The sequence below is a fragment of the Solibacillus sp. FSL W7-1436 genome (assembly GCF_038007305.1).
In the GTDB taxonomy this organism is placed as follows: domain Bacteria; phylum Bacillota; class Bacilli; order Bacillales_A; family Planococcaceae; genus Solibacillus.
In genome coordinates this window covers 173,014-230,684 of sequence record NZ_JBBOWV010000001.1, presented here as the reverse complement: position 1 = coordinate 230,684, position 57,671 = coordinate 173,014, and the positions used below count along the sequence as shown (strand labels likewise).

The window sequence follows — 57,671 nt, the reverse complement described above, 5'->3', positions numbered from 1 at the left end:
GTAAAACGTCTTTACCCGGACGCAAAATTAGGTATCGGTCCAGTTATCGATTCAGGCTTCTATTATGACATCGATTCACCAACACCGATTACTGCAGAAGATTTACCGGCAATCGAAAAAGAAATGAAAAAAATCATTTCTGAAAACATCGAAATTGAGCGCAAAAACGTTTCTCGTGATGAAGCACAAAAAATTTACGAGGAAGTTGGCGACGAATATAAATTAGAACTACTTGAAGCAATTCCGGCAGATGACCAAGTATCAATCTACTACCAAGGCGATTTCTTTGACCTTTGCCGTGGTGTACACGTACCATCTACAGGCAAATTAAAAGAATTCAAACTATTATCATTAGCTGGTGCTTACTGGCGCGGTAACTCAGACAACAAAATGCTGCAACGTATTTACGGTACTGCATTCTTTACAAAAGACGAGCTGAAACACCACCTTCAAATGCTTGAAGAAGCAAAAGAACGTGACCACCGTAAAATCGGTAAAGAACTGGATTTATTCATGACTAGCCAAACAGTTGGTCAAGGTTTACCGCTTTGGTTACCAAACGGTGCGACAATCCGCCGTACAATTGAACGCTACATCGTAGACAAAGAATTATCTTTAGGATACAAACACGTATATACACCAGTGCTTGGCTCGAAAAAATTATACGAAACATCAGGACACTGGGAACACTATCAAGAAGGCATGTTCCCTCCAATGGAAATGGATAATGAAACACTTGTTTTACGTCCAATGAACTGTCCACACCATATGATGGTGTTCAAAAACGGTCTGCACTCTTACCGTCACTTACCAATCCGTATCGCGGAACTTGGTACAATGCACCGTTATGAAATGAGTGGTGCGGTATCTGGTCTGCAGCGTGTACGCGGGATGACTTTAAATGACGCACACATTTTCGTACGTCCGGACCAAATTAAAGCAGAATTCAAAAAAGTGGTGGAACTGATTTTAGAAGTATATAAAGACTTTGATTTAAAAGACTTCTCATTCCGTCTTTCTTACCGCGACCCGAACAACACAGAGAAATACTTTGATGACGATCAAATGTGGGAAACTGCACAGGCGATGTTAAAAGAAGCAATGGATGAGCTTGGATATGACTACTTCATCGCTGAAGATGAAGCAGCATTCTATGGTCCGAAACTGGACGTTCAAGTAAAAACAGCAATTGGTAAAGAAGAAACTTTATCGACTGCACAACTTGACTTCTTATTGCCGCAACGCTTTGACCTTTCATACATCGGTGAAGATGGTCAGCCGCAACGTCCGGTTGTTATCCACCGAGGTGTTGTATCGACAATGGAACGTTTCGTAGCATTCTTAATCGAAGAATACAAAGGGGCATTCCCAACATGGTTGGCACCGGTGCAAGCAACAATTATTCCTGTATCAAATGCAGTGCACTATGATTACGCACGCGAAGTACAAGAAAAATTAGCAGCAGCTGGTATCCGTGTGGAAATGGATGACCGTGAAGAAAAATTAGGTTATAAAATCCGTGAAGCACAAATGCAAAAAATTCCGTACATGCTTGTACTTGGAGATAAAGAAGTTGCAGAAAATGCGGTAAATATCCGCCGTTACGGTTCAAAGGATTCAGAAACAATCAGCTTTGATCAGTTCCTTGCAGATATTACAGCAGAAGTGAAGAAATAATAAGAAGAGGGCGTCCCGTATTTTATGGGACGCCTTTTTAGTTTTCAAAATTCAAGCTACAAATTTTATATTTTTAAAGCACTTATTAGATAAATGCATATAGTAGGAAATATAAAAGGAGTGAATAAATGTTTTATCATATAAAGGAACTGCAATACGAAGCCAAGCCGTGTAAACCCGATCCGGTTATGGCCCGGAAAATGCAGGAGATTCTCGGTGGTCAATTCGGAGAAATGTCGGTTGCACTTCAATATTTGTTTCAGGGCTGGAATACAAGAGGCAACGAAAAATACCGTGACTTACTGATGGATACGGGTACGGAAGAGCTTGCTCATATAGAAATGATCTCAACCATGATTGCGAGATTGCTTGATGGAGTAGAACCGATACTGTTAGATGAGGCTGCAAAGGACCCGCTGATTGCAGCAATTTTAGGAGGCAGTAACCCCCAACATATAATTGTCAGTGGTCTAGGGGCTGCACCGAAAGATTCCAATGGCGTACCATGGAATGCCGGCTACATTGCAGCAAGCGGCAACTTATTGGCGGATTTTCGTGCGAATCTGAATGCCGAATCACAAGGGCGTCTTCAGGTAGCGCGTCTGTATTATGAGACGGAAGATCCAGGGGTACGGGATATGTTTTCATGGCTGCTTGCTAGAGACACAATGCATCAAAATCAGTGGATAGCAGCGATTAAAGAATTAGAAGCTCAGGAAAATATTATTGTGCCAAGTACTTTCCCTAAAGAGCTTGAAAAACGGGAAGTAGCCTATACATTATTTAACTTCTCCCGTGGAAATGAAAGCGCGCACGGGCGTTGGGCACACGGACCGAGCATGGACGGGGAGGGTGTCTTTAATTATGTGGAACACCCGCAACCTTTTGCCCCGGCTCCTGTTTTACGCCCGGCACCGCCCGTTATATTCGACACACCACCTAATATGATGTAAAAACAAAAAAACTGTCCTCGACTTGTGTAATTCAAAACAAGCCGAGAACAGTTTATATCGTAGATTATAATTTTTTATCGATATCGATATCATGGTGTAAAGTTGTTGGTGGTACTGCTGGGTTCGGAACTTGTCCCATTGGTGCCGGGTTATCCAGGAATACAAATTCCCCTGTTCCGTCTGGTGCTGTACCTTGTGCCCACGGACCATTTTTAGATGCTGTACCTTCCGATAAGCTCCATAATTCATATGCATGCGGCTGAGCTTCCAACTCGTCTTCCGGTGCGAATGAAGCAGGAACGACGAAGCCTTTCTTTTCTTCAAGCTCTTTAATCGCTGCCATCCATTGATATTGGTGATAACGGTCACGTGCCAGCATTTTTCTGAATACAGTACGTACACCTTCATCTTTTGTCATATGGTATAAACGCGCAACTTGTAAACGGCCTTGTGATTCTGCATTTAAGTTTGCGCGGAAGTCTGCCAGCAGGTTACCGCTCGCTGCAATATATCCGGCATTCCAAGGTACACCGTTAGAGTCTTTTGGTGTAGCTCCTAAACCGCTGACAATTAAATGTTGCGGGTTAATGCCGCCCATAATTGAATTCATCATCGGATCTTGCGCAATTTTTTGCTGGTCATCAGGTGATGCACCATCAAGTAATTGACTAATCAAAGAACATAGCATTTCGACGTGACCGATTTCTTCAGTACCGATATCCATTAATAAATCTTTATATTTTTCTTCGCCGCGACAGTTCCAGCCTTGGAACAGATATTGCATCATGACACTCATTTCACCGAACTGACCGCCAAGAACTTCCTGAATTTGTTTCGCTAATAATGGATCTGGTCTTTCAACTTTTACCTCAAATTGTAATTCTTTTTGATGTCTGAACATATTAAAAATTCCTCCTATCGATAAAATGTGGGTCCCTAATTAGATACCACGAAATTTTTAAGTGAAACCTGCAGATGAAAATTAATTTCAATTCAATTTGCAGAAATTAAATAAAATGCTTGACGCTATTTCAATCACGTGATAAGATTATTTAAGTTATGAATACAAAAGTTTGAAAGTAGAGGCTGCCCGCTTCTCACCTGACAAGTGCTTTGATATAAGTTACGAGCAGGTATCAGAAACGTTGAATTGTTTTACGCATGAATGCGTATGCACATATAGCGGGCGGACATCTCAAATGTCCGTCCTTTTTGTTTGTAAAAATGAAAAGAACATATGGACATCACGCAGAGGTGTACCGTTCGACAGGGTTATACTTTACACCAAATCATGTATTCGCGACAAACCCTTGGAGGTGGATTAATATTAGCAAAGACATGTATGTAAACGAAGGCATCCGCGCGCGAGAACTTCGTCTAATTGATCACAATGGTGATCAGCTTGGTTTAAAAACGCGTAATGAAGCGTTGGAAATTGCCGCTCGTGCTAACTTGGATCTTGTCCTTGTGGCCCCTCAAGCCAAGCCACCAGTCGCTCGTGTCATGGACTATGGTAAATTTAAGTTCGATCAGCAAAAGAAAGACCGTGAAATTCGTAAAAATTCTAAAGTAATCGTAATGAAAGAGGTTCGCTTGAGCCCAACAATCGATGAACATGATTTTCAAACGAAATTACGTAATGCGATTAAGTTCCTTGAAAAAGGTGACAAAGTTAAAGCGTCAATTCGCTTTAAAGGTCGTGCAATTACACACAAAGAAATCGGTCAGCGTGTGCTAGATCGATTTGCTGAAGCTTGTGCTGAAGTATCTACGGTTGAACAAAAACCGAAGATGGAAGGCCGAAGCATGTTCTTAGTTCTTCAACCGAAGGCAGAGAAATAATACGTATGTAGTAACAAGTTTAGGAGGAAATCGACATGCCAAAAATGAAAACTCACCGTGGAGCTGCGAAACGTTTCAAAAAAACAGGTACTGGTAAATTAAAATTTGACCGTGCTTATGGCTCTCACTTATTCGCTAACAAATCAACTAAAGCAAAACGTCACTTACGTAAAGCGAAAGTTGCAACTTCAGGCGATTTCAAGCGTATCCGTACATTATTAACTTACATGAAATAATCTTGACCGTTTAAAAGATTATTATTAACAAAAATAAAATTAAGCATTCGAAAGAATTAGCAGGAGGTAATTACTATGCCACGCGTAAAAGGCGGAACAGTAACACGCGCTCGTCGCAAAAAAGTTTTAAAATTAGCTAAAGGTTACTACGGTTCAAAACATACTTTATACAAAGTAGCTAACCAAGCAGTAATGAAATCAGGTCAATATGCATACCGTGACCGTCGTCAAAAGAAACGTGATTTCCGTAAATTATGGATCACTCGTATTAATGCAGCTGCTCGCATGAACGGTTTATCTTACTCTCGTTTAATGCACGGCTTAAAAGTAGCAGGTATCGAAGTTAACCGTAAAATGTTAGCTGACTTAGCTGTAACTGATGCAACAGCATTCGCTCAATTAGCTGATGAAGCTAAAAAAGCAGTCGCTAAATAATTTTAGTATATAATAAAGACTGATAGGGATTTGCTCCTTATCGGTCTTTTTTTGACTAGGGGGATCCAGATGGAATTAGCAGCACTTTCATATGTCGCAGTTGTTTCACTCGTACTCTGTGTATATATGTACATAGATAAGGAACGCGCCAAAAAGAAGGAATGGCGTATTTCCGAACGGACATTATTAACATTAGGCGTTTTAGGCGGCGCACTTGGCGGTGTATTAGGGATGTACTTATTCCGCCATAAAACAAAGCATAATAAATTTGCATTTGGCTTTCCTTTACTTGGCGCGATTCATGTATTCTTGCTCGTTCAGCTATTTTAATATCATCCGGAAGCATAGACTGAAATTGTCTATGCTTTTTTATATGGAGTGACAGATTATCATTTGTTAGATTAATAGTTGTAATTTATAATAAATTCAGTAAATTCAAAAGCAGGGAGTAATGAAATGAGCAAATACGAAGAGCAGTTGTCTTATTTACAAAAACCAAATGAAGAAGAAATTCCGGAAGATGTACAGCAACTTTTTGACCAGCATGTTGAAAAGCAGATGGAGCAGAATGGTTTTATAAATAATTTATTTAAAATTCTTCCATTGAATGCGTTGCAGTATAAAGGATTTTTGGAATTTAAGTATTCCTTGTTCAATGAGGAGACGACGTATTTATCATTAGCAGACAAGGAAATGATCGGATTAGTTGTCTCTTCGACGAATAATTGTAATTATTGCCTCACTTCACATAGCGATGTCCTTCGCGGGATAACAAAAAATCCGGGATGGGTTGACCAGTTAACCTACAATTACCGCTCTGCAAAACTTACGGAAAAGCAGCGTGCGTTATGTGATTATGCCTACCGGGTCACGAGATATCCAAATGAAATAACAACAAAAGAGGTTGATTTACTGCGCAAGGCTGGCTTTAATGATCACGAAATATTGGAAGCCGCATATGTTGCCGGGTTCTTCAATTATACAAACCGCTGGGTAAGTACGATTGGGGCTGTCTCAAATCCCGGGCATTACGGACATAATCGATAAAAAGGATGCTGCAGTAAAATGCGGCATCCTTTTTTACATCATAATAAATAGGAGTATCATTACAACACCAATCGGAGTAAAGAAGCGGTATTTGATACGATTCTTCGCCTGAAACCACTCATTTTCCTGAACGGACATTAGCTGGAAAAAAGGCGCTTGTTTAATTTCATTGAAGATTGAGCTAAGGGCAACGTTTAATCCGATAAAAGAAAATATAAGGATAATTGCTTTTGCCCATAGAGGTAGCACAATAAGAAGAATGATACTAATGACAACGAGCTGAACTGGTGATTTCAAGTAATTCAGTTTTCTCAATAATGTTTTGTAGATTAGATTATCGATGCGATGTGTACTTAATACTTTCTTTTTCGCAAGTAAAATTAGCGGCTGCTTCGTCTTAGCTGGCATATAGTAACGCATTTCCAGACTAAATTGATAAATGCGCTTCATCCAACTGTAAAAGGCCTCATATTCCCAGCGTGTTTCAATTGTCCAGTAACGATTGCTAAGTACAATATTTAATAAACGAAGATGAACAACAACAAGTAGTACCGAAAATCCCCATAATGGCAAAATGAGGCTTAAAACAATGAGTGTATGAACTATAAGTAGTAACGGCCATTTTGTAAACCACTTTTGATATCGATACTGTGTACATATATGGAGTACGCTTATTATATTTAAAGCAAAAAGAACTTCCCAAAATGGAAATAGGATAAAGGGCGAAGCGAGCAATAACAGAATAACAAGTACAAAGTTATATAGTAAGAATGAATAACTGTAACCCCATAGTTTAATATGGTGAATTTTTCTTTCTTGTTGCTTATAAAATAACAGATCTGCATCATATATAAAGAGGCGTAAAGACGGTTTAACTAAAAAGAAGCTTAATCCAAAGAACAAAAGGGATAAAGGAATCGGCTGAAGCTCAAATACTTGAAAATTACCAGCAATATCTCGATATAGGAAAAAGCCGATAATGAGACTGGGTACTACAAGATATAGCAGAACTGTCCAATCTGTAATTGATTTAATTAGTTTAAAATTAAATTGATAGGAGCGATAAAGACGTTTTACAAACATCGTTATAACCTGCCTTGCAATTCATAAAAGATATCCAGTAAAGAAAGAGGTTGCCCAATTATTTGTTGTAGTTCAATCAAGGTACCCTTAGCTTGGATATTTCCTTCATGAAGGAGAATGTAATAGTCACAAAGCATTTCAGCCATTTCTAATTGGTGTGTACAAAGTAAAAAGGATGCACCTTGCTGTTTGCGTTCATCAATTAAAACCAGCAGTTCTCGCATAGCCCGTGGATCTAGTCCCATAAATGGCTCATCCAGTATGTAGAGAGGTCGTTCGATTAAAAAAGCCAACACAAGCATCACTTTTTGTTGCATTCCTTTTGAAAAGTAAATCGGCAAATCATCCAGTCGCCGCTCAATTTGAAAAAGTGTAAGTAACTGGCTTGCTTTATCCCAAAGTGTTTTATCATTATATTCATCAATTAAAAATTGAAGATGCTCGCGCAGTGTAAAATGTTCATATAATAATGGGCGTTCCGGAACATAACCGTAGGAAGGGATGGTGATTGTCCCTTCAAAATAGGGAATAACACCAAGCATTGATTGAATTGTAGTACTTTTTCCTGCGCCGTTACCTCCTATTAAACCCATAATAGTTCCGGGTTGCATTGAAAATTCAATTTGTTCGATGCTTGATTTATTTGGTATGTATCCTGCTTTCTTTATATATACTTCCATAATTTTTCACCTCATCCATTTATACGGATATAGCAGAAAAAGGTTTCAAAAAAGCGAACTGCACCATCGTACAGTTCGCTATCTCCAGTTATTCTTTCATCAATTGCTCGATCGGGTTTTTCCAATTGATCGAGGCGTTTGGATAATTCATGAGAATCTCATTTTCCAAATACAAAAAATCTTCTTTCGTAAACCCTTGAAGTTTCATCGCATCATGGACAAAGACAAAAATACTGACGACTTCAAATGCATTTTCAGTCGTACCTAAATACTTTTCTCCTTCAAATAATGCCCCCTTATACGAAATGAAAAAGTTTTTCCGAATGTTTTTCACATCATCATAAAAATAATATTGTCCATTTTCATAGGCCTCATCCAATTTACGCTTTGGGTCAATTAAGTAGCGTACCCCTCGATAAAATATGTAAATGATGAGAAGGATGATGGCGAATCGTAACAATATAGCCATGAAACTTCCTCCTTGCTTACGGTGATTCCCTCCTATACGATTGAGTAGTATAAAAAGTTTCATTTTATTTTGAAAAAGAGGGATGTTTTAATGCAATTTCGCCAATTATTTGAAAAACAGCGTAAACTTGATCAATTCATTGAAGAAAACCAACATGTACAAAAGGATGTGTTTGCTGAAAAAGGGCTTGCATTATTAGTCGAGCTAAGTGAACTTGCTAACGAAACACGCTGTTTCAAGTTTTGGTCAACGAAGGGGCCCTCGGAAAAAGCTGTTGTTTTAGAAGAATTTGTAGATTCGATTCACTTTATGCTTTCACTTGGAAATATGCGCGGATTTCAATTAAAGGAATGGCCCTATTTAAAAGAGAAGCAAGAGTTAACAGAAACCTTTCTTACTACGACACAGACGATTCTGACATTTCTGCAGCACCAAACAGAAGAAAATTACAGGGCGATTTGGGAACAGTACAGCTTGATTGCCTACAATTTGGATTTTACAATCGAGGATGTTATGCAGGCATATGAATTAAAGAATGTAAAAAATTATGAGCGGCAACGAAGTGACTATTAATTTACATAATATTAAGAAACTATTTCACATTTCGAAATATTGTCGCTATAATAAAGATGAGTAATTATTAGGGGGAAACCACATGACAAAGCTCGATGCTACATTACAAATGTTCAAAGATTTAACAGATGCAAACGGCATTCCAGGAAATGAACGTGCACCACGTGAAGTGATGAAAAAATATATCGCACCTTATGCAGATGAAGTAGAAACAGATAACTTAGGCAGTTTAATCGCAAAAAAAGTAGGCGATGAAAACGGTCCGAAAATTATGGTTGCGGGCCACTTGGATGAAGTTGGTTTCATGGTAACACGCATCGATGATAAAGGTTTCGTGTTCTTCCAAACAGTTGGCGGCTGGTGGAGCCAAGTAATGCTTGCCCAACGTGTGACAATTACAACGCGTAAAGGGGAAGAAATTATTGGTGTGATTGGATCAAAACCGCCACATATTTTACCGGCTGATGTTCGCAACAAAGTAGTCGACATTAAATCAATGTTCGTTGATATCGGTGCCACTTCAAAAGAAGAAGCAATGGAGTGGGGCGTACGTCCAGGAGATATGATTACACCATATTTCGAATTCAACGTAATGAAAAACGAAAAACATCTATTGGCGAAAGCATGGGACAACCGAATTGGCTGTGCAATTGCAATTGACGTACTGAAAGCATTAAAAGACGAAAAGCATCCAAACATTGTTTATGGTGTCGGGAATGTGCAAGAAGAGATTGGCCTTCGCGGTGCAAAAACGTCCACATTTAAAGTACAGCCGGATATCGGTTTTTCTGTAGATGTTGGTGTTGCTGGTGATACACCTGGCGTGACACCGAAAGAGTCAACATCAAAAATGGGCGCAGGTCCACAAATTGTCGTATATGATGCATCAATGGTATCACATACAGGCTTACGTGAATTTGTCCTTGATGTAGCTGAAGAAGCAGGCATTCCATACCAGTTCGAAGCAATGGCTGGCGGCGGTACGGATGCAGGAAGTATCCATATTACAGCAAATGGAGTACCATCATTGGCAATCGGTGTTGCAACGCGTTATATCCACTCACACGCAGGAATCCTGCACCGTGATGATTACGACAATGCAGTAAAATTAATCGTAGAAGTAATTAAACGATTAGACCGTGATGCGGTAAATAAAATTACATTTGAATAAAAATGAATTTACTATCTGGAACTATATAACGAATATGTAGAGACCAGGTGAAATAAAAAATCAATTTTCCGAAAGGGAAATTGATTTTTTTTGCTTTTACAATAATGAAACTTACAAAGAAATCGATATTTGATGAATAGAAAAATAATATAGGGAAATAATGGTTCTATTAATTATTCAAGAATGGGGGCAGTAGTATGTTTTTTGGAAAAAAGAAAAAAAATGATTCACGCAAAAAACAAACAGAACCATTACCGCCATCTTCTCAAAAGAAAGAAATGCCAGAACAGGCATCCGACAAAACGCAAAAAAGTGAGACCATTTCTGAAACTACTAAAACTTTTATTCAGGATATGAGTGAGAGGGTACTGTCACCAGCCGATTTGGTCGTACGCAATGTATCTGAAAAAATTACGATCATGTTTGTGGATAATTTAATAAAAGAAGATATTTTAAATTTAAAACTTTTGCCGGCTTTACAAAATATTATGGATGAATCTCCAGAAACGATCATAAGTCAATTGCCGCTCCCGCAAATAAATGAGACGTCTAAAATGAGTGAGTGTGTTGATGTAATGCTGACGGGCGCAGTCGTTATTCATATTGAAGGACATGACTGTGCAATACTTGTCATTATACCGGCAAGAGAATCACGAGGGTTAACTTCACCTGAAAATGAATCGCAAGTAATTGGATCACAGGTTGGTTTTAATGAAAGTTTATCTACCAACATCTCTCTTGTTCGGCGATATATAGCAAATCCGAATTTGGGAAACGAAAAATTCAAGGTTGGTAAACAAACAAATACCGCACTCTCAATAATGTATATTAAAGGAATTGTAGCGGAACAAAATGTAAATACAATAAGGCAAAGAATTGAAGCACTTGATATTCAAGACATCATAGATAGCACGGAACTGTCTGAATTACTCGATGACAATAAACTTTCCTTTTTTCCGCAAATGTTGACAACCGAACGTCCAGACCGTTTTTGTGATGGGTTGTTAAGCGGGAAAGTAGGAATTCTTGTAGATGGGAGTTCAATGGCCATTCTTTGTCCGTATAGCTTTATTGAATTTTTTCAGAGCAGAGAAGATAAAAACTTAAGATGGCCAATCGCAACATTTTTAAGGCTCTTAAGGTTCGTCGCTATTTTAATTTCTATCTTTTTAACACCACTGTATGTAGGAGCTTTAACTTTTCATTACGAGGTCATTCCTCAGTCGCTGTTAGTTCCGTTAAGTGAATCGAGAGCACGAGTTCCCTTTCCGCCAATACTGGAGGCACTTTTCCTGGAATTGATTATGGAATTGCTTCGTGAAGCAGGGGCAAGGTTACCGACAAAAATTGGTCAAACAATAGGAATCGTCGGCGGTATAGTCTTAGGGACAGCGGCGGTACAAGCAGGGATTACTAGTAATATCCTGATCATTATTGTTGCGCTATGTGCCTTGTCATCGTTTATTACGCCAAGTTATATGATGGGGAATGTCATCAGGATTGTCCGTTTTCCGATTATTATTATGGCCGGGTTTTGGGGTTTTTATGGAATAATGCTCGCTTTTTGTATTTTATTGATTCATCTATTGAGACTGACGAGCTTGGGTGCTCCATACTTGTCGCCATTTTACCCTCCAAGAATTCGAAGTTGGGGTGACAGTATAATTCGATTTCCGTATCGATTTACTGTTCGCAAATCAGCAACTACAAGAGTAGACGGTGCTGAATTTTCATCAAAACAGGATGGTCAGAAGAATGATGGGAATGTGAAAGAATGAAAAATAAATTGCAAATCGGAACAAATGAAATGTTTAATGCTCACCTTCTATTCTTTATAATTTGTGCTTCACAGGTGGGAGTAGGGGTTCATGGATTTCAGGCTGTAATCTATCAATATGCAAAACATGATGCCTGGATTTCCATTATTATTAGTTTTTTGGTAGCTTATCTTTCCGTTTTTATGTCATTAAAGTTATTGGAATTATATGAGTCAGACGATATTTTTGGTATTAATCTCGATTTATTCGGCAAATATATAGGAAATTTCATCAATTTAATTTTAGTGATGTATAGTGGGCTAGCTTTTTTTGCAATTATAAGAAACTACACAGATGTTATCAATGCTTGGGTTTTTCCGGATTTAAAGCCTTCATTTATTATGATTACATTGATGATTCTGGTGCTGTATGCCTTTACTGCCGGACTTCGGACAATTATCGGGATATGTTTTTTTAGCTTTTTATTAGGATTATGGATTCCAATTGCGTTAATAATTCCACTAAATTATGCTAATGTAAATTTTTTATTGCCTGTACTCAGCGCTGATTTAGTTGGACTTCTTAAAGGAGCCTATTACATGACCTTTACCGTAGCAGGATTTGAAGTAATTCATACACTTTATCCGTTTATTAAGGAAAAAGAGAAAGCAAAAAAATATGTTTCTTTAGGATTGTTTTTTACAATGTTTCTATATTTGTTTGTCATGATTGTTACATTAACATTTTTCAGCGGGGAACAGCTAGAGCGTACAATTTGGGCGACGTTGTCTCTCTTTAGTAATATTCGTCTTCCTTTTCTTGAAAGGGTAGAGCTTATTACAGTTTGTTTTTGGATGATAATCATTTTACCGAATCTCTGTTTATATGCATGGTCGGCTTTCAGGGGCATGAAAAGAATGGCCAATATTTCAGAAATGAAATTTATTTTAGGCATGTTTTTAATAATATTTATAGGATCATTCTTCATTGAAACAAGAAGTGAAATCTATGATTTTAATAATAAATTCGGATATATCGCATTTGTTATTGTGCTATTTTATCCAATGGTTCTGTATTTAATTGCTCTTATAAAAAAATCAGTGTCCAAGCGGCGGGCTGGAAAGGAATGAGTGAGCTGGCGATATGAAAAAACTCATTATAGTAATCGCTTTTACATTTATTTTAAGTGGCTGTGCAGAACAGAAAATTTTAGAAAATATAAGTTTAACGACATTGGTTGGATATGAATTAGAAGACGGGGGTGAGCTGACTTCCACCGCTGTGATTAGACAAATTAATCAGGATTTGGAAAGCCGTGTAGAAATTCAATCTGCTTCGGCCATAACTAGTAAGTGGGCACGAACAAAAATTGACTTAAAAACATCAAAAATAACTGGTTCAGGTCAATTGAGGGTTGTATTGTTCGGTGAAAAGTTAGCTAAAGAAGGGTTAGACCACAATCTGCACATTTTAAAAATGAATGCAGAAGTTAGTAATGCTATCTATTTAGCCGTTGTTGAAGGTGATATAAAAGAATTACTGGAATACAAATATAAAAATATAACGGATATCGGACAACATATTTACCAGTTAATCAAGCAAAATATCGAACATCACCATGCGTTGTCATCAACTCTCCATGAAGTGAATAGAGATAAATATTCATTAGTAAAGAGTTATGCCCTTCCGGTAATCAAAAAAGAGGGTGAAAATATTATAATCACGGGAATGGCCCTATTTAAAGACAGCAAAATCGTCGGTCAGATTACTGCCGACGATACAATGTATATAATGATGATCAGAGAGCGAACGCACAATGGAATATTACAATTAGAATTGCCTGACTCAGCGCTTGATGGTTTAGCTGATAAACCATTTGATCAATTGGCAATCGCTCTGGATACAATTGATTCGAAGCTAATCCTTAAACTTGTGGATCCCTCAGTACCTGAATTTGACTTAACGATAAAATTGGAATGCCGTTTGAGAGAAATAAATGCCGATATAATTGTAGATACACCTGAAAAAATTAAAAAAGTAGAAGAGGAAATCAATCAAAAAATCGAAAGTGAATTAACTCGAATTATTAAATACAGTCAGGAGGTGAATTCGGATATATTCAACTTTGGAGAGCGTTTTAGAGCGAGGGTACGCAATGTAATAGTCAATAAAGAAAAATGGTATGAGTTATATCCGCAAATGAAAGTGAATATTAAAGTAGAATCACAAATTGTCCGCGATGGCGTGTTTCAATAGAATTTTATAATTAAACTGATTTTGTAGAAGGGACTGTTATTTTCAGGTCTCTTAAAACCTTCATTATAATTAGCAAAAACCATTAACTTTCCGTTTATCAGGAAAGATAATGGTTTTTTGTTTATTTTACATCATGGAGGGCCGTAAGCTTTGTTTCGATTGAATCCGTCAAATCGGTCGTCGCTTTAGGTACGAAACTTTCCAATACAGAGTTGATCATCATCCCCATAAAACCAGCGGCAGATAAATCCAGACTTCCTGTAACTTGAACCGATTCGTTATTGCCGGCTGTAATAGTAAAATAGCCGTTTCCGTCAAAATTGTCGGACAATCCTTTAATAGTAAATTTTACATCTGTCGGCTCAATTGAATCCGTAATATCGACTTGAAGTATAATTTTCTTTTTCGTAAACCCTAAATCTGCCAGGAAAGTCCAAGTGAACTGTGTATCATGTTGTGCTTCGTGCTCGATATAACCCGGGATCAATGGTGCCCAATTATTGTAGTCCTTAAGAAAATTCCATATTACATCGTTTGATAATGGAATTTCAACTGTATGGATAGCGTTCGGCATAATAATTCCTCCTAAATAATCGATTATTGTTTCAAGTAAATTATTTCCAAAAAGTACTGCTGTAAATAGTATGCTAAAAAATGAATGGGAATTCAATAAAAATTGAAAATTTTCTCCAATAATCAGTATAAGTATCGCTTAAGTAAATTTTTTGTTTTAAAGAATCGGTACGATAAGTCGAATAATTATTGAATAATTTAATTAATTTAAAAAATTTATAATAATTCACTTGATTTTATAATTATTCATTTGTATAATAAAACCAACATAAAGCTCACAGAGGTGTGTAATGATGAAATTATTAGAAGAGGTGCAATTAAAGCCGGTTGAAAGTTTACAAGGAAAAGACTTATTAACATTGCTTGACTATACGAGTGAAGAAGTGAAGCAACTGCTTGAACTTGCGACACAGTTGAAAACAATAACGAAAGCGGGCAAATGTCCACGATTATTGGAAGGTAAGACACTCGGCATGATCTTTGAAAAAAGTTCAACGCGTACACGAGTATCGTTTGAAGTAGGTATGCAGCAGCTTGGAGGATATGGCATGTATATGAATGCGCGCGATATGCAAATCGGGCGTGGTGAGCCAATCTCCGATACAGGGAGAGTATTATCGGGTTATTTGGACGGAATTATGATTCGTGCCAACTCCCATACGATGGTGGAAGAATTGGCCGATAACGCTTCGATTCCGGTCATTAATGGATTAACGGATCTGGATCATCCATGTCAGGCGTTAGCTGATCTTGAAACAATTGCCGAAAATAAAGGGGAATTGAAAGGATTAAAAATCGCTTATGTAGGTGATGGCAATAATGTAGCACATGCGCTTATTGTTGCTGCAGCACATGTTGGTATGCATGTAGCCGTTGCAACACCACCAGGGTATGAATGTGATACACGTATTATTGAAAAAGCACAAGAGATTGCTTCTTATAACGGCAGTACAATTCTCGTTACGAATGACCCAATAGCGGCTGTTAAAGATGCAGATGCCGTTTATGCAGATGTATGGACATCTATGGGGCAGGAAGAAGAAACGCAAAAACGATTGAAGGATTTTGCAAAGTACCAGATTAATGATGAACTGGTTGCTCATGCAAAGCCGGATTATATGTTCCTGCATTGTTTACCGGCACATCGTGGGGAAGAAGTTGCGACGTCAGTTATTGACGGTCCAAATTCTTATATATTTGAGCAAGCAGAAAATCGCCTGCATGCACAAAAAGCAATTTTAGTATCTTTATTGGCGTAAAAAACAAAAGGCAGTCGGCATTGTACTACGGGTTGTAGTCGCCGTCTGTGAACCATACATTATTTATGGGCAGGAAGGGCAAATAAATAATGTAGTAGTCCAACATGAATAAAAACGGGAGGCGCTGTAACGATTCATGAAGAACTACAAGTGATGTCTGTATTCAAGATGGAATGCCCCATCACTACATAGAAAAAGCAATCCGGGAGACGCTGGATTGCTTTTTTGTATGGAATTATAATTGAATGATGGGTGGTTATGCTAAATGTTAGCTGACAAATTGTTTAGCCAGTTTTTGCGAAAATTCATTTCGCTCACTTTCGCTTGCACCTGTCCACCATTTTTCCAGGAATACACCAAGACCAGGAAGTAAATGTTCCTCGCCACGTGAAATTGCATCATTGACGATATCCTGAAACTCTGCGGCATCTGAGCCCATTACATTGGCAGTAATTGCTTGTCGAATTTGAAAATCCATATGAAACCTCCTTTTCCCTATAATTTGCTCAAAATAATCAACTTTATACTTGGCATTGCGTTATGGATTACAAATTAATTATGATAGAATATACAATCGAGTACGCAAAAAAGGACGGGAAATGATGAAAAGAATCGAATCGACACAAAATGCACTAGTAAAGCATTGGAAAAAGCTTGTAACACAACGTAAAGAACGCGAAAAAACAGGAGAATATATTGTAGAAGGCTTTCATTTAGTGGAAGAAGCGTTAAAGCATAAGGACCAAATCGTGCAAATTATTGTGCGTGATGGTGTTGATCTGCCATTATTATGGTCGATAGACGAAGTGGTTTTAGTCCATGTGAATGATACGGTGTCAAAAGAAATTGCGGAAACCGAAAATTCGCAAGGGGTATTTGCCCATTGTAAACAGCGCCTGATTTCCGAAGACGAGCAATTCAATTGGCGTAAAGTATTATTAGTCGATGCCGTACAAGATCCGGGAAATATCGGCACGATGATCCGAACTGCCGATGCAGCAGGAATTGATGCAGTTATTTTAGGAAAAGGCAGTGTGGATGCATTTAATCCTAAATCATTGCGTTCGGCACAAGGCTCCCATTTCCATATTCCAGTCGTCCGTGGCGACTTGATGGAATGGTTGGAAAACCTGCAGGCTGATGGTGTACGTGTATACGGCACTTCATTGGATGAATCGATTTCTTATAAAAAATTGGAACCAAGTGATTCATTTGCATTAATTGTGGGTAATGAAGGGAGTGGCATTAATCCGCAAATTTTGGCAAAAACAGACCAGAACATCATCATTCCTATTTTTGGTGGGGCAGAATCACTGAATGTTGCGGTGGCAACAGGAATTTTATTGTATGCCTTTGTAAAATAAACAGGTGAAAAGTTAAACGAGGGATTTTGTAAGTAAGTACTTATAAAATCCCATTTCTTTTAAAATTTAAGGTAAAAAGTGGAAATAAAACCCATAATATGAAACATTATGCGCTTTCTGATTAGTCGCAAAACATGAACTTTAACGAGTTCATAGAAATGTCATTTTTGAAATGAAGGCAGCTTTTAGCTCGCAATCGCTCTGTTTTACTGCATTTTTCGTCATTATTTTAAAATATTAAAAAAGAATCGCTCGAAAAATGGCAGAAATAAGGTTATTTTCCAATTTGATGTTTTGACACTTATTTGATGTTTAACTAAAATCTAATTAGGTTAGACAGGCGCCTTAAGTTGTCACAACAAAAAAATAAAATAATGCTTTTTAAAATAGTGTGCAAACTGTTGATTATGGGATTCAATTTAAAGGTTCTAAATGGTGATGAATTGATGGTCTGGCTATTTGCCACTATATGCATAGTGTAAATGGTAATAAGTGAAATTATTCATTCGTAGTAACGCTATCGTCATTATTTTATTTTCGCTCTCACATGAAAGCGCTTAAGCAAAATCTAACAAGCTCTATTTATTTGGAAAGGAGTCCAACTATGAAAGTAAATATGAAGGGAACATTACTCTCTTTCATGGGACTAGGTGCTATCCTATTAGCAGGCTGTAACGATAAGTTAGCAGTACTTGATCCTAAAGGTCCTCAAGCTCAAAGACAAGCCGATGACACAATGTTATTAATTTACTTAATGTCAGGGATTGTTCTAACAGTATTAGCAATTTTGGTATTTATGTTAGTTAAATACCGTGCATCAAAACAAAGTCCAGATTACGAGCCACCGCATATTCATGGTCACTGGCTTGTAGAAACATTTATGATTGGTATTCCTGTAATCATCGTTATTTTCTTATCATTTGTTTCTGTTAAGAGTAACTACATTGTTGAGAATGTTCCTCAAGAATATGAAGATCAGGAACCTTTAGTTATTTATGCTTCATCATCTAACTGGAAATGGCACTTCAGCTATCCAGAACAAGGTATTGAAACAGTAAACTACCTATACATTCCTGCTGGACGTGCAATTGAATTCAAACTTTATTCTTACGGTCCAATTACAAGTTTCTGGATTCCACAACTTGGTGGTCAGAAATACGCAATGGCAGACATGGTAACAACATTACACTTAGCTGCTGATAACCCAGGCGAATTCTGGGGACGTAACGCGAACTTCTCAGGTCGTGGTACAGCAGAAAACATTTTTGATGTAACAGCATTAACTCAAACTGAATTTGATGAATGGGTAACAGAAGTTCATGAAACAGCTGCTCCATTAACAGAAGAGAAGTTTGACGAATTATTAGAGCCAGGTCATCTTGGTAAATCAACTTATACTGGTACACATCTAGAGTTCTCACCAGCTCCGGAACACAACCATGAATCTTCAGACGAAGAAGATGAAGAGGATCATTCTTCACACTAATTTTTGAAAGTAACAACTTTTCGAAAGGAGTACTACTATGTCGGAATTCTTTGCACAGTTTGCAGTTCCACACCCAAGCACATTAATTTATATCGCAATGGCTTCTATAGTTTTAGGGTCAATCGCGTTAGTAGCGATCGTTACTTATTTTAAATTGTGGGGCTACTTATGGCGTGAATGGATAACAACTGTTGACCATAAAAAAATCGGTATCATGTATTTAATCACTGCTTTAGTTATGCTTTTCCGCGGCGGTGTCGATGCTGTAATGATGCGTTTACAATTAGCTGTTCCAGAGAACGGTTTCTTAGACGCACAGCACTATAACGAAGTATTTACAACTCACGGAGTAGTCATGATTTTATTCATGGCGATGCCATTCATTACATTCTTCTTTAACTTTTTAGTACCTTTACAAATCGGGGCACGTGACGTTGCGTTCCCACGTTTAAACAACTTGGCATTCTGGTTATTCTTCATGGGTATGGGATTATTCAATATCTCATTCATCGTTGGTGGATCTCCTGATGCGGGATGGACTTCATATTTCCCGTTAGCGGATAATGAATTCAGTACATCAGTTGGTACTAACTACTACATGCTGGCGCTTCAAATTGCCGGACTTGGTACGTTAATGACAGGTATTAACTTCATTACGACAATCTTTAAAATGCGTGCACCAGGTATGACATTATTCAAAATGCCAATGTTCACTTGGTCAGCGCTTATTGCAAACTTAATTATCGTGTTCGCGTTCCCGGTATTAACAGTAGCATTAGCAATGGGTACGATGGATCGTCTTTGGGATACGAAATTCTTCGCTATCGGTGACGGTGGTATGGACATGCTTTGGGCCAACCTGTTCTGGGTTTGGGGTCACCCTGAAGTATATATCCTGATCTTACCGGCATTCGGTATTTTCTCTGAAGTTATTTCGACATTCGCACGTCGTAACTTATACGGTTACACGTCAATGGTTTGGTCACTGATCGTAATTTCAGTATTCTCGTTCGCTGTATGGACTCACCACTTCTTTACAATGGGTCAAGGTGCATTCACGAACTCGATTTTCTCGATCACAACAATGGCAATTGCGATCCCAACAGGGGTTAAAATTTTCAACTGGTTATTCACACTTTATAAAGGGAAAATTGTTATTACGACACCAATGTTGTATGCAATGCACTTTATTCCTTTATTCACACTTGGTGGTGTAACAGGGGTTATGCTCGCGATGTCAGCAGCTGACTACCAATACCACAACACAATGTTCTTAGTAGCTCATTTCCATAACGTAATCATCCCTGGTGTTGTTTACGCGATGTTAGCAGGTTTAACATTCTACTGGCCAAAAATGTTCGGTTTCATGTTAAATGAACGTCTAGGTAAAGCTACTGTCTGGGTAATGTCTTTCGGTTTCGTACTATCATTCATTCCTATGTATATCACTGGTTTAGATGGTCAAGCACGTCGTATGTATACTTTCTCAGAAGCTTCAGGTTTCAGTACATTAAACATGGTATCGTTCATCGGTGCCGGTATTATGGCTGTTTCATTCTTAATGCTAGTATGGAACATTTGGTACAGTTTCAAAAACTCACCACGCGACATCGGTTCAGATCCATGGGATGCACGTGGTCTAGAGTGGGCAACGCATACGCCAATTCCACACTACAACTTTGCAATTACTCCAGACGTAACTGATTCAACATCAGAAGCATTCTGGGATGCTAAGAAAAATGGCACGAAGTTATTCAAAGGTGAAATTCAAGACATTCACATGCCAAATAACTCAGGTCAAACATTTATTTTATCAATATTCTTCTTCATCGGTGGTTTCGCTCTAGTATTCAGTATGTTTACTTTAGCAATCATCAGCTTAATCGGTATTTTAGCTTGTATGGGTTACCGTTCTCTGGAAGACGACCATGGCTACCATATCCATAAAGAAGAGGTTGAATTAATCGAGAAAAAATATGAAAAAGAAGGAGGTGCGAAATAATGGGTAAAGTTAATAACAATGTTCCATTGGAATATTCAACAGAGGAAAATAACCTGAAAATCTTCGGATTCTGGACTTTCCTAGGTGCGGAAATTATGTTATTCGGTACATTATTCGCATCATACTTTGTTCTATCAGGTCGTACAGGTGACGGTCCTACTGCTGCTGAGATTTTCGAAATCGGTCCAGTATTGGCAGAGACATTCATCCTATTAACATCAAGTTTTACAATCGGTTTAGCCATTCATGCAATGCGTCTTGGCAGTAAAAAAGCGACATTGTCATTCATGGGTATTACATTATTGCTTGGTGCAGCGTTCATTTCTGTAGAGATTTATGAATTTGTACACTACGTACATGTTGGTGCAGGTATTACGACTAGTGCCTTCACATCTGCTTTATTAACAACGTTAGGAACACACGGTCTTCACGTAACGTTTGGTTTATTCTGGGGAATCTTCATTATGATCCAAATCGCTAAACGTGGACTTAACTCAGTGACAGCAGGGAAAACATTTATCTTCTCACTATACTGGCACTTCCTGGATGTTGTTTGGATCTTCATCTTCAGTTTCATTTACTTGAAAGGAATGATGTAATCTATGGCTAAGTTCTTTCCAATCGGCCAAATTATGGGCTTCGTATTTTCACTGATTTTAACAGTGATTGCAATGCTTGTGTACTTCACAGATATGTCATTCACAACTGGAATGGTTATCCTATTAGTAACAGCATTCATTCAAGCAGGTTTACAGTTTATTGTTTTCATGCACGCTGGTGAAACAAATGACAAGTGGGCTATCTACTCGAACATCGTATACGGCATCGGTTTAGTAGTATTGACTGTTTTAGGTTCTTTATTAATCCTTCTTTGGGATATGTAATGATGAAAAGCACTCCAGCTAGTTGATAAATGTACGAAAATACATTAAACTAGTTGGAGAATATATTACGAAATGCGTTGACCGGGAAGAGTAGGTATACAACATTTGTTTTAGGGAATGCAAGCCAATGACTGAAAGCTTGCTAACAAATTGTATAGTGAAGTTCACCCCGCGAGCAGCATCCGGGATCCACTTGTGGTGAAAGGATTGCCGGCTAGACATAGTCGTTAGCTCCAATGAAGTGATTGCTTAATGCAATAACTAGGGTGGTACCGCGAAACTCGTCCTCGTCCCTTTCTTAGGGGACGAGGATTTTTTATTTTCACAAATGGTAATGATTAGTGTGTATTTATGAGATTGTTAAAGCAACGGGTTCAGAACAGGCACTATGACACTGGATTTTATTAAGGAGGACTTTGTAAATGGAACAACAACTAAAGCAATTGGAACAAGAAGCATTAGCCAAAATTGCCGATGCAGCGGACCTAAAAGCATTAAACGAAGTTCGTGTTGCGTACTTAGGTAAAAAAGGACCAATCACGGACTTATTAAAAGGAATGGGGAAACTTTCTGCAGAAGAACGCCCGAAAATGGGTGCCCTAGTTAACACTGTGCGTGAAAACGTAACAACTGAACTTGAAAAGAAGGTTGCTGTATTAGAAGAAGTTGCAATTTTAGCACAGCTTGAAAACGAATCAATCGATGTCACGTTACCAGGCGCTAAAGTACGTGCAGGAAACCGTCACCTGCTGACACGTGTAATCGAAGAAATCGAAGACCTGTTTTTAGGAATGGGCTACGAAATCGTAGAAGGACCTGAAGTAGAAAAAGACTACTATAACTTTGAAGCAATGAACTTGCCTAAAGGTCACCCGGCTCGTGACATGCAGGATTCATTCTATATTTCAGAAGAAACATTACTGCGTACGCATACTTCACCAGTTCAGGCACGTACGATGGAAGCCAAAAAAGGCGAACCAATCCGTGTGATCTGCCCAGGTAAAGTATTCCGACGTGACACAGACGATGCGACCCACTCACACCAATTCATGCAAATTGAAGGCCTTGTGATTGGTGAAAACATCCGCATGTCTGACTTAAAAGGAACGCTTGATGCATTAGCGAAGAAAATGTTTGGAGCAGAACGCGAAATCCGTCTTCGTCCATCATTCTTCCCGTTCACAGAGCCATCTGTAGAAGTAGACGTTTCTTGTCATAAATGCTCAGGAAAAGGCTGTAATGTATGTAAACAAACTGGTTGGATCGAAATTTTAGGTGCCGGTATGGTACACCCGAACGTACTTGAAATGGCTGGCTACGATTCAACGAAGCTTTCAGGTTTTGCTTTCGGTATCGGTGCAGAACGTATCGCGATGTTAAAATACGGTGTGGATGATATTCGTCATTTCTATACAAATGACACACGCTTCTTATCACAATTCCACCAGGCAGAAGTGTAAGAAGGAGGACAATATAAATGTTAGTTTCATTAAAATGGTTAAGTCAATATGTAGATATTTCTTCTTTGGAAGCGAATGAGTTAGCAGAAAGAATTACACGCGCGGGGATTGAAGTAGATGCAGTAATTGACCGTTCACTAGGCATGTCCAATGTGGTTGTAGGTCATGTTGTATCGAAAGAAAAACATCCGGAAGCAGATAAATTAAATGTATGCCAAGTGGATGTTGGAGAAGAAGAGCTTCAACAAATCGTATGTGGGGCACCAAACGTCGATGCAGGTCAAAAAGTCATTGTAGCGCGTCCAGGAGCAAAATTGCCAGGCGGCATTAAAATAAAAAAAGCAAAATTACGCGGCCAAGAATCAAACGGAATGATCTGTTCACTTCAAGAGTTGGGGATTGAAGGCCGTCTGGTGCCGAAAGCCTATGCTGAAGGAATTTATGTACTTCCAGCTGATTCAGCTCCAGGTGCCGATGCATTAGATGTCTTAGGCTTACGTGATACAGTGCTTGAGCTTGGTTTAACACCGAACCGTTCGGATGCAATGAGCATGTTGGGTGTTGCCTATGAAGTAGCTGCGATTTTATCTCAGGAGGTAAAATTACCGGAAATCGATTATACAGCTTCAGCTGAAAAAGCGGAAGATGTTTTAAAATTAACGGTAGAAGATAAAGAAGCCAACCCGATGTACGCAGCGAAAGTTGTAAAAAATATTGAAGTAAAAGAATCTCCACTATGGCTGCAGCATGCACTAATGTCTGCTGGCGTACGTCCACATAATAACGTAGTCGATATTACAAACTACGTATTAATGGAATATGGCCAACCATTACATGCATTTGACTACGATAAATTGGCAACAGGTGAAATCGTGACGCGTATGGCTCGTGACGGTGAAGTAATGACGACACTTGATGATCAGGAACGTAAATTGGCAAGCCACAATCTTGTCATTACAAATGGTCAGGAAGCTGAAGCGGTTGCAGGTGTGATGGGCGGTGCTAAATCTGAAGTATCCGATACTACAACGACAGTAGTAATCGAATCAGCATATTTCAATCCGGCATCTGTGCGCTGTACTTCAAAAGAAATCGGCTTACGTTCGGATTCTTCCGCACGTTTCGAAAAAGGTGTAGATCCGAACCGTGTTCTTCCGGCAGCAGAACGTGCAGCACAATTACTTGCTGAATTGGCAGGCGGGGAAGTACTTGAAGGTACAGTGCTAGTTGATGAACTTGATAAGTCACCTGCTCGTGTTGTTGTATCACCTGACTTTATTAACGGCCGTTTAGGTATGAAGATTTCTTTAGAGGATATGCTGTCTATTTTAGAGCGTTTAAAATTTGATGTGGAAGCAGCAAATGGATTATTGATCATTGATGCTCCGACGCGTCGTCAGGATATTAAAATTCCTGAAGATATCGTTGAAGAAATTGCACGTATGTATGGCTATGATGAGATTCCTGTAAGCTTACCTGCGAGTGATCAAGTTGGCCGCTTAACGCCATATCAAGCAGGACGTCGTATTGTACGCAATGTTATGGAAGGTGCCGGTCTTTATCAAGCGGTAACTTACTCATTAACTTCAGCAGCGCATGCTCAAAAGTTTGCATTAAAAGCTGAAGAGACGACAAAATTATTAATGCCTATGTCTGAAGAACGCTCAACATTACGCCAAAGCTTAATTCCTCACTTAGTAGAGGCAGCAAGCTATAACGTAGCACGTCAAGCGGAAACAGTGGCATTATATGAAATTGGTTCAGTATTCCTTGGACAAACTGCTGAAGAGCTACCATTTGAAGAAGAGCACTTAGCGCTTGTGTTAACAGGTAAATGGATTGATAATACATGGCAGGGAGAAAAGAAAAATGTTGATTTCTTCGTTGCAAAAGGTATTGTAGAAGCCGTATTTGCTAAATTGGGCTTAACATCCCGTGTAGGATATGTAAAAGCGCAAGTTGACGGCCTCCATCCAGGTCGTACAGCAGATGTATTGTTGGATGGTGAAAAAGTGGGTGTCATTGCACAGCTTCATCCGCAAGAACAAAAAGCGTTCGATGTAAAAGAAACTTATGTAGCTGAACTGAACTTGCATGCTATTTTAAGTGCAACACAGGAGGAGCTCGTTTATTCTATGATTCCGCGCTTCCCGGCTATGAGTCGTGATATCGCATTGGAATTGGATGTGGCAGCTCCAGCTGGTGAAATTGTAAGCATTATTAAAGGTGCAGGAACTTCTTTATTAAAAGAAGTAAAAGTATTTGATGTTTATGCAGGGGAAAAAATGACGGCTGGTAAAAAATCAGTAGCCTTCTCATTAACATACTTCGATCCAGAGCGAACATTAACAGACGAAGAAGTAGTCGCAGCGCACAATAAAGTACTGAAAGCATTAGCAGCAGCAGGTGCAGAAGTACGCTAATTCACAATAACAAAACCCGAATGGTTCAATGACCATTCGGGTTTTGTATTATTGCGGGGATTCCTGTGCAGGCTTGACCATTCCTGTAACAGCGCCGACTAAAGCGCTAAATGTATGGATAATTCCGAACGTATAAAAGTTAAGAAAAACGTGATTCGTATACTCGTTTAATAGGGGGAAACGATAGATTGTGGAACCGGGAGTCTTCGTATCTCCACCAAGGGATGCAAAAACATTATTTGAAAAATCAATGGCATAATAGATGAAGACTACTAACAGGGCAACTCCAAATACTAAATAAATCATCCGCATTAGATGATCTTTTGCGTTTCTGGCACTTTCAGTAAAGAAGCGAAATGTAATAAATAAGCTAAGTATAATGAATGGTGCAACCAGTGCTAAACCTAGTGCGCCAAGATTTCCTCCATTTGCAACATCGTCCGGTTTTACCGTAAAGAAGTGCTGAATGATTAATACTCCAAATAAACTAATGCCCATACTTATGAGCCAACTAAAACGTAACATGTAAATCCTCCATTTCTCTTTTCACTATACAGTGTCATGCATTTCGTTTCAATGGAGGATCTACTATTCATTTAGTGGGAAAGTTCAGTATAATAGAGAAGAATGCAACTTAGGGGAGGTATAATCATGTTAAAAAAAGAAGAAGCAGTATTAGTACTGATTGATATTCAGGGGAAATTGGCGCAAGTTGTTGAGGAAAGCGCACTTGTTGTAGGTAATATCGCAACAATGGTACAAGGGGCAAAATTATTGGATCTACCTATTTTATGGCTTGAACAATATCCAAAAGGCCTTGGACCGACAGATGAGCGAGTTGCCGAGCATTTAACAGATGAAAAACCGATTGAAAAAATTACATTCAGTGCTTACGATACTGAAGAATTTGTAGAGGCATTACAGCAAACAGGACGCAAGAAGGTTTTATTGGCCGGTATTGAGGCGCATATTTGTGTATATCAAACAGCAGCTCAATTACTGGAAAACGGTTATGAAGTCGAAGTGCTGGCGGACTGTGTGTCTTCAAGAACAGCAAGTAACCGAGAAGTAGGCATCCAGAAAATGGTGCAGCTTGGTGCTCATGTAACAAGTGTGGAAATGGCATTATTCGAAATGCAGCAAGTAGCAAAAGGCGATACATTCAAAGCAATCAGCAAGCTAGTAAAATAAAATAGATTGGTTAGCGACAATTGAGCGCTAACCAATTTTTTTATTTGAAAAGAGGCAGTTTTTTCAAAGCGATACATACAGGGAGTGCAATGAGAAGACCTACTGCATTTTGAACGAGATTTCCTGGAATCGATGCAAGCGGAATGACCCAGTTTCCATAGAGAACACGTTCACAAATATAATAACCGCCAAGCATAAATGGAATCGAGATAATGATAGCTCCAAAGTTATAAAAAATATTACCACCATTTTTTCCGTTCATTGTGGCAATTTTACCTACTATATACCCCTGCAGACCACGTGTAATGAATGTAAATGGTGCCCACAATGTCCAGCCGGATAAAATATCAAACAGTGCCATACCGAATGCTCCGGCCATTGCGCCTTTCTTTGGCCCAAATAAAATTGAGATAATAAAAAGCATGGCTGAACCTAAATGAACAAGCCCCCCATTTGCAGCAATCGGCAAACGGATATTGATGAAAAATGTGGCTACGAATACGAGTGAAATAAGTAGGCTTGTAATAATTAAGTCTTTTGTTTTTTCTGATGAAGAAGTGATTGATCTTGATGATTCCATAATAATAGACGCTCCCTTGCTTGAAATTAACTCTCATATTAGCAACTAGTTGGCATCTGTAAAAGGTTCAAAAACAAACAATTTAATAAGGTCAGAAAATTTAAACAAAGCGTTTCACATATTCGGAGGAGGATTACGGTAAAAAGTATAAGCACAGCAAATTAGTTTCTGTAATTTGCTGTGCTTTTTTTAAATTGATCTGCTGTTTTATTCAGTTTTAGAATTTAGCGTAGAATGTTTTTTTCCATATGTGAAATAAACGATTATCCCGATAATAAACCAAATACCGCATGCAATCCATGTGTTTAAGGAAAGTTGTGTGATGAGAAAAATACATAAAATAAATGATAAGATTGGTAAAACAGGATAAAAAGGTACTTTAAATCGATCTTGCGGCAAGTCTTTATTTTTCCGCAAATATAAAATGCCGGCAGAAACAAAAATAAATGCAACCAATGTACCCATATTTACAAGTTCAGCCAATAAATCCAATGGAATAAAACCTGCAAAAAATGAAATTATCACGGTAAACAGCCATGTGTTTTTAACAGGCATTTTACGTTTTTCACTTAATTGAGCCAGCATTTTTGGCATTAAGCCATCACGGGCAAACGCCATCAGTAAACGTGTCCCTCCGTACATCATGACTAATATAACGGTCATCATGCCAATGACAGCACCGAGCGATATGATTCCCGCTGCCCATTCCTGATCGATCACTTGCATTGCGTAAGATACCGGGTCGGTTACATTCAGGTCTGTATATGGTACAATCCCTGTCAGTATAAGTGAAACGACAACATACAATAAGGTACAGACGAGCAGGGAACCAATAATCCCGATTGGCATATTCCGCTGGGGATTTTTTACTTCCGCGGCAGCAGAAGATACGGCATCAAATCCTAAGTAGGCAAAAAATACGAGCGCGGCACCAGTAAATACACCACTCATTCCAAATGGCAGGAAAGGTGTCCAGTTTTCAGGTTTCACGTAAAATATACCAACTGCAATAAATAATAAAATAACACCAAGTTTAATCGCGACCAATAACGCATTAAAACGTGTCGATTCTTTCATTCCTAATGACAGTAAAGCACCTATAGCGAATATAATACAGATTGCGGGCAAGTTAATATAAGTACCGTTTTCAGGACTGAATGCCCCTGTCAATGCGACCGGTAGATGGATACTCAAACCATCCAGAAGCGAAACGAAATACCCGGACCAGCCTGTTGCAACGGCAGCAGTTGCGAGTCCGTATTCCAATAATAATGCCCATCCGACAAGCCATGCAATGATTTCACCAAAAACAATATAGCTATATGAATAGGCACTACCTGCAACGGGTACAGTAGAAGAAAATTCAGAGTAACATAGTGCGGCTAATGCACAGACGACTGCAGCAATCGTAAAGGAAAAGATAATCCCCGGGCCTGCATGGAGAGCGGAAACTGTCCCAGGTAAAATAAAAATGCCTGTACCGACAATGGCACCTACACCTAACATAATCAAATCAAAAGGACCAATTGTTTTCGGCAGCTGCATGTTACCGCTTTTAAGTAAAAGGTCACTGATTGTTTTTTTTCTAAATATTTTTTTCATTGATACACCTTTTTCTAATTTACAATAATCAAAATTTTATCATTATTTTTCAGAATAATAAACAAGTTTATTGAGTTGAAGTGCTGAAGTGTTAACTTTGTCGAAAAATGAAGAAATAAATCGAATAAAATAGTTAATAATGTTATTGTTAGTATTTAACAGAAAATTTACCTGTATTTAATCCAATTTATTAAAAGATATATTATGAAAAATATATTCGAAATCGGCGAACTATTTGTTGTTTTTATAAAAAGGTATATAATGCGATATAGTATAAATATAGGAATTTTGCTTATGCATAATGAACACAGCACAAAGGAGTGCAAATAATGGAGAAGAAAATCCAAATTAAGCAGCCTAAATATCAAGTAATAGCAGAAGATATTGCCGCTAAAATTGTCGAAAAAAAATATGTGGTCGGTGAAAAGATTTACGCCCGTTCATCGCTGGCATCTCAATACAGTGTTTCATCGGAAACCGCGAGAAGAGCGATTGCCGTTCTGCAGGATTTAAATATTGTAGAAGCAACAAAGGGAAGCGGTGTTGTCATCGTTTCCTATGAAAATGCGGCTAAATACATTCAGCGGTTAACAGGCGTTAAGTCTATAAGAGATTTACAAAAACAGTTAACCGACAGTATTGAACGCCAAATTGATGAGTTGCATCATTTCCAGGATACATTAGTAGAAATGGTCAACAGGACTAGCCGCTATCAATCGATAAATCCGTTTGTACCTTTTCAAATCGATATTACTGAAAATTGTCCATTCCTATCGAAAAATGTAGGCGAAATTAATTTCTGGCAGGAAACGGGTGCCACAATAATTGGAATAAAAAAAGATCATGAACTGATTGTTTCCCCTGGTCCATACGCAACACTATCTGCCGGGGATACATTATTTTTCATCGGAAAAGAAGAGTGCTATTCCAATGTTAAACACTTTTTACAGCTGGAAAGTAACAACTTTCAATCAGAATAGATAAAGGTCATCAAATTTATAACAAAAACAAACTACTCCAACATTGTATTTCGGGAGTAGTTTTTTCTGTTTAAGGGACTTTATTTCTAGATGCAGGTGCAAAAAAAGCGATTCTCATTTGACAATAGTAACAACGTCTATTAATATAAAAGTTGTTGCTTTTAACAACCCGAGATAAATATAAAGTTGTTACTAGCGTGAAATCAATTATATTAGGAAGTGGATTATGGGGAAAATTAAAATAGACCGAGTCACTAAAGTATTTGGAAAAAATACATCACAGGCATTAAAGCTCGTGAAGCAAGAGAAATCCAAAGAACAGATTTTAAAAGAAACAAATGCTACTGTAGGTGTATATGAAGCTAGTTTGACAATTGAAGAAGGTGAGATTTTCGTAATTATGGGGCTTTCAGGAAGTGGGAAGTCGACATTAATTCGTTTACTCAATCGTCTCATTCAACCAACGAGTGGTGATATTTATATAGATGACCAAAATATTACAAAGCTCAATAAAAAGAGCCTGCAGCTAGTTCGCAGGGAAAAAATGAGCATGGTGTTTCAAAACTTCGCATTATTCCCGCAACGTACCATTTTACAAAATGCAGAGTATGGCCTGGAAGTCAGAGGCGTTCCGAAAGAGGAAAGACGATTAAAAGCAGAAAAGGCTTTACAGAATGCAGGGTTGCTCTCCTATAAAGACCAGTATCCAGATCAATTATCAGGTGGTATGCAGCAGCGTGTAGGACTTGCACGAGCGTTGGCAAATGATACAGAAATCATATTAATGGATGAAGCTTTTTCTGCTCTTGATCCGCTCATTCGTAAAGAGATGCAAGATGAGCTATTGGAGTTACAAGCTAATTTACAAAAAACAATTGTCTTTATTACACATGATTTAAATGAAGCACTTCGTATTGGTGACCGTATTGCCATTATGAAAGATGGAAAGATCATGCAAGTAGGAACAGGGGAAGAAATATTGACTAACCCTGCAAATGAGTATGTCCGTTCATTCCTGGAAGATGTAGATCGTTCGAAAGTATTGACTGCGGAAAATGCGATGATTCGTCCAATGACAATTCAAATTGATCATGAGGGACCGAAAGTTGCGCTGCAGCGTATGAGAGAAGATAAAGTAAGTGTTCTGCTCGCAGTGGATAAAGCCCGCAAATATTTAGGCTATATTACTGCAAATGATGCACTGGAGCTTGCGCAATCCGGCGAAAAGTCACTGCAGACAATCTTACGCAATGATATGCCGATTGTTGAACCATCAACAGTGATCCAGGACATTTTATCGGTTATTTCCGATTCTCCAACACCAGTTGCTGTTGTCGAAGAAGGGAAACTGCGCGGAGTACTAATCCGTGGAGTTGTTTTAGAGTCGTTAGCCTCTGAAAAAAACGGAGGTGTAGACAATGAGTAAAATTTTAAATCTGGCAACGCCATTACCAGTCGCAGAAAAAGTAGAAGATTTAATGGATATTGTAACAGATACTTTTTCAGCCCAATTCCGTTTCATTCAAAGCAACGGTGAAGATTTGATGGACCTTGTTACATCCGGATTAACAGCTATTCCGCCGTATGTATTTATTTTAATCATTGCCGTGTTGGCATTTTTCGCTACAGGCAAAAAATTCGGCTTAGCCATCTTTTCTATCATTGGTTTACTGTTCATATTAAACCAGGGCTTATGGAATCAGCTTATGAATACATTTACACTCGTGCTGTTTTCTAGTTTAATCGCGATTGTAATCGGTATACCACTTGGCATTCTGATGTCGAAATCAAAAGTAGTAGAAGAAATTTTAAAACCAATTTTAGACTTTATGCAAACAATGCCTGGATTCGTTTATTTAATTCCGGCTGTTGCGTTTTTCGGAATTGGTGTCGTACCAGGTGTATTTGCCTCAGTAATCTTCGCATTACCACCAACTGTACGTTTTACAAATCTAGGTATCCGTCAAGTTCCGACGCATTTAATCGAAGCAGCGGATTCTTATGGTAGTACATTCACTCAAAAATTAGTGAAAGTAGAACTGCCACTTTCAAGATCTACAATTATGGCCGGTATTAACCAAACTGTACTATTATCACTATCGATGGTTGTTATTGCATCGATGATTGGTGCGCCAGGTTTAGGTCGTGAAGTATTATCGGCTCTACAACGAGCGCAAATCGGTAATGGTTTTGTTGCTGGGATCAGTCTAGTAATCTTCGCGATTATTGTAGACCGCCTAACACAAAGTTTAAATAAGCAAAAATCAAATGGGGGAAAGTAAAATGAAAAAAATGAAATGGATGCCTGCAGCTACAGCAATGAGTGCAGCGCTATTATTAGCAGCGTGTGGAGATGACACAACAGAGAAAAAAGAAACGTCATCATCAGAAGATTTAGGTTCAATTGAATTAGCCTATGTAGAATGGGATTCAGAGGTTGCTTCTACGTATGTAGTGGCAGAAGTACTGGAAAGTGTCGGCTATAAAGTTGACATTACACCATTGGACAATGCCATCATGTGGGAAGCAGTTTCTAAAGGTGAAGCGGATGCGATGGTATCTGGCTGGTTACCTGCTACACATGCGTCACAATATGAAAAATACGGTTCAGATCTAGAAGATTTGGGACCAAACCTAAAAGGTGCGAAAATCGGATTAGTTGTACCAAGTTATATGGAAGCAACATCAATCGCTGATTTATCTACAGAGGCAGCATCGACAATTACAGGTATTGAAGCAGGTGCAGGTGTTGTTGCGGCTGCTGAAAGAGCACTTGAAACATATCCGAATCTGGAATCTTGGTCGTTACAACCATCTTCATCAGGTGCGATGACTGTAGCTTTAGAACAGGCAATTAAAAATGAAGAAGATATCGTTGTGACAGGCTGGAGCCCACACTGGAAATTTGCCAACTATGATTTGAAGTATTTAGAAGATCCTGAAGGAGTATTTGGCGGAGAAGAAAGTATTCACACATTTGTACGTCAAGACTTAGAACAGGAGTCACCTGATGCATTCAAGATTTTAGATGCCTTTGAATGGACAACTGAAGATATCGAAGAAGTGATGCTGAACATCTACTCAGGAACAAAACCTGAAGAAGCAGCAAAACAATGGGTTGAAGAAAACCAAGACGTAGTGAACAAATGGACAGAAGGTATTGAGAAGTAAATCAGTACAGTCTATAACGTAAATTAAGTAACGGTGCAAATTTAAAATTTGCACCGTTTTATTTTTTCATCTAAATCAAAAAACAGACTCAACTCCCGTTAAGGGGAATTGAGTCTGTTTTTTATTTTGTATAGTTATCGAAATAGCCTTGGATGTAGATCATTGGTGTTCCTTTATCGCCTGAACCGGAAGTTAAGTCAGATAATGAACCGATTAAATCTGTCAGCTTACGAGGCGTTGTACCTTGCGCAGCCATATTACCAGTTAAATCTTCTTCTTTGTTATTGATATATTCTTTGATTGCTTCTTTCAGTTCTTCACCATGCAGGTTAGAGAAATCATTATCCGCTAAGTACTTCAACTTAATTTCGTTTGGAGTACCATCAAGACCTGGTGTATAGGCAGGTGATACAACAGGGTCAGCTAGCTCCCAAATTTGGCCTACTGGATCTTTAAATGCCCCGTCACCGTAAATCATAACTTCTACAAGTTTCCCTGTAGCTGCTAAAATTTTAGCCTGGATGTCATCTACGATTGGTTGACAGTTGTCAGGGAATAATTTCACTCCATCTTCTGTCGATTTATTTGATCCAAGTAATCCGTATTTAGAGTTAAAGCCAGATCCGTTTACAGATTCAGCTAAAATATTGTCAAGACCATAAATTTTTTCAGCGCCCGCAGCTTTTAAAATCCGTTTTGTACGGAAGCGAGAGTGAATATCACAAGTTAAAATGCTTTTCGTATAATCTAAAATCGTTTTTGCATTGTTCGAGAAGATGACTTCAACTTCCGCACCTTGTTCAACGATTAATTCTTTATAATATTCGATGTAGTCCACACCTGTAAATGTATGTTTGTTAAAACCGAAATGACCACGGAATTCAGCCTCTGTCAATACATCAGTCCATGGGTTGATACCTTTTTCATCAAGTTCATCCAATGATACTAAATGGTTGCCCACTTCATCAGATGGATAGCTTAGCATAAGGACAATTTTCTTTGTACCTGCTGCAATTCCTTTTAAAATATTCGAGAAGCGGTTACGCGAAAGAATCGGGAAAATCACACCTACAGTGTCATCACCGAATTTTGCTTTTACATCAGATGCGATATCTGTAATTTTGGCGTAATTACCTTGTGCACGTGCAACAACAGATTCTGTCACTGTCACTATATCTCGATCTTCAATTGCAAAGCCCTCTGTCTTTGCAGCATTTAACGCTGTATCCACAACGATTTGAACAATATCGTCCCCTTCATTAATAATCGGGCCACGAAGACCTCGTACAACTGTTCCTACTACACGTTCCAAAATAATCTCTCCTTCAAAGCTCTAAGTTATATTTTAATTGCTTTTGCTTACTTTTAAGCAAAACATAAGTAATCTCACAATGTTTACTATAACCTGTTCATGTGATATAAGTAAAATTAATAATTCTAATATCAGATATAAGTGGGGATTATATGATAATAAAGTTGGAAGTTTATCGCATTTTCAATGAAGTAAGTCGAAGCAAAAGTTTTTCGAAGGCAGCAGCTTCTTTATATATGACGCAGCCGGCTGTTAGCCAGTCCATTTCAAAACTTGAGAAAGAACTTGATACCGTTTTATTTAACAGAACACCAAAAGGGGTAACCTTAACAGAAGAAGGTAAATTGTTACACGAATATGTCAACTCCGCTCTTGGTATTCTGGACGCGGGTGAAGAAAAAATCGCCGAATTTAAAAATCTGCGTACAGGCGTTTTACGCATCGGGGTCGGGGATACGATTTCGAGATACTTTTTACTGCCTTATTTAGAGGCATTCCACATTAAATATCCTGGTATTAAATTAAAGGTTTTAAACGGTACAACAAATGAAATATTAGCTTTTATTAAATCAGGGGAAGCGGATTTGGGTATATGCAACTTGCCGATTCAAGATCCACAGCTTCAAGTTATCCCTTGTAAGGAAATTCATGATATATTTGTGTGCGGACAAAAATATAAAAATTTATCAAAAAAGCCAATTCAGCTAGATATGCTCATGAAGCTGCCGTTAATTTTTTTAGAAAAAAAGGCAAATTCCCGAAATTATGTGGAAAACTATTTAAAAGAACAGGGCTATACGATTTCCCCTGAATTCGAGTTAGGCTCACATGATTTAGTATTGGAATTTGCAAAAATTAATTTAGGCATCGCAAGTGTAACAAAGGAGTTTGCGACCGAATACTTGGATAGAGAGATTTTATATGAAATTGAGCTCCAACAGCCAATTCCTAAGCGTAATTTAGGGATTGTCCATTTAAAAAATGTTTCACTTTCAAAAACAACGAGAAAATTTATCGCTATTGTTGATCCGGGAATCATTCATTAATAGAAGAAAAAGAGGAATAAATATGACAACTAATTTTAACGACTATCCATTATCACCTGAATTACAGCGTTCGCTTAAAGATTTGGATTACAGCACACCAACTGAAGTTCAGCAAAAAGTGTTGCCCCATGCATTAAAGGAACAGGATTTAATTGTTAAAGCACAAACAGGAAGCGGGAAAACTGCAGCATTCGCGATTCCGATTTGCGAAAATATCGATTGGATTGAAAACAAGCCACAAGCACTTGTGTTAACACCAACACGTGAACTGGCCGTTCAAGTAAAAGAAGAGTTTACCAATATTGGACGATATAAACGTATTAAAGCTACCGCATTATACGGAAAGCAGCCGTTCCGTTATCAGCAGGACGAATTAAAGCAGAAAACGCATATTGCAGTTGGTACTCCCGGACGCGTACTGGACCATATCGAAAAGGGAACATTGAAGCTTGATAAAATTCGCTATGTTGTTCTTGATGAAGCAGATGAAATGCTTAACATGGGCTTTATCGAGCAAGTCGAAGCGATACTTTCCCATGTGGAACATCGTGAAGTAACGATGCTGTTTTCAGCGACAGTACCTGAAACGATAAAAAAACTGGCATCCAATTATTTAAAAGACCCGATTGACATAGAAGTCCACTCGGAAGAGGCTGTGCCAAAAATTGAGCATGCGGTCATTGAAGTACAGGACGAAGAAAAAACAGCTGCTGTCGAAAAAATCGCGGTAGTGGAAAATCCGGATACGTGCATTATTTTCTGTCGTACGAAAGATCGTGTCGATGCCTTGCACGATTATTTATATGATCGCGAATATAGTGTCGATAAGCTGCACGGCGGCATGGATCAGTCAACTCGTCTGCTTGTCATGAATGATTACAAGCGTGGAGACTTCCGCTATTTAGTGGCAACAGATGTCGCCGCGCGCGGTATTGATATCGAGAACATTTCATTGGTAATTAACTATGATCTACCGATGGAAAAGGAAGCGTATGTACATCGTACTGGCCGAACAGGACGGGCCGGCAAGGAAGGGAAGGCTATTACGTTTGTGACGCCATTTGAACATGACTTCCTGGCAGGGATTGAAGAACTGATAGGATTTACGATTCCTAAGATGGACTTGCCGACTCATGAAGAGGTAGAAGCAAAGGCGGAGGCGTTTGACAAAAAGATGCAAAGCCGACCACAAAAGAAAAAACAGAAGAATGCCAAAGTCGATGCAAACATTACGAAGCTCTATTTCAATGGCGGTAAGAAGAAAAAGCTGCGTGCTGTTGATTTTGTCGGAACGATTGCAAAAATTCCTGGTATGACCGCTGCAGATATCGGCATTATAACGATTTTGGATACTTCTACATTCGTGGAAATTTTGAATGGAAAAGGTAATCTCGTGTTAAAAGCAATGAAGACAACGCCGATTAAGGGTAAACAACTGAAAGTGCACATTTCGACAAGCACTAACTAATAAAAAGTCGTATTGAACAGATGACGTTCAATACGACTTTTTTATTGACTAGGAATAGATGCGAGTATTACTTCTGGTCACCATTTTTGATGAAGTACCATAATAAATTTGCAAGTTCCACATTTTCCCCGGCATGCGGTGTGTTTGCAAAAGCTTCGCGGAAAGGTTTAAGCAGTGTTTCAATAACCGCAAGACGCAACTCATTACGCTGCAGTTCATCCAGAATACTTTCAGTGAATTGAGTCCCCGTCTCATTGTCAGTATCCAGTTGTAACTGGTCAAGGAATCCCTGGACCTTTTCGATTAAATCACTCTTTGTAATCGACTGGTAAATTTTTTTCTCTTCGACTAGCTGAAGTGCATCCTGTGTAATGAGGATTTCACCATTTTCCAACATAACAGGATAAATCGCTTTAATGTTACGCAATGCAATTTGCAAAATTTTCTTCTGGTCGATCATTTTACTGTAGAAGAGGCGGTGGGAATAGGTTAAATGGTGAACCATCGCGAAATATAAAATGGCTAGCTCAAGCGAATAGGGACGGACCTTCTCGCCAAAAATATCGATGAATCGATTGGATACCCACTCAATTTCCAATAGGCGATAGCGTTCCAATAAGTGTCGGAGCTCCTTGTCATTCGACTGAAAGATATTTTCGAACAAGGATACCAAGTTTTGTTTTTTATTGATTTGCATAAGAACGAGAATTTGTTCCAATAATAAGTTTTCATCGGTAATATCTTGATTTAGCAACATTTCATGCCGTAATAAGCTTGCTTCGTATCGGGTCTGTTCCATAATCGACTTAAAACATTCCACTTTAGATGGGAAATAATTATAAAATGTCCCTTTCGAAATAAGCGCTTTGTCTAAAATGTCCTGTATTGATGTTTCATGAAAGCCTTTTTCGATAAAAAGCTGCAATGCACTATCAAGTACCTGTCTTTTTCGTTGATTCATGAACTTCCTCCATATCAATTAAAACGATTTCCTTTGCATATAACGTAATAATAGTGAATTTCTTTGTACTATATACTCTGAATTGTACTCTCATTCTACTGTTTAAAGCGTGTATTCGCAATGTTTTTAGACTATGAGTATAAAAATGTTGAATTTTTTGGACTGCGAGTATAAAATAGTTCGAGTACAGAAATAGAAAGATTGAAAGATTGAAGAAGGGGAATAAAATTATGGAACAGACACAAGATGTAAAAACATTTAAAAAGCCTCCGTATTTAATGATAGCCGTATTATTTGTCGGGGCGTTTGTAGCATTTTTAAATAACACATTATTAAACGTAGCATTACCATCAATTATGGCGGCTTTTGATATTGAGGATTATTCGACAGTACAATGGTTAGCGACAGGCTACATGCTAGTGAGCGGGGTATTGGTTCCGGCTTCTGCATATTTAATTACAAAATTCAGAACACGACCTTTATTCATTTTATCGATGTCGATTTTCGTTATCGGTACAGCATTGGCTTCATTTGCGCCTAGCTTCGGATTTTTACTGGCAGGCCGTATGATTCAGGCAGCTGGGGCAGCAACGATGGCACCGATTTTAATGAACGTTATGCTCATTAGCTTCCCGGTTGAAAAACGCGGGCAGGCAATGGGGATGTTCGGTCTAGTTATGGTATTGGCTCCAGCAATCGGGCCGACTTTATCTGGATGGATTGTTGAACATTATGACTGGAGCGTACTGTTCAAAATGATTCTTCCGATTGCCGTTTTATCATTATTACTGGCAGTTTGGAAACTGGAAGATGTCCTTCCGAACCGAGATGCTAAAATCGATATACTTTCAATTGGATTATCTACAATCGGTTTTGGCGGATTATTATACGGCTTCAGTACAGCTAGTTCAGCCGGCTGGTCGGCAATAGAAGTATGGGGAACAATTACAGTAGGGGCAATTGGTTTAGCGTGGTTTATCATTCGCCAATTCCGCTTAGAGCAGCCGTTACTGGATTTACGTATTTACACATATCCTTCATACGCATTAGCTTCTGTTGTATCAATGGTATTATCTGTAGCGATGTTCTCAGGGATGATTTTAACACCTGCCTATGTGCAGAATGTCCGTGGAATCGAACCGTTTGAAGCAGGTTTAATGATGTTGCCGGGTGCAATAGTAATGGGGATTATGTCACCGATTACAGGGAAATTATTTGATCAGTTCGGACCGCGTATTTTAGCTGTTATCGGATTAACGATTACAACATTAGCAACTATCGGATTAGGTTATTTGGAAGTTGATTCATCGTACTTATTTATCATTTCGATTTATACAATTCGAATGTTAGGTATTTCAATGGTTATGATGCCAATTATGACAAACGGTTTAAATGCATTGCCGAACCGTTTAAATCCGCATGGTACAGCGATGAACAATACAGCTCAGCAAGTAGCAGGGGCAATTGGTACAGCAGTATTAGTAACTATTTTCAACTCACACACAAAAACTCGTGCAGCTGAAATTGCAGCAGATATGCAAGCGAATGCTTCCTCTTCTGTACAGCCGACTGCTGAGCAAATTGCACAAGCCCAGGCACAAGTAATGCAACAGGCAATGCTTGACGGGATTACGTACAGTTTCTTCGTGGCAGCGGGAATTACAGTTGTCGCTTTAATTTTAGCGATATTTATTAAGCGTGTGGATGTAACGAAGCGTGAAGACTTTATGGGAACTGTCCCGGAAAAAAAATAAAATAATGCAGCGGCGGGAGATTTTATCACCTGCCGTTTTTTATTTGTTATACTTGGGTAAATTACGCTGTATAAAAAGGAGCTTGAAAAATGATTGAACAATTAGGGCAAGTCATGCTGTATGTAGAAGATCAGGAACAGTCAAAAAAGTTTTGGACTGAAAAATTAGGATTTACTGTAGTTTCCGACATCACTAATGGCATGCGAATTATTACGATTGCACCAAAAGATGAAACGCAGACAAGCATTGTATTGCATGACAAAAAGAAAATAGAAGAAATGTCTCCTGAATTGAATTTGTCTACACCTTCGTTAATGTTTTATGCTAAAAATTTAGAGGAACTGTATGAAGATTTTAAAGCAAAAGGAATTACGGTCGGGGAGTTCATGAAGATGCCTTTCGGGAAAGTGTTCAACTTTGCTGATGATGAAGAGAATTATTTTGCGGTAATGGAAAAATAATAATGGAGCTGTGCCAATTGATGGCGGCAGCTCCTTTTCTATTTCTTCTTTTGCAGAAGTTTGCGTGCTTTTTCAGTATTGGCAAAATGCCATTTCGTCATAGAACGAAGTGTCTCCTCACCATGCTTCAACCAAATTTTAGCAGCCATTTCATCGACTTTGCCGCTCGCTCCTTTTTGAAGAGGGAACCCAGTCACTTTTGCAAGACGATCCATTTCTTTAAGAAATGCATAACGCGCCAAAATCGAGGCAGTAGCAACGGCTACATGCAGATTTTCCGCTTTTGTTGAAAACAGGACATTTTGGCGGACAATTTCTTTTTCATTTTTTATGTGATTATAGTAAATACCGCGCTCTGCAAATTGGTCGATTAAAATATACTGAGGGGTTTCCGGTGCTATTTTTGTCAATACATGCTTTAATGCCTGATTGTGCAGCAGCGCTTTAATTTTCCCCTGCGAATACCCCCGTGCCTGAATTGCATTGTATTTATCATTGCGCAGCGTCAAAATACTGTGAGCGCAAACCTTCATCAAATCCGGAGCAATTTGCCGCATATAGTCATCAGTTAATTGTTTGGAGTCCTTCACACCAAGTTCCTGGACGAGCGCTATTTTATCTGCTGGAACATAGACAGCGGCAACCGTTACAGGGCCAAAGTAATCGCCTGTTCCCGTTTCATCTGAGCCTAAAACAGATAATGCCGCAAAATTGTCCGGCAGTTTATCGCCTTTCGTCGAGGCAACTTTAGTCGTTGAAGTACCTGCTTGACCCCATCGTGCTGCTTCACGATCTGCCCCCGCCCCTTGAAACATTACTTTTCCTGATTTATATGCAGTAATGGCCGTATCGGCAAGTTTTGCCGCGAAAATAACACCGGGAGCCTTTCGTTCGATAAGGGCGTCTTTATAGAAATGTTGTATTGATTGCTGTTGTTCAGCACTGCAAAGTAAAACAATATTTGTCATAATCGATCCTTTCAAAAATGATGTCATACTATGTAGTATAGCTTTTTTGAAAAAAAAGGGGAACTTACATATGTATGCTTCTTTAGAAGGAACATTCTGGACATGGTGTTGCGATAGTGAAATTGGAAATGTTATGATGTACAATAGGAAAATGGCATCGTTATATAATAGAATCAATCAGGTTTGCTTTCAATCTTTTATTGGGCAAAGAACGAAAAAAGTTTTTTCGTTACTGTTCACTTATTTTTTCTGGAGGGATTATTTTGGCTGAGCAAGAAAAGAATCGCATTTCCGTAGAAATATATGGTAATACATATAAAATGGTAGGAACAGAATCATCGGTCCATATGCGTCTTGTTGCTTCGTTAGTGGACGACAAAATGCGGGAAATCAGTGCCCATAATCCATCTTTAGATACAGCGAAGCTAGCTGTATTAACAGCCGTTAATTCTGTGCACGATTATCTATTATTAAAAGAGCAATTTGAAAAACTAGAAATACAATTGAAACATTTGAAGGGTTGACATACATGTTGGATTTAATTATTCTCGCAGTTTTTATCATTAGTCTCATAGTTGGAGCGAAACGAGGGTTCGTTGTTCAACTTATCAATATCGGAAGTTTCATTATTGCCCTCATTGTAGCGGTTATTTACTATAAGCCGCTAGCAGAAAAATTTGTTTTATGGATTCCGTATCCTGGATTTACAGAAGGTTCAACAATGACGCTCGTTCTGGATTCACTCGATGTTGACCGTACGTTTTATCGCGTCTTTGCGTTTGCCATTATTTTCTTTGCTGTAAAGATTGCCCTCCAAATTGTCGGATCAATGTTTGATTTTTTAACGTATTTACCTGTATTGAGTTCATTAAACTATGTATTAGGTGCAGTTCTTGGATTTATCGAAATGTATCTTGTTCTTTTTATTGGACTGTATGTTGTAGCACTACTGCCGGTGGAATCGATTCAAACATTCATCGACAGTTCGATTTTGGCAGGACTTATACTGGAGCATACACCGCTTATTACAAGCATGTTCCAAAATTGGTGGTATATTCAAAAGAACTAACTTATGTAGCGGGTGTCCAAAATTCGGAAAAGGAATTACTAAAGAAGGAAGTCAGCCTGAAAGCATCGCATTTTGCTAAAACTGCTGACTTATCCGTTTACCGCGGATCTTTAGCCGAACCTGGACACCATTATGCCGAGGCGTAATTGATTTGAAAATCATGCAGTGCTTCTCTCGATTTTCGGGAGGAGCTTTTTTAAAGGAGAGACAATGATGAACAAAAAAATTATTATCCGTACATTGGAAAAAATAGCTTTATATATGGAGCTGCAGGCAGAAAATCCGTTTAAAGTATCCGCATTCCGAAAAGCGGCGGCAGCACTCGAGGCAGACGAGCGGAGCCTGAGCGAAATCGATGATATTACAGCAATTAAAGGGATCGGAAAAGGAACGGCTTCGGTTATTACAGAGCTGATGGAAATCGGGGAATCGACTGTATTGAAGGAGCTGGAGGCAGCTGTACCGAAAGGGCTTGTTCCATTGATGAAACTACCCGGGTTAGGTGGTAAAAAGCTTGCCAAATTGTATCAGGAACTGAACATCGTGGATGCAGCCACATTAAAGGCAGCGTGTGAGGCAGGGCAAGTAAGAGCGCTTGCAGGGTTTGCGGCAAAAACTGAGGAAAAAATTTTAAAAGAACTTGAAACATTTGGTTCCCGTGCTGAGCGGTTACCTATTTGGCAGCTTGAGCCTGTTGTTTTGGAAATTAACGAGCTTTTAGCGAGTTTGCCTGAAGTAGAAAAGTTCTCGGTTGCAGGAAGCTTCCGACGCGTTGCGGAAACGAGTAAAGATGTTGATTTCATCGTGGCAACGAAGGAATATGAGTCTGTTCGTGAAGCGATTTTAACGCGCCTTGCGATATTGGAAACTGTTGCGGCAGGGGATACAAAAGTGTCTGTCATACTGGATCGTGAAGAACCGGTAAGTGTAGATTTCCGTTTAGTGTCGCGTGAAGAATTTGCGTCAGCACTTCATCATTTCACCGGTTCGAAAGACCATAATGTACGCATGCGTCAGCTTGCAAAATCATTAGGGAAAAAAATAAGTGAATATGGTGTCGAGCAGGAAGATGGTACTGTAGTAACGTTTGAATCGGAAGAAGCGTTTTTTGCGCATTTCAATTTACCTTTTATTCCGCCGACTGTGCGTGAAAGCGGGAAAGAGCTGGACCGTTTGGACGAGCTTAGCGGATTAGTGAAGCTGGAAGATATCGTATCGGATCTTCATATGCATACAACATGGTCAGATGGTGCGCATTCAGTGAGCGAGATGGGGCAAGCTTTAATGGATATCGGATATTCACATGCCGTCATTACCGATCACTCGCAATATTTAAAAGTGGCGAATGGATTAACACCTGAACGACTTGAACAGCAAAAGCTTGATATTTATGCATTTAACGAAGCAAATCCAAGTTTCCGACTATACAGAGGTACGGAAATGGATATTCTGCCTGATGGAACATTAGATTTTGGAGATGATGTTTTAAAAGAACTGGATTTTGTTATCGCATCGATCCATTCAAGTTTTACTCAATCGCAGGACAAAATTATGGCGCGCTTAAAAACAGCAGTAGAAAATCCGTATGTCCATATGATTGCTCACCCGACAGGCCGTATCGTCGGACAGCGCGGCGGCTATGATCCGGATGTACCGTTACTGATCGAATGGGCAGCAGAAAATGGTAAAATATTGGAACTCAATGCAAATCCGTACCGCCTGGACTTAAGCATCGAATATTTAATGCTGGCAATGGAGAAAAATGTACCAATCGCCATCAATACAGACGCGCATGCAATTGATCAGCTGCGCTTTATGGACATCGGTGTCAAATACGCCCAAAAAGCATGGCTGAAAAAAGACCTGATCGTCAACACATGGTCCAAAGAAAAGTTCGAAGCATTTATTGCGAAAAATAAAGAAAAGTAATAGGAGGTGTTCTCATGATCGAACAACGAGCATTGAAAACACTAGAATTTCATAAAGTACGCGAGCAAGTAGCGGCATTTTGTACGAACTCTATCGGAAAACAAGCGATCGATGAACTTGTACCGGAAACGGATTACGATACAGTTGTCGAACTCCTGGAAGAAATGGACGAAGGGCTCGCGATTTTACGCGTAAAAGGCAATGTGCCGTTGGGTGGCATTTTCGATGTACGTCCACATGCACGACGCTCACAGATCGGCGGTATGCTCAGCCCGATGGAATTAATGGAAATTGCAAGCACAATACGGGCAAGCCGGATTTTACGGAATTTCATTGAAGATATTGAATCGGAAAATACGATTGAAATCCCGCACTTTATTGAACGTAAAGAACAAATGCCTGTCTTGACTGCATTGCAGCACGAAATTAATGACTGTATTGATGATAATGGTACGGTGCTTGATTCAGCGAGTCCTGCCTTACGTTCAATTCGCCAGTCTTTACGTTCAGAAGAGTCGAAAGTGCGTCAGAAGCTGGAAAGTCTCACACGTGGTTCGAACGCTACAAAAATGCTGTCTGACGCGATTATTACGATTCGTAACGACCGCTTCGTAATCCCGGTTAAACAAGAGTATCGTTCGCATTATGGCGGAATCGTCCACGATCAGTCAGCTTCAGGTCAAACTTTATTCATCGAGCCTGATGCGGTGATTCAGGCGAACAATGAAGTACAGCGTCTCAAAGTGAAGGAAAAGGCTGAAATCGAGCGCATTCTGTCCGAACTTACTTTAAAGGTACAGGAAGTCGGTCATGAAATATTTGTTCTTGTGCAGTTACTTGGAGAACTGGACGTCATTTTAGCAAAAGGGAAATACGGACAAGCGAATAAATGCACAATGCCAAAAATGAATAAAGAAGGTTATACACGACTAGTTCGCGCACGGCACCCGCTATTGCCAATTGAAGAAGCTGTTGCCAATACGATTGAATTTGGACGGGATATTACAGCAATTGTTATTACTGGACCAAATACAGGTGGTAAAACAGTAACATTGAAAACAGTGGGACTGTGTACAATTATGGCACAGTGCGGACTGCCGGTTCCGGCACTGGATGGTTCGGAATTGGCCGTGTTTGAGCAAATTTTTGCAGATATTGGCGATGAACAGTCAATTGAACAGTCATTATCAACTTTCTCTTCTCATATGGTGAATATAGTAGACATTTTAAGCAAATTTAATGAAAAATCTTTAATTTTATTTGATGAGCTTGGTGCAGGTACCGATCCGCAGGAAGGTGCAGCTCTTGCAATTGCTATATTGGATGAAACAGTCGATCGCGGCGCACGTGTTATGGCAACATCCCACTATCCGGAGCTGAAGGCATATGGCTATAACCGTCCATCAGTAGTTAACGCAAGTGTAGAGTTCGATATTGAAACACTCAGCCCGACGTATCGATTGCTCATTGGGGTGCCGGGTCGTTCAAATGCATTTGAAATTTCCAAACGACTTGGATTAAGTTCAAATGTAATCGACCATGCAAAATCCTTTACAGGTACTGACCGTCATGAAGTAGAGTCAATGATTGCTTCACTTGAAGAAAGCCGATTACGATCTGAACGTGAAGCAGACGAAGCTCACCTTTTACTGGAAGATGCACAAAAAATCCGTACAGAGCTGGAAGAACGTCTTCGTATTTATGATGAGAAAAAGGAAAACCTGGAGAAAAAAGCGAAAGACAAGGCTCGCAAAATTGTCGATGAGGCGAAGAAAGAAGCCGAATCAATTATTGCAGAGTTGAAAAAAATGAAAGAAAATGCCGCTTTATCAGTTAAAGAGCATGAGTTAATCGATGCGAAGAAACGTTTGGATAATGCAGCACCGATTGACAATAACAAAGTGCTTCAAAAGGCTGTCGCTGCCCGTGAGCGTAAGCAAAACCTGCAATTGGGCGATGAAGTAAAAGTATTAAGCTACGGTCAAAAAGGTACACTTCTGCAAAAAGCAGGAAATGAGTGGGTTGTTCAAATTGGTATTTTAAAAATGAAACTGCCCGAGTCCGATTTAGAATATGTGAAACCGGAAAAAGAACAGGTTACTCGTCCGATGATGAACGTAAAAAATCGCAACAGCATCGTGAAACTGGAACTTGATTTACGCGGCGAACGATATGAAGAAGCGCTTATTCGCACAGAAAAGTATTTAGATGATGCATTGTTGGCGAACTATCCGCGTGTATCGATTATTCACGGTAAAGGGACTGGTGCATTACGCCAGGGAATTCAAAACTTCCTGAAAAACCATAAACGTGTGAAATCATACCGTTATGGTGAAGCGGGAGAAGGCGGATTCGGTGTTACCATTGTAGAACTAAAATAGTTGTTGCTCCTTTTAAATTATGCGCTAATATTAAAGTAGAAAGAAAATAATTAAAGGGGGTAAAATGGATTGCTAGGATCAGACTTTTGGCACCATCCTCTCGTAGAAACAGCAGGCTATTTTAGTGTGGTAGTCCTTTGCCTATTCGTATCAATGATTTTATTTGAGGTCGTAACAAAGTATAAAAATTGGGATGAAATAAAAAAGGGAAATGTCGCGGTCGCTTTAGCTACTGGAGGAAAAATTATAGGCGTCTGTAATATTTTCAGATATTCGATTAATCAGCATACATCATTTATTGAAATGCTCGGTTGGGGTTTATTCGGTTTTACGTTATTGATTTTTGCTTATTTTCTATTTGAGTTTTTAACGCCGAAATTTAATGTGGATGAGGAGATTGCAGCTGACAACCGTTCAGTTGGATTTATTTCATTTACTATTTCTCTCGGTTTGTCATTTGTTATCGGAGCAAGTATTTCATAGGAGCATACACATGGAAACATTATCGAAAATCTTACTCGTCGTCTGTTTCATTTTTCTTGCAGTCGGCATTTACTACATGATGACACTCTAAACATAAAAGCAAATGAACTAGTATTTAATTAGTCCATTTGCTTTTTTTATTAGGTACAGATTGACAGCAACCGAATAATCTTTACTTTATCCAGACCTTTAATAAAAAAATATTTTAACTAGTTAAAACTTTATTGGAAAAGTATATTTCCATACTAAACGAATAGTCCTATATGTTTTCAATTCAATAATACTATAAAACTCAAAACAAATAACGAGAAAATATATGCATAAACGAGAATATAATGTGTGTATCTATGAAAATAGTTTGAAACCATTTCCAAAGTTCATTATAATGATGTAAAGAAGTAAAGCTTTAGTAAAGGGGAGGAGTTTTATGACAGAAAAGGTTTGGTTGGCAAGCTATCCGAAAGAAGTACCACATTCTATTGATTTGCCGGAAATTCCTGTACACCAGTTTTTAACACAAGCATATGAGTCATTGCCCAATAAAGTCGCAATACACTTCATGGGGCGAGAGCTTACGTACAAAGAGCTTTATGAATCAGCTTTGAAGTTTGCGAACTACCTGCGTTCTCTGGGGGTGGAGAAGGGGGATCGGGTAGCAATTATGCTGCCGAACTGTCCGCAAGCGGTCATCGCCTATTATGGGACGATGTATGCAGGTGGAGTTGTCGTACAGACGAATCCGCTTTATACAGAACGGGAACTGCAATATCAGATGTCGGATTCCGGAGCAAAAGTAATTCTAGTGATGGATATTTTATACCCAAGGGCAATGAAGATCTTACATGAGACAAATATTGAAAATGTCATCGTTTCAGGAATTAAAGACTATTTGCCATTCCCGAAAAACTTAGTATATCCGTTCATCCAAAAGAAACAGTACGGTTTTAGTGTAAAGGTTGAACATAGCGGAACAAATCACCTGTTCACAGAAATTATGAAAATGGCCAAAACGGATAAAATCGAGCAGGACTTTGATTTTGAAAATGATTTGGCGTTATTGCAATACACTGGCGGGACGACAGGTTATCCGAAAGGTGTTATGTTAACGCATAAAAACCTGATTGCAAATACATTAATGTGTGATGCATGGATGTATAAATGTAAAAAAGGCGAAGAGACAATTTTAGGCATACTTCCTTTCTTCCATGTATACGGTATGACAACGGTATTAATTTTATCTGTCATGCAGCAAGGAAAGATGGTATTACTTCCGAAATTTGATGCGGAACAGGCATTGAAAACGATTGATAAACAAAAACCAACTTTATTCCCCGGTGCACCAACAATGTATATCGGGTTATTGAATCACCCGGATTTAACAAAATATGACCTATCTTCAATTAAAGCGTGTTTAAGCGGTTCTGCCGCATTGCCGCTGGAAGTTCAGGAAAAGTTTGAAGAATTGACAGGCGGCCGTTTAGTGGAAGGATACGGTTTAACCGAAACTTCTCCAGTTACTCATGCCAACCCAATTTGGGATCATCGTATTAACGGTTCAATCGGGTTGCCATGGCCGAATACAGAAGCGGTTATTTTACGCTCAGGTGAAACAGAAGCAATGCCTGCAGGTGAAATCGGTGAAATAGCGGTTAAAGGGCCACAAGTTATGAAGGGCTACTGGAATCGTCCAGAAGAAACAGCAATGGCATTTTCAGATGGCTGGTTTTTAACGGGTGATTTAGGTTATATGGATGAAAAGGGTTATTTTTATGTTGTTGACCGGAAAAAAGATATGATTATTGCAGGCGGATTTAATATTTACCCGCGTGAAGTAGAAGAAGTACTGTATGAGCATGAGGCAATTCAGGAATGTGTCGTGGCCGGTATACCTGATCCGTATCGCGGAGAAACCGTAAAGGCATATATTGTCCTTAAAGAGGGTAAATCCGTTACAGATAAGGAACTGAACGAGTATTGCCGGAAAAACCTGGCTTCATATAAAGTGCCGCGTTTCTATGAATTCCGCCAAGAGCTGCCGAAAACAGCTGTCGGAAAAATCTTGCGCCGTACACTTATTGAAGAAGAAAAACAGAAAATGGCACAACAAGAAGCAAAATAATTAATTGTTTAGCAAACTATTGACAGAATGCAGAACAAACTATAATATGAAAACATGAATGAATGGTCATTCATGTTTTCATATTTTTTTTGGTGGTGATCTGCTTGAAACGAAACAAACCCAAATATATGCAAATAGTAGACGCAGCAGTCATTGCTATCGCAGAAAACGGCTATCATCAAGCCCAAGTTTCAAAAATAGCCAAACAAGCTGGGGTTGCCGATGGTACAATCTACTTATATTTCAAAAACAAAGAAGATATTCTAATTTCTGTATTCCAGGAAAAAATGGGGATTTTCGTAGAGAATTTACAGGCTATAATAAAAAGTGGGGAAACTGCATCCGATAAGTTATGTAAAATGATCGAAAATCATTTCCGGGTTCTATCGAGTGATTTACACTTAGCAACTGTAACTCAGCTTGAGTTACGGCAATCGAATAAAGAAATTAGACTGAAAATTAATTCTATTCTAAAAGAATATTTAATTTTACTGGATCAAATTTTAATCGAAGGTATGCTGAATGGTGAATTCAACCAGACGATGGATGTTCGTATTGCGAGACAAATGGTGTTTGGCACTATTGACGAAATTACGACAACTTGGGTAATGAACGAAAATCGATATGATTTATTAGAGCAAGCTCCGAAAGTTAAGCAATTACTGCTAAACGCACTTAAAGCATAAAGGGGATGTAGAGGATGGAGTTTCTAAGTTGGAAAGTAGAAGAAGGGGTCGCGATAGCTACGATTTCAAGACCACCAGCAAATGCACTTTCACAAGGCTTAATCCAAGATGTGAATGCACTTTTAGACGCTGTTGAAGAAGATGAAAAAGTACGTGTCATCGTCTTGCACGGCGAAGGACGTTTCTTCTCTGCAGGTGCAGATATTAAGGAGTTTACAAGCGTACAGTCAGGAGAAGCATTTACAGGATTGGCGAAAAATGGACAAGATGTTTTCGAGCGTATCGAAACATTCAGTAAACCTGTTATTGCCGCAATCCACGGTGCAGCATTAGGCGGCGGCTTGGAACTTGCGATGGGATGCCATATGCGCTTTGTAACTGCATCGGCTAAATTAGGCTTGCCGGAACTATCGTTAGGCTTAATACCAGGATTTGCAGGTACACAGCGATTACCACGATATGTTGGTGTAGCAAAAGCAGCGGAAATGATGTTTACAAGCGACCCGATTACGGGGACGGAAGCTGTTGAATGGGGATTAGCAAACCGTGCTTTTTCCGATGAAGAGCTGTTGCCTGAAACATTGAAAATCGCTAAAAAAATTGCGAAGAAATCACCAATTGCTCTTAAAGCAGCGATCCAAATGCTGAATTACTCGAAACCGTCTTCTTATTACGATGGTGTAAATGCTGAAGCAAACAGCTTCGGTGAAGTATTTGTTTCTGAAGATGCTAAAGAAGGTATCCAGGCATTTATTGAAAAACGAGAGCCGGTATTTACCGGCAAATAAAAAAATGTATTCTTCCCTGTTTTTCGGGATTAAAATTAAAAAGCTTTTAGGAGGTCTAGATTATGAATATTTTTGTATTAGTAAAACGTACTTTTGACACAGAAGAAAAAATCGTCGTATCCGGCGGTAAAATTCAAGAAGATGGTGCAGAATTCATCATCAACCCATACGATGAGTACGCAATTGAAGAAGCAATTCAAAAGCGCGACGCATTAGGCGGTAAAGTAACAGTTGTGACAATCGGTGGCGAAGATGCAGAAAAGCAGTTACGTACAGCTTTAGCAATGGGTGCCGATGAAGCGGTATTGATTAATACAGAAGATGATTTAGATGAGCTTGACCAATATTCTTCAGCTTATATTTTAGCGGAATATTTAAAAGACAAAGAAGCAGATTTAATTTTAGCAGGAAATGTAGCGATCGATGGTGGTTCAGGACAAGTAGGCCCACGCTTAGCAGACCTGCTTGGCATCAACTACGTAACAACAATTACTTCATTGGAAATCGACGGCACAAACGTTAAGATTGTGCGTGATATCGAAGGGGACGCTGAAGTATTGGAAACATCATTACCATTATTAGTTACAGCTCAACAAGGTTTAAACGAGCCACGTTACCCATCTTTACCAGGTATTATGAAGGCGAAGAAGAAACCGCTTGCAGAACTGGAATTGGATGATTTGGATATCGATGAAGACGATGTTGAAGTAAAAGTAGAAACAGTTGAAATTTACTTGCCGCCACAAAAAGCGGCTGGCCGTGTATTGGAAGGCGATCTTTCTGCACAGGTAAAAGAATTAGTAAACTTACTTCATAACGAAGCAAAAGTAGTCTAATAGAAGTCAACTAGCGTACGAAAATTTTTACGAAGATGGTAATGGAGGGATATTCTATGTCAAAGAAAGTTTTAGTGTTAGGTGAGGTTCGCGAAGGGAGCTTACGTAACGTTTCATTCGAAGCAATTGCAGCAGGTTTACAAATCGCTGATGGCGGAGAGGTAGTAGGTTTATTAGTGGGGGATGCAGTAGCTGGTTTAACGCAGGAATTAATTGCATATGGAGCGAGCCGCGTTATTACAGTGGAACATCCACACTTGAAAAACTATACATCTGACGGATACAGCCAAGCAATTTTAGCAGTAGTTGAACAAGAAAATCCAGAAGCAATCGTATTCGGTCATACTTCTTTAGGTAAAGATTTATCACCAAAAATTGCTTCACGCCTGAAATCAGGGTTAATTTCAGATGTTACGGAAATACAGGGAGCAGGCGATGATACAGTATTTGTCCGCCCGATCTATTCTGGTAAAGCATTTGAAAAAGTAAAAATCAAAGATGGTATTATTTTTGCGACAATCCGTCCAAACAATATTCCGCCATTAGCAAAAGACGATTCTCGTACTGGTGAAGTATCATCAGTATCGGTTGATATTACAAATTTACGTACAATCATCAAAGAAGTTGTGCGCAAATCAACTGAAGGTGTAGACCTTTCAGAGGCGAAAGTAGTAGTTGCAGGTGGCCGTGGTGTTAAATCCGAAGAAGGATTTGAGCCATTAAAAGAGCTTGCTAATTTACTGGGTGGAACAGTTGGCGCATCTCGTGGTGCATGTGACGCTGAATATTGTGATTACTCATTACAAATCGGCCAAACTGGTAAAGTTGTAACACCTGACTTATATATCGCTGCGGGGATTTCCGGTGCGATCCAGCATTTAGCTGGTATGTCGAACTCAAAAGTTATCGTTGCGATCAACAAAGATCCAGAAGCAAATATCTTTAAAGTAGCAGACTACGGTATTGTTGGTGACTTATTCGAAGTAGTGCCAATGTTAATCGAAGAGTTTAAAGCACTTAAAGTAAATGCTTAAAAAGTGATAAATAGCTTCCTTCTTTTGAGGGGAGCTTCTTTTATTTCTGAAGTGTTGTGGTATGGATGATGCGTATGGAGAAGGTTTCGTATTAAGCTTTAAAATGTTTAGATAAAGGGTATACGTACTCTAATATTCTCCATAAGTAATTTATGCGATATCAGATACAACCGCTATATTCTGAGGTGCATTTATATTCCCAAGCATTTTACTACTGTTTAATTGGGAAAACATGCTATACTACAACCATATGTTATTTAAGGAGGCTATTTAATATGGCAATTGTACACGCGACAGATCAAACATTCCCGCAAGAAATTTCAAACGGCACAGTTTTAGTAGACTTTTGGGCTACTTGGTGCGGACCATGTAAAATGATTGCTCCAGTTCTTGAAGAATTAGATTCAGAAATCGGTAACGATGTTAAAATCGTAAAAGTTGATGTTGATAACAACCAAGGTACTGCTGCTGATTACCAAATCATGTCAATCCCATCATTATTATTATTCGTAGATGGTGAATTAAAAGCAAAAACTGCTGGCTTCATGCCAAAAGAAGCGTTAGTGGATTTCATTAACGACAACAAATAATTAATCCTCCGGCCACTCATATGGCCAAGGAACAGTTGATATGTTGAAAGCCGTATGCCCCACAAGGTGTACGGCTTTTTTCTTATACTCTAATCAGTTAAACTATAGGAAAGGACATACTGGACAGGTGAGAATATGAATGCAATCATCAAAGCAAAATTAGAAATACTACCAAATGAATCAGGTTGCTATATTATGAAAGACCGTCAAGGTACGATTATCTACGTTGGCAAGGCGAAAGTATTGAAAAATCGAGTACGTTCTTACTTTACGGGAAGTCATGACGGTAAAACTGCAAGACTAGTCAGTGAGATCGAAGACTTCGAGTATATTGTGACTTCAAGCGATTTGGAAGCCCTTATACTTGAGCTGAATCTAATTAAGCTGCATGACCCGAAATATAATGTGAAACTAACGGATGATAAAACATATCCTTATATAAAAATAACAAATGAACGGTACCCGCGTATTATTACGACAAGAAAAGTGAAGAAAGATAAGGCGAAATATTTCGGGCCGTATCCGAATGCCTATGCTGCGAACGAAACGCGGAAATTACTGGACCGTTTGTATCCGCTTCGTAAATGTACACATCTGCCTAACCAGGTATGTCTGTACTATCATCTGGGTCAATGTTTGGCGCCGTGTGTAAAAGACATCGAGAAACAAGTGTATGACGAAATGATTGATGAGATTTCGAAGTTTTTAAACGGGGGCGTCGAAGAAATTCAGCAAGACCTTCAGCAAAAAATGATGGATGCAGCTGAAAATCTGGAGTTTGAGCGTGCAAAGGAATTCCGGGATTTGATTGCCCATATCGATCAAATTATGGAAAAACAAAAAATCGTTACGGATGATTTAAGCAACCGGGATGTATTCGGCTATGCAGTTGAAAAAGGCTGGATGTGTGTTCAGGTGTTTTTTGTGCGTCAAGGCAAACTCATTGAGCGGGATGTCTCGATTTTCCCGATTTATAATGAGCCGGAAGAGGAATTTTTAACATTTGTCGGCCGCTTTTATGAACAGCCGCACCATCTATTGCCAAAAGAAATCTTTGTGCCGAAAACGATCAATGAAACAATATTACAAAAGCTGTTGGACGTGAAGGTGCTGACACCGAAGCGCGGTTCCAAAAAAGAGCTTGTTGAATTAGCGATGAAAAATGCGGAAATCGCCATTCATGAGAAATTCCAGTTGATTGAACGTCAAGAAGAGCGGACAGTTGGGGCTTGTGAAGCACTTGCCGAAGCGATGCAAATACCGTTGCCGCTAAGAATAGAAGCATTTGATAACAGTCATATGCACGGTGCGGATCCGGTTTCGGCGATGGTTGTTTTTATCGATGGAAAGCCTTCGAAAAAGGAATACCGGAAATATAAAACAAGGGAAGCAGCCAAACACGATGACTATGGTGCGATGCAGGAAGTTATTCGACGCCGTTATACACGTGTTCTGCGTGAAAATCTGCCATTGCCCGATCTGATTCTTATTGACGGAGGAAAAGGACAGATGGAAGTCGCGCGGGAAGTGATTGAAGATGAGCTTGGGTTAGTCATTCCGATAGCAGGGTTGGCTAAAGACGAAAAGCATAATACGTCCCAGCTTTTCTTTGGTACGCCTCCGGAAGTTGTTCCGTTAAAGCGTACAAGTGACGGTTTTTATTTATTGCAGCGCATTCAAGATGAGGTACACCGGTTTGCGATTACGTTTTTACGTCAGCAGCATCAGACGAATGCAATCACTTCTGTTCTCGATGGAATTGAAGGTGTAGGTCCGAAGCGGAAGCAGCAGCTCATGAAGCATTTTGGATCAGTGAAAAAAATCCGCGAGGCAAGCGAACTGCAGCTGCAGGAATCCGGAGTGCCGGGGAAACTGGCGGAAGTCATCTATCGTCATTTTCATGAAGCACCATTGAACAAAGAATAAAATTGTGCTAACATATAAGACAATTCAATATTTACTAAGATAGAGGCGCAGTATTCAACAGTAAATTGCTCGAGGAAGAACAATTCCATTGACAGCAATCGAAAGGGAATCCTGCCGAAGTGAAGTGCGTATTGTTCGCGCAGTTTGCTGGTTTTGCATTTAAGAGATGTAAAACTGTCAGAGCTTTATGTTCTGGAGGGCTATCCTGAAAAACTTATAACTATTATTTGTCTTGACGGCGGCTTTCCATGAACATGGGAAGTCGTCTTTTTGTTTTCGAATTTAAGGAGGGAAAAGTATGGAGACAGTTGTTGTAAAGTTTGGCGGTCCGGCATTGACTACACCGGAAAAAATAGTACATATCGCTAAAAAGGTGATAAAAGAACAAGGGCGTGGCATAAACTTAGTCGTTGTCGTTTCTTCAATGCCCGCTATACGACGAGAATTGAGACAATATGCTGCTGAAATCACCGATGAGCCGTCGAAACGGGAAATGGATGCACTTGCCTCATCAGGCGCACAAATAACAAGTGCAATGCTTGCAATGGCCATTCAGGAGCATGGTGGTAAAGCAGTGTCACTTGCTGGATGGCAAACAGGCATCGTTACAAATCAAAAACACGGTAACGCACGGATCGATCATGTTGACAGTGCACGAATTCGGGAACATTTGGCATTAGGTGAAATCGTTGTAGTAGCAGGTTTTCAAGGAGTTACGGGAACAGACAATATTTCAACATTCGGCAAAGGGGGTTCTGAAACTTCAGCAGTTGCACTGGCGGTTGCCCTCGAAGCGGAGCGTGTCGAGATTTTTTCATCAGTTGAAGGGATTTTTACAGCAGACCCAGAAATTGTAAAAGAATCTAGGAAACTACCGGAAGTTTCTTATGATGAGATGTTGGAATTTGCAAATTTAGGGACTAAAATTTTGCACCCACGTGCGGTTGAACTTGCCAAAAAATACAATATACCGCTCATTGTACGCTCTTTCGTACAGGACGTGGAAGGTACTTTTATTAAAGGGGATGTAGACATGGAGAAAAACTTACTTGTACGCGGGGTAGCCTACGAATCGGATATTATCCGTCTGACAATCGGCTATGATTCTTATGAGACCGCGTCATTGGCAGAAGTGTTTAGTGTTTTAGCAGAAAATGATATCAATGTGGATATTATTGTTCAAGCAGTCATTGATGGCGTGAAGCCGACCATTTCCTTTACGATTTCAAAAGATGAGTTTGCGGAAGCTTTACGGGTACTGGAAACTAGTAAACTGTCGCTTGGGTTTAGTTTTGCGGATTTTGAAGTAGGTTTAGCGAAAGTATCTATTATCGGATCTGCGATGGCATCCAATCCGGGGGTGGCGGCACGCATGTTTGCACGATTAGGTCGCGAACATATTCCTGTGAAAATGGTCAGCACTTCGGAAATTAAAGTTTCTGTCGTTGTACCGCAGGAAGAAATGGTTCGTGCTGCGAATGTGCTGCATGAGGAATTCAATTTGGCGATGAAAGAAGTAACCGCTTCTTAAATTAACAGCTGGAAATGAGCCGAAGCAGCTCATTTTCAGCTTTTTTATTGAGTAAATTTGAACTGCTTCAGCAATAGGGACTCATTATAAGTTGAAGACTAAATTTTCTCTTTTAAATCCCATTTTAACGTAAATTTTACGATATGTTTGTCATTGTCTTTTTCTTCATAGCATTCCGTCAAATAGCCAAGCTGCTTTTGTTTCTGCTCTGCCAAAAAGCCGGCTTCAAGACGGAAACAACGTTGTACAATATTGAGTGGCACTTCCTCTGTTGTCATAAGTATGTAATGAAGTTCGTCCTTCGTTTCCTTTTCCAGAACTAACTGGCCCCAGCCAGCTTCCATAAAAAATGAAGGCAGTTCATCCATTGAAAATAATGGGAACTTTCTAGCAATCTCTTTACCTGCCCAATATAAAACATCTTCTTCATGCTTTCCCAGAATAGAAGGAAGAAGATGGTCACGAATGATTTCGTAGCCAAAAGTTGGAATCGTTTTCATTTTGTACCCTTCCATATAAAAAACCTCTTTCATAAATTTTCTTATAATTTTCATTCTTTCATGAAGAAATGAGTTATAAGCAGAAAAAACGGTTCTCAAAACAGCGTAAAACCGTCTTTAAAATGATTATAAAATATCCTGCGTTGCCTTGACGCTAGTATCTGTTGAGAGTACAATGGACATGTCATAATATTGTACCATGATGAAATGCGCAGTCAACATCCCAACTTTTACAATTTTGAGGCGTTGCGCATGTGTATTTCAAGTACTAAGGGGGGTAACAGTTTTGTCGAAAGATCGTGAATTTTTATGGCGCCGCTTACACTCGTTATTAGGTGTAGTTCCTGTCGGGTTGTTCTTGGTGTTCCACTTATTTCTGAACTTCACAGCAGTTGGCGGTGAAGAAACTTACAATAACGCAACAGGTGTTATGGAATTACTTCCACACTCGTTATTGTTAGCGATGGAATGGATTATTATCTATATTCCATTAATGTTCCACGGATTCTATGGAGTGTATATTGCTTTCACTGCAACATACAACACTGGACGTTTCAGCACATTCCGTAACTGGATGTTTGCATTGCAACGTTTCACAGGTATTTTCCTTGTAATCTTCATTGCGTGGCATATTTTCCAAACACGTATCCAAAAAGCATTAGGTGCTGAAGTTGA

The 57,671-nt window shown here is 39.1% G+C and carries 57 protein-coding genes, 1 riboswitch and 1 other annotated feature (2 of these 59 only partly in view); of the genes, 44 read left to right on the top strand and 13 right to left on the bottom strand.

From position 1 onward, the window contains the following. Positions 1 to 1,677 carry the 3' portion of a threonine--tRNA ligase gene (gene thrS, locus MKX73_RS01125; RefSeq protein ID WP_340715949.1) on the top strand. It extends 255 nt beyond the left edge of the window, so only the last 1,677 of its 1,932 coding nucleotides appear in the window; the start codon falls outside the window, past its left edge; the stop codon is at positions 1,675 to 1,677. Positions 1,678 to 1,805: 128 nt separating this feature from the next. Then, positions 1,806 to 2,630, top strand: a complete 825-nt coding sequence (locus tag MKX73_RS01120) for a manganese catalase family protein (RefSeq protein ID WP_340715948.1) — start codon at positions 1,806 to 1,808, stop codon at positions 2,628 to 2,630. A gap of 64 nt (positions 2,631 to 2,694) precedes the next feature. Here MKX73_RS01120 and MKX73_RS01115 read toward each other — a convergent pair whose 3' ends face one another. Continuing rightward, positions 2,695 to 3,531, bottom strand: coding sequence for a manganese catalase family protein (locus MKX73_RS01115; RefSeq protein ID WP_340715947.1), 837 nt, complete (start codon positions 3,529 to 3,531; stop codon positions 2,695 to 2,697). A gap of 437 nt (positions 3,532 to 3,968) precedes the next feature. On the opposite strand from MKX73_RS01115, the gene infC reads away from it, so the two are divergent. The 5 genes from infC to MKX73_RS01090 all read left to right on the top strand — a co-directional run bounded on the left by infC (position 3,969) and on the right by MKX73_RS01090 (position 6,190). Further along, complete coding sequence (gene infC / locus MKX73_RS01110) at positions 3,969 to 4,472, top strand: translation initiation factor IF-3 (RefSeq protein WP_340718824.1); 504 nt, start codon at positions 3,969 to 3,971, stop codon at positions 4,470 to 4,472. Positions 4,473 to 4,507: 35 nt separating this feature from the next. After that, the gene (gene rpmI / locus MKX73_RS01105; RefSeq protein WP_008407727.1) at positions 4,508 to 4,708 is read left to right on the top strand and encodes a 50S ribosomal protein L35; all 201 of its coding nucleotides are present in this window, start codon (positions 4,508 to 4,510) and stop codon (positions 4,706 to 4,708) included. A 75-nt stretch (positions 4,709 to 4,783) separates the two neighbouring features. Then, complete coding sequence (gene rplT, locus MKX73_RS01100; protein WP_340715946.1) at positions 4,784 to 5,143, top strand: 50S ribosomal protein L20; 360 nt, start codon at positions 4,784 to 4,786, stop codon at positions 5,141 to 5,143. 69 nt (positions 5,144 to 5,212) lie between these two features. Beyond that, positions 5,213 to 5,473: a DUF1294 domain-containing protein gene (locus MKX73_RS01095; RefSeq protein WP_251686520.1), complete on the top strand. Its 261-nt coding sequence runs from the start codon at positions 5,213 to 5,215 to the stop codon at positions 5,471 to 5,473. Between the two features lie 126 nt (positions 5,474 to 5,599). Continuing rightward, positions 5,600 to 6,190 (top strand): peroxidase-related enzyme, encoded by a 591-nt coding sequence (locus tag MKX73_RS01090; RefSeq protein ID WP_340715945.1) that lies wholly within the window; start codon positions 5,600 to 5,602, stop codon positions 6,188 to 6,190. A gap of 33 nt (positions 6,191 to 6,223) precedes the next feature. On the opposite strand, the gene MKX73_RS01085 is transcribed toward MKX73_RS01090, so the two are convergent. The 3 genes from MKX73_RS01085 to MKX73_RS01075 form a co-directional block, all read right to left on the bottom strand. After that, the gene (locus tag MKX73_RS01085) at positions 6,224 to 7,273 is read right to left on the bottom strand and encodes an ABC transporter permease (protein WP_340715944.1); all 1,050 of its coding nucleotides are present in this window, start codon (positions 7,271 to 7,273) and stop codon (positions 6,224 to 6,226) included. A 2-nt stretch (positions 7,274 to 7,275) separates the two neighbouring features. Then, complete coding sequence (locus MKX73_RS01080; RefSeq protein ID WP_340715943.1) at positions 7,276 to 7,953, bottom strand: ABC transporter ATP-binding protein; 678 nt, start codon at positions 7,951 to 7,953, stop codon at positions 7,276 to 7,278. An 88-nt stretch (positions 7,954 to 8,041) separates the two neighbouring features. After that, a complete protein-coding gene (locus MKX73_RS01075) occupies positions 8,042 to 8,422 on the bottom strand; it encodes a sigma-w pathway protein ysdB (protein ID WP_340715942.1) in 381 nt (126 codons plus the stop codon). 90 nt (positions 8,423 to 8,512) lie between these two features. On the opposite strand from MKX73_RS01075, the gene MKX73_RS01070 reads away from it, so the two are divergent. The 5 genes from MKX73_RS01070 (at position 8,513) to MKX73_RS01050 (ending at position 14,179) form a co-directional block, all read left to right on the top strand. Further along, positions 8,513 to 8,995, top strand: coding sequence for a dUTP diphosphatase (locus MKX73_RS01070; protein ID WP_340715941.1), 483 nt, complete (start codon positions 8,513 to 8,515; stop codon positions 8,993 to 8,995). 82 nt (positions 8,996 to 9,077) lie between these two features. After that, complete coding sequence (locus tag MKX73_RS01065) at positions 9,078 to 10,166, top strand: M42 family metallopeptidase (RefSeq protein ID WP_340715940.1); 1,089 nt, start codon at positions 9,078 to 9,080, stop codon at positions 10,164 to 10,166. Between the two features lie 197 nt (positions 10,167 to 10,363). Next, positions 10,364 to 11,944, top strand: coding sequence for a spore germination protein (locus MKX73_RS01060; protein ID WP_340715939.1), 1,581 nt, complete (start codon positions 10,364 to 10,366; stop codon positions 11,942 to 11,944). Then, complete coding sequence (locus MKX73_RS01055) at positions 11,941 to 13,053, top strand: GerAB/ArcD/ProY family transporter (protein WP_340715938.1); 1,113 nt, start codon at positions 11,941 to 11,943, stop codon at positions 13,051 to 13,053. The genes MKX73_RS01060 and MKX73_RS01055 overlap by 4 nt, the downstream gene beginning before the upstream one ends. Before the next feature lie 13 nt (positions 13,054 to 13,066). After that, entirely contained in the window at positions 13,067 to 14,179 is a 1,113-nt protein-coding gene (locus tag MKX73_RS01050; protein ID WP_340715937.1) for a Ger(x)C family spore germination protein, read from the top strand. A 121-nt stretch (positions 14,180 to 14,300) separates the two neighbouring features. On the opposite strand, the gene MKX73_RS01045 is transcribed toward MKX73_RS01050, so the two are convergent. Beyond that, positions 14,301 to 14,753 carry a CoxG family protein gene (locus MKX73_RS01045; protein WP_340715936.1) on the bottom strand — a complete coding sequence of 151 codons (453 nt, stop codon included), beginning with the start codon at positions 14,751 to 14,753 and terminating at the stop codon, positions 14,301 to 14,303. A 292-nt stretch (positions 14,754 to 15,045) separates the two neighbouring features. Between MKX73_RS01045 and argF the strand changes: the two genes are divergently transcribed. After that, the gene (gene argF / locus MKX73_RS01040) at positions 15,046 to 16,011 is read left to right on the top strand and encodes an ornithine carbamoyltransferase (protein WP_340718823.1); all 966 of its coding nucleotides are present in this window, start codon (positions 15,046 to 15,048) and stop codon (positions 16,009 to 16,011) included. Between the two features lie 268 nt (positions 16,012 to 16,279). Here the strand turns inward: argF and sspI are convergent, their stop codons facing one another. Continuing rightward, positions 16,280 to 16,489: a small acid-soluble spore protein SspI gene (gene sspI / locus MKX73_RS01035; protein WP_340715935.1), complete on the bottom strand. Its 210-nt coding sequence runs from the start codon at positions 16,487 to 16,489 to the stop codon at positions 16,280 to 16,282. Between the two features lie 124 nt (positions 16,490 to 16,613). Between sspI and MKX73_RS01030 the strand changes: the two genes are divergently transcribed. From MKX73_RS01030 to pheT, 7 genes are all read left to right on the top strand, one after another. After that, positions 16,614 to 17,375: a TrmH family RNA methyltransferase gene (locus MKX73_RS01030; protein WP_340718822.1), complete on the top strand. Its 762-nt coding sequence runs from the start codon at positions 16,614 to 16,616 to the stop codon at positions 17,373 to 17,375. Positions 17,376 to 17,979: 604 nt separating this feature from the next. Continuing rightward, positions 17,980 to 18,861, top strand: a complete 882-nt coding sequence (gene qoxA, locus MKX73_RS01025; RefSeq protein WP_340718821.1) for a cytochrome aa3 quinol oxidase subunit II — start codon at positions 17,980 to 17,982, stop codon at positions 18,859 to 18,861. A 37-nt stretch (positions 18,862 to 18,898) separates the two neighbouring features. After that, positions 18,899 to 20,863, top strand: a complete 1,965-nt coding sequence (qoxB, locus tag MKX73_RS01020) for a cytochrome aa3 quinol oxidase subunit I (RefSeq protein WP_340715934.1) — start codon at positions 18,899 to 18,901, stop codon at positions 20,861 to 20,863. Then, entirely contained in the window at positions 20,863 to 21,462 is a 600-nt protein-coding gene (qoxC, locus tag MKX73_RS01015) for a cytochrome aa3 quinol oxidase subunit III (RefSeq protein ID WP_340715933.1), read from the top strand. Before qoxB ends, qoxC begins: the two co-directional genes overlap by 1 nt. Before the next feature lie 3 nt (positions 21,463 to 21,465). Continuing rightward, a complete protein-coding gene (gene qoxD, locus MKX73_RS01010; protein WP_008407695.1) occupies positions 21,466 to 21,747 on the top strand; it encodes a cytochrome aa3 quinol oxidase subunit IV in 282 nt (93 codons plus the stop codon). 68 nt (positions 21,748 to 21,815) lie between these two features. Continuing rightward, positions 21,816 to 22,045, top strand: a binding site (T-box leader). Positions 22,046 to 22,169: 124 nt separating this feature from the next. Further along, the gene (gene pheS, locus MKX73_RS01005; RefSeq protein ID WP_340715932.1) at positions 22,170 to 23,207 is read left to right on the top strand and encodes a phenylalanine--tRNA ligase subunit alpha; all 1,038 of its coding nucleotides are present in this window, start codon (positions 22,170 to 22,172) and stop codon (positions 23,205 to 23,207) included. Between the two features lie 17 nt (positions 23,208 to 23,224). Next, positions 23,225 to 25,630 (top strand): phenylalanine--tRNA ligase subunit beta, encoded by a 2,406-nt coding sequence (pheT, locus tag MKX73_RS01000; RefSeq protein WP_340715931.1) that lies wholly within the window; start codon positions 23,225 to 23,227, stop codon positions 25,628 to 25,630. Between the two features lie 48 nt (positions 25,631 to 25,678). Here pheT and MKX73_RS00995 read toward each other — a convergent pair whose 3' ends face one another. After that, the gene (locus tag MKX73_RS00995; RefSeq protein WP_340715930.1) at positions 25,679 to 26,155 is read right to left on the bottom strand and encodes a nucleoside-diphosphate sugar epimerase; all 477 of its coding nucleotides are present in this window, start codon (positions 26,153 to 26,155) and stop codon (positions 25,679 to 25,681) included. Positions 26,156 to 26,281: 126 nt separating this feature from the next. Here MKX73_RS00995 and MKX73_RS00990 point away from each other — a divergent pair, with 126 nt between their 5' ends. Continuing rightward, positions 26,282 to 26,821 (top strand): hydrolase, encoded by a 540-nt coding sequence (locus MKX73_RS00990; RefSeq protein ID WP_340715929.1) that lies wholly within the window; start codon positions 26,282 to 26,284, stop codon positions 26,819 to 26,821. Positions 26,822 to 26,861: 40 nt separating this feature from the next. Here MKX73_RS00990 and MKX73_RS00985 read toward each other — a convergent pair whose 3' ends face one another. Both MKX73_RS00985 and MKX73_RS00980 read right to left on the bottom strand, forming a co-directional pair. Next, complete coding sequence (locus tag MKX73_RS00985; protein ID WP_340715928.1) at positions 26,862 to 27,401, bottom strand: ECF transporter S component; 540 nt, start codon at positions 27,399 to 27,401, stop codon at positions 26,862 to 26,864. A 207-nt stretch (positions 27,402 to 27,608) separates the two neighbouring features. Further along, complete coding sequence (locus MKX73_RS00980) at positions 27,609 to 29,003, bottom strand: amino acid permease (protein WP_340715927.1); 1,395 nt, start codon at positions 29,001 to 29,003, stop codon at positions 27,609 to 27,611. Between the two features lie 329 nt (positions 29,004 to 29,332). Here MKX73_RS00980 and MKX73_RS00975 point away from each other — a divergent pair, with 329 nt between their 5' ends. The 4 genes from MKX73_RS00975 to MKX73_RS00960 all read left to right on the top strand — a co-directional run bounded on the left by MKX73_RS00975 (position 29,333) and on the right by MKX73_RS00960 (position 33,154). Then, complete coding sequence (locus tag MKX73_RS00975; RefSeq protein WP_340715926.1) at positions 29,333 to 29,983, top strand: TrkA C-terminal domain-containing protein; 651 nt, start codon at positions 29,333 to 29,335, stop codon at positions 29,981 to 29,983. Between the two features lie 226 nt (positions 29,984 to 30,209). Beyond that, the gene (locus MKX73_RS00970; protein ID WP_340715925.1) at positions 30,210 to 31,409 is read left to right on the top strand and encodes a quaternary amine ABC transporter ATP-binding protein; all 1,200 of its coding nucleotides are present in this window, start codon (positions 30,210 to 30,212) and stop codon (positions 31,407 to 31,409) included. After that, positions 31,402 to 32,265 carry an ABC transporter permease gene (locus MKX73_RS00965; protein ID WP_340715924.1) on the top strand — a complete coding sequence of 288 codons (864 nt, stop codon included), beginning with the start codon at positions 31,402 to 31,404 and terminating at the stop codon, positions 32,263 to 32,265. The genes MKX73_RS00970 and MKX73_RS00965 overlap by 8 nt, the downstream gene beginning before the upstream one ends. 1 nt (position 32,266) lies before the next feature. Then, positions 32,267 to 33,154 (top strand): glycine betaine ABC transporter substrate-binding protein, encoded by an 888-nt coding sequence (locus MKX73_RS00960; RefSeq protein ID WP_340715923.1) that lies wholly within the window; start codon positions 32,267 to 32,269, stop codon positions 33,152 to 33,154. 121 nt (positions 33,155 to 33,275) lie between these two features. On the opposite strand, the gene MKX73_RS00955 is transcribed toward MKX73_RS00960, so the two are convergent. Beyond that, entirely contained in the window at positions 33,276 to 34,466 is a 1,191-nt protein-coding gene (locus MKX73_RS00955) for a coenzyme F420-0:L-glutamate ligase (RefSeq protein WP_340715922.1), read from the bottom strand. Between the two features lie 152 nt (positions 34,467 to 34,618). On the opposite strand from MKX73_RS00955, the gene MKX73_RS00950 reads away from it, so the two are divergent. Then, a complete protein-coding gene (locus MKX73_RS00950) occupies positions 34,619 to 35,512 on the top strand; it encodes a LysR family transcriptional regulator (RefSeq protein ID WP_340715921.1) in 894 nt (297 codons plus the stop codon). Between the two features lie 22 nt (positions 35,513 to 35,534). Then, complete coding sequence (locus tag MKX73_RS00945) at positions 35,535 to 36,980, top strand: DEAD/DEAH box helicase (RefSeq protein ID WP_340715920.1); 1,446 nt, start codon at positions 35,535 to 35,537, stop codon at positions 36,978 to 36,980. A gap of 67 nt (positions 36,981 to 37,047) precedes the next feature. Here the strand turns inward: MKX73_RS00945 and MKX73_RS00940 are convergent, their stop codons facing one another. Further along, on the bottom strand, positions 37,048 to 37,941 hold the full coding sequence (locus tag MKX73_RS00940) for a TetR/AcrR family transcriptional regulator (protein WP_340715919.1): 894 nt from the start codon (positions 37,939 to 37,941) through the stop codon (positions 37,048 to 37,050). Positions 37,942 to 38,171: 230 nt separating this feature from the next. Between MKX73_RS00940 and MKX73_RS00935 the strand changes: the two genes are divergently transcribed. Together MKX73_RS00935 and MKX73_RS00930 are read left to right on the top strand one after the other, a co-directional pair. Continuing rightward, positions 38,172 to 39,695 (top strand): DHA2 family efflux MFS transporter permease subunit, encoded by a 1,524-nt coding sequence (locus MKX73_RS00935; protein ID WP_340715918.1) that lies wholly within the window; start codon positions 38,172 to 38,174, stop codon positions 39,693 to 39,695. An 89-nt stretch (positions 39,696 to 39,784) separates the two neighbouring features. Beyond that, complete coding sequence (locus MKX73_RS00930) at positions 39,785 to 40,156, top strand: VOC family protein (RefSeq protein WP_340715917.1); 372 nt, start codon at positions 39,785 to 39,787, stop codon at positions 40,154 to 40,156. Between the two features lie 38 nt (positions 40,157 to 40,194). Here the strand turns inward: MKX73_RS00930 and rnhC are convergent, their stop codons facing one another. Further along, complete coding sequence (gene rnhC / locus MKX73_RS00925; protein ID WP_340715916.1) at positions 40,195 to 41,124, bottom strand: ribonuclease HIII; 930 nt, start codon at positions 41,122 to 41,124, stop codon at positions 40,195 to 40,197. A gap of 263 nt (positions 41,125 to 41,387) precedes the next feature. Here rnhC and zapA point away from each other — a divergent pair, with 263 nt between their 5' ends. The 14 genes from zapA (at position 41,388) to MKX73_RS00855 (ending at position 56,496) form a co-directional block, all read left to right on the top strand. After that, positions 41,388 to 41,648, top strand: coding sequence for a cell division protein ZapA (gene zapA / locus MKX73_RS00920; RefSeq protein ID WP_008405018.1), 261 nt, complete (start codon positions 41,388 to 41,390; stop codon positions 41,646 to 41,648). Between the two features lie 5 nt (positions 41,649 to 41,653). After that, positions 41,654 to 42,193: a CvpA family protein gene (locus MKX73_RS00915; protein WP_340715915.1), complete on the top strand. Its 540-nt coding sequence runs from the start codon at positions 41,654 to 41,656 to the stop codon at positions 42,191 to 42,193. Next, a complete protein-coding gene (locus MKX73_RS00910) occupies positions 42,169 to 42,339 on the top strand; it encodes a hypothetical protein (RefSeq protein ID WP_340715914.1) in 171 nt (56 codons plus the stop codon). Before MKX73_RS00915 ends, MKX73_RS00910 begins: the two co-directional genes overlap by 25 nt. Before the next feature lie 64 nt (positions 42,340 to 42,403). Then, complete coding sequence (gene polX, locus MKX73_RS00905) at positions 42,404 to 44,122, top strand: DNA polymerase/3'-5' exonuclease PolX (protein WP_340715913.1); 1,719 nt, start codon at positions 42,404 to 42,406, stop codon at positions 44,120 to 44,122. A 14-nt stretch (positions 44,123 to 44,136) separates the two neighbouring features. Then, a complete protein-coding gene (locus MKX73_RS00900) occupies positions 44,137 to 46,503 on the top strand; it encodes an endonuclease MutS2 (RefSeq protein WP_340715912.1) in 2,367 nt (788 codons plus the stop codon). 69 nt (positions 46,504 to 46,572) lie between these two features. Continuing rightward, on the top strand, positions 46,573 to 46,986 hold the full coding sequence (locus MKX73_RS00895; RefSeq protein ID WP_340715911.1) for a DUF350 domain-containing protein: 414 nt from the start codon (positions 46,573 to 46,575) through the stop codon (positions 46,984 to 46,986). A 427-nt stretch (positions 46,987 to 47,413) separates the two neighbouring features. After that, on the top strand, positions 47,414 to 49,105 hold the full coding sequence (locus MKX73_RS00890) for a long-chain-fatty-acid--CoA ligase (RefSeq protein WP_340715910.1): 1,692 nt from the start codon (positions 47,414 to 47,416) through the stop codon (positions 49,103 to 49,105). 104 nt (positions 49,106 to 49,209) lie between these two features. After that, positions 49,210 to 49,791, top strand: coding sequence for a TetR/AcrR family transcriptional regulator (locus MKX73_RS00885; RefSeq protein ID WP_340715909.1), 582 nt, complete (start codon positions 49,210 to 49,212; stop codon positions 49,789 to 49,791). A gap of 14 nt (positions 49,792 to 49,805) precedes the next feature. Next, complete coding sequence (locus MKX73_RS00880) at positions 49,806 to 50,579, top strand: enoyl-CoA hydratase (RefSeq protein ID WP_340715908.1); 774 nt, start codon at positions 49,806 to 49,808, stop codon at positions 50,577 to 50,579. A gap of 62 nt (positions 50,580 to 50,641) precedes the next feature. Then, positions 50,642 to 51,415 carry an electron transfer flavoprotein subunit beta/FixA family protein gene (locus tag MKX73_RS00875; protein WP_008405030.1) on the top strand — a complete coding sequence of 258 codons (774 nt, stop codon included), beginning with the start codon at positions 50,642 to 50,644 and terminating at the stop codon, positions 51,413 to 51,415. A gap of 56 nt (positions 51,416 to 51,471) precedes the next feature. After that, a complete protein-coding gene (locus MKX73_RS00870; protein ID WP_340715907.1) occupies positions 51,472 to 52,449 on the top strand; it encodes an electron transfer flavoprotein subunit alpha/FixB family protein in 978 nt (325 codons plus the stop codon). A gap of 275 nt (positions 52,450 to 52,724) precedes the next feature. Then, positions 52,725 to 53,039: a thioredoxin gene (gene trxA, locus MKX73_RS00865; protein ID WP_339172413.1), complete on the top strand. Its 315-nt coding sequence runs from the start codon at positions 52,725 to 52,727 to the stop codon at positions 53,037 to 53,039. A 135-nt stretch (positions 53,040 to 53,174) separates the two neighbouring features. After that, entirely contained in the window at positions 53,175 to 54,965 is a 1,791-nt protein-coding gene (uvrC, locus tag MKX73_RS00860; protein ID WP_340715906.1) for an excinuclease ABC subunit UvrC, read from the top strand. 32 nt (positions 54,966 to 54,997) lie between these two features. Then, a riboswitch (Lysine riboswitch) is annotated at positions 54,998 to 55,176 on the top strand. A gap of 87 nt (positions 55,177 to 55,263) precedes the next feature. Beyond that, complete coding sequence (locus MKX73_RS00855; protein WP_340715905.1) at positions 55,264 to 56,496, top strand: aspartate kinase; 1,233 nt, start codon at positions 55,264 to 55,266, stop codon at positions 56,494 to 56,496. A 98-nt stretch (positions 56,497 to 56,594) separates the two neighbouring features. On the opposite strand, the gene MKX73_RS00850 is transcribed toward MKX73_RS00855, so the two are convergent. Next, entirely contained in the window at positions 56,595 to 57,011 is a 417-nt protein-coding gene (locus MKX73_RS00850) for a YslB family protein (protein WP_340715904.1), read from the bottom strand. A gap of 271 nt (positions 57,012 to 57,282) precedes the next feature. Here MKX73_RS00850 and MKX73_RS00845 point away from each other — a divergent pair, with 271 nt between their 5' ends. Continuing rightward, positions 57,283 to 57,671: the 5' portion of a succinate dehydrogenase cytochrome b558 subunit gene (locus tag MKX73_RS00845; protein WP_340715903.1), read on the top strand. The gene runs 226 nt beyond the window's last position; only the first 389 of its 615 coding nucleotides appear in the window; the start codon lies at positions 57,283 to 57,285; the stop codon falls past the right edge of the window.

Excerpts from the sequence above, each read along its gene's own strand:
- MKX73_RS01120 (WP_340715948.1), top strand. The coding sequence starts at position 1,806 with ATGTTTTATCATATAAAGGAACTGCAATACGAAGCCAAGCCGTGTAAA.
- MKX73_RS01115 (WP_340715947.1), bottom strand. The coding sequence starts at position 3,531 with ATGTTCAGACATCAAAAAGAATTACAATTTGAGGTAAAAGTTGAAAGA.
- infC (WP_340718824.1), top strand. The coding sequence starts at position 3,969 with ATGTATGTAAACGAAGGCATCCGCGCGCGAGAACTTCGTCTAATTGAT.
- rpmI (WP_008407727.1), top strand. The coding sequence starts at position 4,508 with ATGCCAAAAATGAAAACTCACCGTGGAGCTGCGAAACGTTTCAAAAAA.
- rplT (WP_340715946.1), top strand. The coding sequence starts at position 4,784 with ATGCCACGCGTAAAAGGCGGAACAGTAACACGCGCTCGTCGCAAAAAA.
- MKX73_RS01095 (WP_251686520.1), top strand. The coding sequence starts at position 5,213 with ATGGAATTAGCAGCACTTTCATATGTCGCAGTTGTTTCACTCGTACTC.
- MKX73_RS01090 (WP_340715945.1), top strand. The coding sequence starts at position 5,600 with ATGAGCAAATACGAAGAGCAGTTGTCTTATTTACAAAAACCAAATGAA.
- MKX73_RS01085 (WP_340715944.1), bottom strand. The coding sequence starts at position 7,273 with ATGTTTGTAAAACGTCTTTATCGCTCCTATCAATTTAATTTTAAACTA.
- MKX73_RS01080 (WP_340715943.1), bottom strand. The coding sequence starts at position 7,953 with ATGGAAGTATATATAAAGAAAGCAGGATACATACCAAATAAATCAAGC.
- MKX73_RS01075 (WP_340715942.1), bottom strand. The coding sequence starts at position 8,422 with ATGGCTATATTGTTACGATTCGCCATCATCCTTCTCATCATTTACATA.
- MKX73_RS01070 (WP_340715941.1), top strand. The coding sequence starts at position 8,513 with ATGCAATTTCGCCAATTATTTGAAAAACAGCGTAAACTTGATCAATTC.
- MKX73_RS01065 (WP_340715940.1), top strand. The coding sequence starts at position 9,078 with ATGACAAAGCTCGATGCTACATTACAAATGTTCAAAGATTTAACAGAT.
- MKX73_RS01060 (WP_340715939.1), top strand. The coding sequence starts at position 10,364 with ATGTTTTTTGGAAAAAAGAAAAAAAATGATTCACGCAAAAAACAAACA.
- MKX73_RS01055 (WP_340715938.1), top strand. The coding sequence starts at position 11,941 with ATGAAAAATAAATTGCAAATCGGAACAAATGAAATGTTTAATGCTCAC.
- MKX73_RS01050 (WP_340715937.1), top strand. The coding sequence starts at position 13,067 with ATGAAAAAACTCATTATAGTAATCGCTTTTACATTTATTTTAAGTGGC.
- MKX73_RS01045 (WP_340715936.1), bottom strand. The coding sequence starts at position 14,753 with ATGCCGAACGCTATCCATACAGTTGAAATTCCATTATCAAACGATGTA.
- argF (WP_340718823.1), top strand. The coding sequence starts at position 15,046 with ATGAAATTATTAGAAGAGGTGCAATTAAAGCCGGTTGAAAGTTTACAA.
- sspI (WP_340715935.1), bottom strand. The coding sequence starts at position 16,489 with ATGGATTTTCAAATTCGACAAGCAATTACTGCCAATGTAATGGGCTCA.
- MKX73_RS01030 (WP_340718822.1), top strand. The coding sequence starts at position 16,614 with ATGAAAAGAATCGAATCGACACAAAATGCACTAGTAAAGCATTGGAAA.
- qoxA (WP_340718821.1), top strand. The coding sequence starts at position 17,980 with ATGAAAGTAAATATGAAGGGAACATTACTCTCTTTCATGGGACTAGGT.
- qoxB (WP_340715934.1), top strand. The coding sequence starts at position 18,899 with ATGTCGGAATTCTTTGCACAGTTTGCAGTTCCACACCCAAGCACATTA.
- qoxC (WP_340715933.1), top strand. The coding sequence starts at position 20,863 with ATGGGTAAAGTTAATAACAATGTTCCATTGGAATATTCAACAGAGGAA.
- qoxD (WP_008407695.1), top strand. The coding sequence starts at position 21,466 with ATGGCTAAGTTCTTTCCAATCGGCCAAATTATGGGCTTCGTATTTTCA.
- pheS (WP_340715932.1), top strand. The coding sequence starts at position 22,170 with ATGGAACAACAACTAAAGCAATTGGAACAAGAAGCATTAGCCAAAATT.
- pheT (WP_340715931.1), top strand. The coding sequence starts at position 23,225 with ATGTTAGTTTCATTAAAATGGTTAAGTCAATATGTAGATATTTCTTCT.
- MKX73_RS00995 (WP_340715930.1), bottom strand. The coding sequence starts at position 26,155 with ATGTTACGTTTTAGTTGGCTCATAAGTATGGGCATTAGTTTATTTGGA.
- MKX73_RS00990 (WP_340715929.1), top strand. The coding sequence starts at position 26,282 with ATGTTAAAAAAAGAAGAAGCAGTATTAGTACTGATTGATATTCAGGGG.
- MKX73_RS00985 (WP_340715928.1), bottom strand. The coding sequence starts at position 27,401 with ATGGAATCATCAAGATCAATCACTTCTTCATCAGAAAAAACAAAAGAC.
- MKX73_RS00980 (WP_340715927.1), bottom strand. The coding sequence starts at position 29,003 with ATGAAAAAAATATTTAGAAAAAAAACAATCAGTGACCTTTTACTTAAA.
- MKX73_RS00975 (WP_340715926.1), top strand. The coding sequence starts at position 29,333 with ATGGAGAAGAAAATCCAAATTAAGCAGCCTAAATATCAAGTAATAGCA.
- MKX73_RS00970 (WP_340715925.1), top strand. The coding sequence starts at position 30,210 with ATGGGGAAAATTAAAATAGACCGAGTCACTAAAGTATTTGGAAAAAAT.
- MKX73_RS00965 (WP_340715924.1), top strand. The coding sequence starts at position 31,402 with ATGAGTAAAATTTTAAATCTGGCAACGCCATTACCAGTCGCAGAAAAA.
- MKX73_RS00960 (WP_340715923.1), top strand. The coding sequence starts at position 32,267 with ATGAAAAAAATGAAATGGATGCCTGCAGCTACAGCAATGAGTGCAGCG.
- MKX73_RS00950 (WP_340715921.1), top strand. The coding sequence starts at position 34,619 with ATGATAATAAAGTTGGAAGTTTATCGCATTTTCAATGAAGTAAGTCGA.
- MKX73_RS00945 (WP_340715920.1), top strand. The coding sequence starts at position 35,535 with ATGACAACTAATTTTAACGACTATCCATTATCACCTGAATTACAGCGT.
- MKX73_RS00940 (WP_340715919.1), bottom strand. The coding sequence starts at position 37,941 with ATGAATCAACGAAAAAGACAGGTACTTGATAGTGCATTGCAGCTTTTT.
- MKX73_RS00935 (WP_340715918.1), top strand. The coding sequence starts at position 38,172 with ATGGAACAGACACAAGATGTAAAAACATTTAAAAAGCCTCCGTATTTA.
- MKX73_RS00930 (WP_340715917.1), top strand. The coding sequence starts at position 39,785 with ATGATTGAACAATTAGGGCAAGTCATGCTGTATGTAGAAGATCAGGAA.
- rnhC (WP_340715916.1), bottom strand. The coding sequence starts at position 41,124 with ATGACAAATATTGTTTTACTTTGCAGTGCTGAACAACAGCAATCAATA.
- MKX73_RS00915 (WP_340715915.1), top strand. The coding sequence starts at position 41,654 with ATGTTGGATTTAATTATTCTCGCAGTTTTTATCATTAGTCTCATAGTT.
- polX (WP_340715913.1), top strand. The coding sequence starts at position 42,404 with ATGATGAACAAAAAAATTATTATCCGTACATTGGAAAAAATAGCTTTA.
- MKX73_RS00900 (WP_340715912.1), top strand. The coding sequence starts at position 44,137 with ATGATCGAACAACGAGCATTGAAAACACTAGAATTTCATAAAGTACGC.
- MKX73_RS00890 (WP_340715910.1), top strand. The coding sequence starts at position 47,414 with ATGACAGAAAAGGTTTGGTTGGCAAGCTATCCGAAAGAAGTACCACAT.
- MKX73_RS00880 (WP_340715908.1), top strand. The coding sequence starts at position 49,806 with ATGGAGTTTCTAAGTTGGAAAGTAGAAGAAGGGGTCGCGATAGCTACG.
- MKX73_RS00875 (WP_008405030.1), top strand. The coding sequence starts at position 50,642 with ATGAATATTTTTGTATTAGTAAAACGTACTTTTGACACAGAAGAAAAA.
- MKX73_RS00870 (WP_340715907.1), top strand. The coding sequence starts at position 51,472 with ATGTCAAAGAAAGTTTTAGTGTTAGGTGAGGTTCGCGAAGGGAGCTTA.
- trxA (WP_339172413.1), top strand. The coding sequence starts at position 52,725 with ATGGCAATTGTACACGCGACAGATCAAACATTCCCGCAAGAAATTTCA.
- uvrC (WP_340715906.1), top strand. The coding sequence starts at position 53,175 with ATGAATGCAATCATCAAAGCAAAATTAGAAATACTACCAAATGAATCA.
- MKX73_RS00855 (WP_340715905.1), top strand. The coding sequence starts at position 55,264 with ATGGAGACAGTTGTTGTAAAGTTTGGCGGTCCGGCATTGACTACACCG.
- MKX73_RS00850 (WP_340715904.1), bottom strand. The coding sequence starts at position 57,011 with ATGGAAGGGTACAAAATGAAAACGATTCCAACTTTTGGCTACGAAATC.